The following is a 56159-nucleotide window of genomic DNA, read 5'->3' on the forward strand; positions in this document are numbered from 1 at the left end:
TTTCTTTTTCCATTGGGTATATAATACAGCGGGTTTATCGACGAAATCAAGTCTATTTAGGTTAATCGCGGTTTTACAATTTTGCTTCTTTTTGGGTCATTGGATTTTATTACAAATCTTTTCTTAAACATTTTCTGTTAAGAATCGTTAGCCTAGTATACAGATGCGTGGAATGGCCATTTATTCAATTAAGGATTTAGAAAATTTAAGCGGAATCAAAGCGCATACACTGCGCATTTGGGAACAGCGTTATGGCATTCTGACACCAAGAAGGACGGAAACAAATATTCGGACTTATACGGACGAAGAATTAAAGCGTGTCTTAAATATCGCATTACTTCAAGATAAAGGAGGATTTAAAATTTCAGCCATCGCAAATATGTCGGAGGCTGAAATGGCCACGCATATTTTACATTTATCGGAAAGTCAATTCGATTTCCCGGATCAAATACAAGCCTTGACATTGGCGATGATGGATTTGGATGAAGCCAAATTTCAGTTGTTGACCAAAAATATGATTCAGGCCCACGGCTTTGAGAGTTACATGCTAAATGTGATTTACCCTTTTATGCGCCGACTTGGTACCTTATGGTTGTCGGGGTCTGTCGGTCCAGCGCAGGAGCATTTTATAAGTCATTTGATTCGTCAAAAACTGGTTGCTAGTATTGACGCGCAGGATTTGAGTTTGAAGCCTGATGCCAAAAAATTTCTATTGTATTTGCCGGAAGGGGAATTGCATGAAATAGGCTTGTTGTTTGCGAATTATGTCTTTCGAGCCCGCAAGCATTCTGTGGTTTATCTGGGGCAATCTTTGCCTTATGAAGAATTGCTGTTGGCTTATGAAATTCACCAGCCGGATTATATTTTCAGTGTGTTTACTTCAGAGCCCAATGTGGAGCTTATCGATGCTTATGTGGCTCAGATGGCAAAGGATCTTCCCAATGCTCAAGTATTATTGACAGGCTATCAAATTTTACAGCCTGAACGTCAGGTACCTGCAAGTATCCAGATAATACCGGATTTTCAAGCGCTGATTGATTTAGCGAATGCTTAAGAGAATTTTGGGTTCAAATACGTGGCTGCCTCAACAAATTTTTTCACCTCTTGTTCTTGATCTTGTGGGCAGATCATCAAAGCATTTTCATGCTCGGCAACAATGAAGTTCTGTAAGCCTTGAATCACTACTAATTTTTCGCTTGGCGTTTTGATGATGCAGTTTTGCGTATCGTATACCATGACGTTTCCATCAATAACGTTCCCGTTCGCATCTTTATCATGGATTTCATAAAGCGATTTCCAGGTCCCTAGGTCAGACCAACCAATATCTGCGAGGATGACTTTGACAATCTGTGCTTTTTCCATAATACCATTGTCGATGGAAATACTTTTACAAACGGCATAGACTTTTCGGATGAAATCTTGTTCATCTGGGGTATAATAGAATTCTTCTCCTTCTTCAAATTGTTCCGCTAACCGAGATAGGTGTTTTTCTAGTTCTTTTTTGAATACGGGGATTTTAAAGACAAATAAACCTGCATTCCAAACGTAATCACCACTTTCAAGAAATGCTTCGGCAAGTTCAAGGTGCGGTTTTTCAGTGAAGGTTTTAACCGTTTTTGCCATCGATTCACCTGGTTGGAATTGGATATAGCCATATCCCGTATCTGGCCGGGTAGGGAGAATGCCTAAGGTGACTAATACATCATCTTTTGCCGTTTCAATCGCTGTTCTTATGTTGTTTTGAAAGGCGATTTCTTTGATGATGACATGGTCAGCAGGTGCCACGATGAGGGTGGCATTGGGATTCTTTTTGCCAATTTTGTAAGCGGCATAAGCGATACAAGGTGCCGTATTTTTTCGTTGGGGTTCTTGTAAGATTTGTTCATCGCTTAAGAAGGGCATTTGCTCTTTCACAATACCCGCAAATTCTTCACTGGTTACCACATAAATATTCTCTTGAGGAATAATACCTTCAAATCGTTCGGCGGTTTGTTGCAACATAGTTTTACCTACCCCAAGTACGTCGTGAAATTGTTTGGGGTTTGCGCTCCGACTGATTGGCCAAAATCGTGTACCGATGCCACCAGCCATGATAATTAGGTATGTATTTTGCATATTAATGAGTTGCTTTTAGAAAAGCCGAAACGCGATTTTTAGCATTATTTCGGATGGGAGCATAAAATAAATTCATATCGGCTTGATGCCAATTTTTGATTCGAACAAAAGACCTTCCAAAAACATATGGGGTATGGATCCAAAGGATCCCCTGATGATTTTGAGCATCAGCAAAGTGTTTAACCCATTTAAAACCGTATGAGACCCCGCCTTCATTAAGCTCTTTCGGCGCGAAGTTTTCGTCAAGTGTCCATGTCAAAGGATTTGTAGAAACCAATTCAGTGGGTTTTCCTGGGTGCCAAGGAGGTAAATATCCTTGTTGGAAAGTCGTCCATGCGACAAAACATCCTGTTTGGTCTGCGTTTTTGCATGGTTCGATTTGTTGGAATGTATTTTTAGGCGTGGCAATTCCGATTAAATACGCGGCTACAAATTGTTTTTTCAGGGGTTTCCCATCGATATATTCCTTGATGAGTTGAGTTGCATGAATTGTACCTTGACTGTGGGAAGCAATGATAAATGGCCGATCATGGTTGTAGTGGGCTAGGTAATATTCGAAGGCTTTTTTGACGTCTGAATAGGCCAATTGTAATGCGGCATCTTTGTCGGCCTTATTCGGAGTGACAAATGCATAATAATGTGCTTGCCGGTAGCGGGGGGCAAATACGCGTCCTGCTGCGTTAAAAATAGAAGCCTGATTTAATATGGTAGAGGAATCTACTTTATGGTTGAGGTATTGATCTTGAATGTTTGCATTCCACTGATAGGGGGTGTTGGGAACGTAGGTGTAAATTGTTGGGTGTACAAAAAATACGTCGGCTGTTGCCTGCGCTTGCTCATCCATTAAATCCGATTTTGGAGGGATGGCATCTGCTGCGTCTTTTCGGTCGGGTAAAGCAGCCCAAGTTGAAGGAGAGCTGTAGTCAATGTCCGCAGGAACTGGGCTTTCTTTCCAGGCAATCGATAATCGTGCCGGCTCTTGAGTCTTGCAAGCTACTGTGATACAGAGCATTAGAAGGCTGAATAAGAATATGCGTGTTTGCTGCATGGTTAAAATAATTGGTCAAAGCTACTAAGAATTATGTCGTTAAGGAAGTATTTTGCTTTGTTTGGAGCTTAAGATTTGTGGATAATTAAAATATTTTCGGAAAAATTGGTATATTTTTAATATCAAACATTGGGCTATTTCTTAATTCTTGTTTAGCTTTGTTCTAGAAGTGTATAAAACGTTAACAGAAACTTCAAACAATCACATTTATGAAAAAACTTTTTACTCAAATCTTGCCGGTTTTTACGGTTGTCTTTTTACTTGCGTTTGCTGCGGTTGCACAAACTAAAGTTGGGGGAACGATTAAGGATGCGGCTTCAAAAGAACCATTAATCGGGGTAAGTGTATCGGTTAAGGGCAAGGTAATTGGTACAATTACCGATGCAAATGGACATTTTGCATTCACTACATCAACTCCAGTTCCATTCACAATTTCGGTTTCGATGGTAGGCTATGAGCGTCAAGAAATCGCGGTTAAGTCTGCAAAATCGGATATTTCTATCGATTTGAAAGAGCAATCTACCTTAGGTCAAGACGTTGTTGTTTCGGCTTCACGTATTGAAGAATCCGTTATGCAATCCCCCGTTTCTGTAGAGAAAATGGATTTGCGTTCGATTCGTGAAACACCATCAATCAACTTTTATGATGCATTGCGTAACATGAAAGGCATTGAGGTGAGTACACAGTCGGTGAATTTCTCTTCCATCAGTATGCGCGGTTTTAATAGCAATGGAAACGTTCGTGTTGTTCAGTTGATTGACGGCATGGATAACCAAGCGCCAGGTTTGAACTTCTCGGTAGGTAATATCGTAGGTATTTCAGAACTAGACTTAGAAGGCGTTGAGGTATTGCCAGGAGCAGCGTCAGCTTTATATGGTCCAAATGCGATGAACGGTATCATTTTGATGAATTCAAAATCACCCTTCTTATACCAAGGTTTAAGTGCACAAGTGAAAGCTGGAGCGATGTACGCGGGAAATCGTACAGAGGCTTTGACTCCATACAGCGATATTTCATTTCGTTATGCAAAAGCAATCAATAATAAGTGGGCTTACAAGATCAACTTCAATACATCAAGTGCAGAAGATTGGCAAGCAACGGATTCACGTGATCAGAGTTTATTGAATGGAACAAGTTTAGGAGCGGGTGACCGTACTACTAATTTAGCTTACAATGGTGTTAGTACGTATGGTGACGAGACGAACGTGAATATGTTGTCTTCTCTGAAACCTTTATTATCCGTGCCATCTAACCCGTTGACAGCTGGTATTAACCAGATTTCAGCAGCTACAGGTGGTTTATTAACGCCTTCGACGATTTTGGGATACATTGTTCCGAACGTTGCAATTTCTCGTCAAGGTTATGCGGAGCGTGATATTGCTTCTTATGCAAACCGTAACATGAAGTTTAATGCAGCATTGCATTATCGTTTTAATGATAAAGTTGAGATGATTTTACAAGCTTCATATGGACAAGGTACTGCGATGTACACAGGAGCGGATCGTTATTCAATCAAAAACTTCTCGATGGGTCAATACAAAGCGGAGTTAAAAGGTTCTAACTTTTTTGTTCGTGCCTATACAACACAAGAAAATTCGGGTGACGCGTACGCTACGGGTACTTTAGGACAGTTAATTAATGAAGCTGCAAAACCTAGTACAGCTTGGTATCCAGAATACTTCAGTACGTTCGCAGGTTTGGCTTTGACGAACTTTGGGAAGGTGTTGCAAACAACCTTAGCACAAACAGGAAACCCAACAACTGCGGTTGGAACGGCTATCGCAAGTACGCAAGCTAGTTTTCCTTACTTCCATGGAACAGCGCGTTCTGTTGCTGATGCGACACGTTTAGTTCCAGGAACTGCGGGATTCAATGCGGCTGTAGAAGCGATTAAAGGGAAAGCATTACCTCAAGGTGCTAAGTTTACTGATAAGTCAGCTTTGTACCACCTAGAAGGAATGTACAATTTGACAGAGAAATTGAATAATAAAGTGGAAATGATTGTGGGAGCTAATTACCGTCAATATGCGTTGAATTCTGAGGGTACATTATTTGCATTGAAGGATGATGGAAGCGAATTTACAATTTCTGAGTACGGCGCTTATCTTCAAATGGCGAAAAAAATGTTCGCAGATAAATTTAAGTTGACAGGTTCGATTCGTTACGATAAGAACGAAAACTTTGAGGGTCAATTTAGCCCACGTTTGTCTGGGGTCTACACAGAAGGTCGTTCGAACTTCCGTGCTTCTTATCAGACAGGTTTCCGTATTCCAACAACGCAAGATCAATACATCAACTTGTTGACTCCTTCAGCACGTTTATTAGGAGGTTTGGCAGTCGTTCAAGATCGTTACAAGTTATCGGGTAATTCTTACACGATACAATCAATCTTGGCTAGCCCTACGAATCCAGCTAACTGGAAAGTATATCAATCGAAGGAATGGAAGCCAGAGCAAGTACATACTTTTGAATTTGGTTACAAAGGCTTCTTAGGAGATCGTTTGTTAGCTGATTTTTACGTATATCAATCGAACTTCACAAACTTCTCTGCGGGCCAAGTTGTTGCACAACCCTCAACGACTATCGTAGGATCTTTGAACTACTTCTCTTTCCCATCTAATGTGGATAATGAAGTGGTAACCAATGGTTGGGGCTTAGGCTTGGATTACCAATTGGGTTCAAACTGGACATTAGGAACAAATGTTTCTTATAATGCCGTGAAAGATAATGGTGGATTATCAGATTATCAATTAGCATTTAATACACCAAACTACCGGACAAACGTTTCTTTAGGAAATCGTAACATTGGAGGTTCAGGCTGGGGAGTTAATGCAGTTTGGAGATACCAAGATCAATTTGTTTGGCAATCATCGATTGTTAACCAAGTGGTTAATCAATCCCAACAAAGTTTAATCCCTGCATTTAATACATTGGATGCGCAGGTTAGCAAGAAATTATCTGGCTTGAAGTCGATCTTAAAAGTAGGTGCTACGAACTTATTTGGTACACCATATACAACAGGTTGGGCTAACCCAACGGTTGGAAGTATGTACTATGTGAGCATTACATTTGATGAGTTATTGAACAAATAAGATAATCTCATTTTTCTTGAGGCTGCCCCGAAAAGGGCAGCCTCTTTTTTTGTACCTTTATGGATTGAATTTTAAGGAAAAGGCATGGACTTAACGGGTTTTTCACATATTGAGGTATTGGGTGCTCGGGAGCACAATTTGAAAAATATTGATGTTTCCATTCCTCGGAATCAATTGGTTGTCGTGACGGGTATTTCGGGTTCCGGGAAGTCTTCTTTGGCATTTGATACGATTTATGCCGAAGGGCAGCGTCGCTACATGGAAAGTTTTTCTGCGTATGCCCGTTCGTTTTTGGGTAATATGGAGCGTCCGGATGTGGATAAGATTGAAGGCTTATCTCCGGTGATTTCTATTGAGCAAAAAACGACTTCCAAAAATCCACGATCCACGCTGGGTACTGTGACTGAAATTTATGATTTCTTACGCTTGCTCTATGCGCGTGCCTCGGAGGCTTACTCGTATTTGAGTGGCGAAAAAATGGTTAAGCAGTCGGTCGACCAAATCATCGGAACTTTATTGTCTCAATTTGCCAACGGGAAAGTTGTTTTGCTAGCTCCTGTCGTAAAAGGTCGCAAAGGTCATTACCGCGAATTGTTTGTTCAAATTGCCAAATGGGGATATACCAAAGTGCGTGTGGATGGTGAAGTGTTGGATATCGAGCCCAAAATGCAGTTAGACCGATTTAAGGTGCATGATATCGAGGTGGTTGTCGATCGCTTAGTGATTACGGAAGATGAGCGGGTACGTTTGTCACAGAGCTTACAAACAGCCATGAATGTGGGGAAAGGGCAAGTTTTTGTTTTGGATGCTGCGGATAAGCTGCATTACTTTTCGCAAACTTTAATGGATCCTAAGACGGGTTTGTCTTACGATGAACCTGCGCCAAATACCTTTTCTTTTAACAGTCCTTATGGTGCTTGTCCTTGCTGTTCTGGACTAGGTGTTGTCGAAGAGATTACGGAGGAGTCTGTTATACCAGATACATCCTTAAGTATTTTACGCGGGGCCATTGCCCCGATCGGTGAATACCGAGAATTGTGGATTTTTAAGCAGTTGGAGGTGTTGCTTAAGCCTTATCAGGTGAGTTTGTCTACGCCGATTGCCAAGTTCCCAAGAGAGGCGGTTGAGGTGATGCTGTATGGTACGGATGAACCAGTTCCGGTGCCTTCGAAGAAATATGTGGGTTCCGACTGGAATTCAAAATACGATGGAATTATTAATTTCTTAAAGCGTCAGCAGGAGAGTGGGTCTGAGAAAACGCAAGATTGGTTAAGGGATTTTTTAGTCATAAAAACATGTCCGGAGTGCAAGGGCTATCGTTTGAAAAAAGAGGCATTGCATTTTAAGATCGACGGGAAGCATATTGGGGAATTAGCCCAAATGGATATCGCCGAGCTTTCGCTTTGGCTAGAAGATGTGGATTCGCGCATCTCGGAACGTCAATTACAAATTGGGGCTGAGGTGTTGAAAGAGATTCGGAAACGTGTTTCTTTTTTGACCCAAATCGGTTTGACTTATTTGACGTTGGACCGACCGATGAAGACATTGTCAGGTGGGGAATCCCAACGAATTCGGTTAGCGACTCAAATCGGAACGCAATTGGTTGGCGTACTTTACATCATGGATGAGCCTTCGATTGGATTGCATCAGCGGGATAATGAGAAGTTGATTCAGGCCTTAAAGGATTTGCGCGATTTAGGCAATTCGGTATTGGTCGTCGAGCATGATAAGGATATGATGCTGGAGTCGGATTATATTTTAGATATTGGACCGGGTGCTGGCCGACATGGCGGGCAGGTGATTGGGTCTGGGATGCCAGCGGAGTTTGTGAAATTAGGTACGCCTACTGCACAGTTTTTGAATGGCACTTTGGCGATTAAAGCGCCGGCAGTTCGTCGTTCTGGCAATGGCCACACGATCGAATTAAAAGGAGCATCTGGGAATAATTTAAAGGGTGTTTCTGTCTCGTTTCCGCTAGGTAAATTCATTACGGTGACTGGGGTTTCGGGATCTGGTAAATCGACTTTGATACATGATACCTTGGTGTTGAAATTGAAGCAACACTTTGATCGCTCGAAAAGAGATCCGTTGCCGTTCAAATCGATTACGGGTTTAGAACATATCGATAAGATTATTGAGGTAGATCAGTCGCCGATTGGCCGCACGCCACGTTCGAATCCAGCTACCTACACAAATATGTACACGGATATTCGTGCCTTGTATTGCGAGTTGCCGGAATCGAAGATTCGGGGTTATAAAGCTGGCCGATTTAGTTTTAATGTGAAAGGTGGTCGTTGTGAGGATTGTGAAGGTGCGGGTCGGAAGAAGATTGAGATGGAGTTTTTGCCAGATGTTTTGGTCGAGTGTGAAACGTGTAAGGGCAAACGATTTAATCGGGAGACCTTGGAAGTTCGTTTTAAAGGGAAGTCAATTTCAGATGTCTTGGATATGACGGTGGAGCTGGCATTGGAGTTTTTTGAACACCAACCTCGCATTCATCGCCGAGTTCAAACTTTAGCGGAAGTTGGATTGGGTTATATTACCTTAGGCCAGCATGCCACGACTTTGTCTGGTGGAGAGGCTCAACGGGTGAAGTTGGCCGAGGAACTGTCCAAAAAAGATACAGGTAAGACCTTATATGTATTGGATGAGCCGACGACCGGTTTACATTTTCAGGATGTCAAGTTGTTATTGGATGTTTTGCAGAAGTTGGTGGATAAGGGAAATACGGTCTTGATTATCGAGCATAATTTGGATGTGGTTAAAGTATCCGATTATGTGATTGATATGGGGCCTGAAGGAGGTAATGCCGGGGGTAAATTAGTGGCATCGGGAACACCTGAGGAGATTTGTAAGGTGAGGGGGAGTGAGACAGGAAGATTTTTAAAGAAGGAGATGTAGGGTAAACGCTGCCGGGGTCGCAGACCCCGGCAGCGTTACCGCTCAAACGACTTATATTCAAAATTATTCTATCAATAACTTGGATATCTTTTCTTCAGTGGAAGTATCCGTTTCGTGAAATTTTTCAAATATTGCCTGGTTGCCAAAAAAGTTTAGTCCTTCTTTTTTGTTGATAATTCTAGGTTTAAATTTCAAATACTCCTGATATGACGAGTATGGATAGAATTCATAGTTTCCATAAATTTCATGCTTTACAGGGTTTAAATGGATGTATTTGATTAAATGTGTCAGGTAGATTAAGGATTCTACAGGCTTCCTTCTGAAAGGTGATTCAAATAATCCGCCAGTTCGATCTGTTGCCCGATTGAACATTTGTGCATGTGAGTTCATGATATTTCCTAATGTTCGACTAATGAAAAGCCCAACGCGACCCTTGGGTTTAGGCAAAAGTTTTAGGTCAGTCAGTTTATCAATTTCTTCATAGGTTTTAATGCGGACAAGCAAATGAAAATGGTTTCCTAATAAACAGAATGCATAGGTGTCTACATAGGGACTAACCTTCTTCTGGTACTTCCAGAGAAAAGATCTGTAATGTTTGTCTGAAAGAAATATGGGTTTTTTATCAATACCGCGGGTATAGATATGGAATACTTTGTTTTCGATTAGTGGTTCTGTGAAATTTTTCATCTTTTTTTCTTTGAAATTGTGAATAAGGTTTTTCAAATGATTGAAATAAATAGATAAAAATTATCATGATTTTGATTTTTTTGTCTCATGTTTTTGAGGTAGTTTGGTGATGGATTTTGGTAACGCTGCCGGGGTCGCAGACCCCGGCAGCGTTTACCCCCGAACACGATCAACATGACTCAAATAAGCTTCATCACCATCCTGCTAGCCATGGGCTATCTGATCGCCCGGCGTTTTGGACAAATTGCAAAAACCATACACCTGGCGAAACCCATATCTATTACTAATTCAAAGGAGCGATGGAAACGTGTTCTATTGCTCGCATTGGGGCAAAAGAAGATGTTTGAGAAGCCTTTTGTGGGGGTAATGCACCTATTAATTTACCTCGGATTCATCCTAATCAACGTCGAAATTTTAGAAATAATCCTTGATGGAATCCTCGGAACACACCGAATTTTCGCTCCTTTTTTAGGAAATCTTTACCCTGTAATTATTGATTTTTTTGAAATACTCGCTGGCGGGGTGGTCGTGGCTTGTGTCGTATTTATCGCCCGTCGATTAAGCAAAAGCATCAAACGACTGGACGCCACAAGGCACCGCGAATTACAAGGCTTTCCCGTAAAGGACGCCCTACAAATTCTAATCATCGAATTGGTCCTCATGTCTGCGCTTTATATCATGAATGCTGCTGACCCCGAGCAATCCTTCATCATTTCAAAACACCTTAAATCTTGGTTGCCTAACGAAAACTTGCATAGCATAGAACAAGCAGCTTGGTGGATTCATATTATTGGAATCTTGTCTTTCGCGCTATATGTGACCTATTCGAAACATTTACACATCTTTTTCGCTTTTCCAGCGGTGTATTATTCAAACATCGATTCTAGTGCTCACATGGCCGACATGCCCCATGTAACGAATGAGGTCAACATCATGCTCGGGAACCCTGGCGAGCCAAGCAATCCAGATTTGAAATTTGGGGCACAAGACATCAAAGATTTAACGATCAAAAATGCCTTAGATGCCTATAGCTGCACGGAATGCGGGCGCTGTACGGAACAATGCCCAGCGAATCAAACCGGCAAAGCCTTGTCTCCTCGTAAAATCATGATGGACACGCGCGATCGTTTGGAGGAGTTACAAAAGGATCCTAATTCCACGAATGTTTTGTTGGGTAATTACATTTCAGCGGAAGAATTACGTGCTTGCACCACTTGTCAAGCCTGTGTTGAAGCCTGTCCGATTCAGCTATCCCCACTCGAAATAATTTTGGCATTACGCCGCTACCAAATCATGGAACAATCCGACGCCCCTGGTGCGTGGAATGCCATGTTTGCCAACATAGAAACCAATCAAGCACCTTGGAAATTCAATCCAAGTGACCGTTTAAACTGGGCCAAATCATGAAAAAAATACTAATCATTATTGTTGTTTTAGTAGCCTTGTACGCCGTAGGGCCTCATCCGGATGCGCCCACCTTACCTGGACCATCATGGACTAATATCCCGAACGAGCCTGCAGCCATAACCTCATTCTTACAAGCAAAAGAAGCTCAAAATGGCAATTTGAAGCCAGATAATGAAGGTCAAATCATTTACACGGATTCAGCAAATCCCCAAAAGACAAAAACCGTTGTACTTTATATTCACGGCTTCTCCGCTTCGCCCATGGAAGGAAATCCCCTTCATAAAGCTATCGCAAAATCGCTTCATGCAAATTTAGTTTTGGCACGAATCGAGGATCACGGTGAATTCCCCACGGACTCCACCATGGCGAAAGCAAGCGCTGATAAATTCTATCAAAGCGTTGAAAACTATTATGCCCTCGCGAAAAAATTAGGAGATGAGGTGATCGTTTTAGGGACTTCTTTTGGGGGCGCAATGTCCTTGGTTCTTGCGACTAAACACCCAGAAATAAAGGCTTTGATGTTGTATGGCCCATGTATTGCGATCAAAGATCCCACTGCACCACTTGTCGATAATCCCTGGGGTTTGCAATTAGCACGCGCCGTGATGCGTTCTGATTTCAGAGATATTCCTTCGGTAAGTTCTGGACATAAGAATTATTGGAGTTTGCATTATCGCCTCGAAGGTATCGTCGCAATTCAAAATTTCTTAACACACGAAATGACAGATGAAACCTTTGAAAAGGTGAAGGTTCCTGTATTTTTGGGCTATTATTATCAAGATGAAACGCATCAAGATAATGTCGTTTCCGTGCAAGCCATGCGTGATATGTTCCCTAAACTGGGGAGTAAAATTAAAAAAGAAGAGGCATTTCCTTTGTCGGGTTACCATGTCATAACCTCTGATATCTTAGGAAAACGTGTCGATTTGCCCATTCAAGCTTCCCTTGATTTTATACACAAGCTATGACCCCACAATTGATACTATACGCGGTCCCTTTTTTCCTTCTAACGGTTCTTTTCGAATCGTGGCTGGCCTATAAAGAACACCGTGATTTTATTGAGGCCAAAGATTCCCTAACATCTATAGGGCTCGGACTAGGAAATTTAGCTGTCGGTACGATTACCAAAAGCCTTGCATACGTTACCTATTTCTATGTCTATGACCATTGGCGTTTGGCCGATTTTCAATTCAATTGGTGGCCGGTTTGGGTGTTTGCTTTTTTGGCGGAAGACATGACTTATTATTGGGTACACCGTATTTCGCATGAAGTTCGCTTCTACTGGGCCTCCCACATGGTGCACCATTCTTCCCCGAAATACAATTTGGCAGCTGCTTTACGCCAAACCTGGACGGGTAATTTAACAGGTGGATTTCTGTTTTGGGCCTGGTTGCCTTTGTTGGGCGTGCACCCGTTTATCGTGTTCTTTTTCCAACAAACTAGCCTGCTCTACCAATACTGGATTCATACCGAATTCATTCAAAAAATGCCCAATTGGTTCGAACAATTTTTCAATACGCCGTCGCATCACCGCGTGCATCACGGAACAGATTTAGATTATTTAGATACGAATTATGCCGGTGTTTTGATTATTTGGGATCGGATTTTTGGTTCTTTCCAGTCGGAACATGATCGCCCACATTATGGCTTAACAAAACAAATTGAAAGTTATAATCCCGCCAAAATTGCCTTTTACGAATGGGTGCAAATCGGGAAGGATTTAGTACATGCCAAAAGTATCAAACAAGTGGCAGGGTACCTGTTTGGCCCTCCGGGTTGGAGCGATGATGGAAGCCGATTAACCGTTGAACAAATGCGTGCGCAAGCCAAAAAGAAATAAACATGGATTTACAAGTTACAACCATGGCCGAATGGGCCGCGAAAGGGGAAAGTCCCGACTTATTATTTTGGGTAGGTTGTGCGGGATCGTTTGATGACCGACACAAAAAAGTGACTCGTGCATTGGCTGAAATTCTAAACCATGTAGGGATAAAATTTGCTGTTCTTGGAACAGAAGAGGCCTGTACGGGTGATCCCGCAAGACGCGCGGGCAATGAGTTTTTGTTTCAAATGCAGGCGATGCAAAACATCGAAGTATTGAATATGTACGGTGTTCAAAAAATTGTAACTGCTTGCCCGCATTGCTTTAATACCTTGAAAAACGAATACCCATCCCTAGGTGGCACCTATGAAGTTATCCATCATAGTCAGTTGTTGGCTGATTTATTGGCCTCGGGAAAAATTCAGTTCAACGAGCAAAAAGAAACCATCGCATTTCATGATTCATGCTATTTAGGGCGTGGAAATGGGATTTTTGAGGCACCACGTGAAATCATTACTGGGCTGAAAAAAGAATTAAAAGAATTAAAAAGTTGTCGGGCCAAAGGCCTTTGTTGCGGTGCTGGTGGCGCACAAGTATTTAAAGAACCTGAGGCGGGAACGGAAGATGTTCAAGTAAAACGTACGGGAGAAATACTAGAATCTGGTGTAAATAAAGTAGCTTTGGCATGTCCTTTCTGCATGGTCATGTTACAAGATGGCTTGAACAAATCCGGCAAGGAACACGAAATCCAAGTAGTCGATCTAGCTGAATTAGTTCAGCAAAGTTTAAAATAAGATGTATATACCTTTTCAGGAAATGCCAGCTCAGGCACGTATTTGGGTTTATCAAGCCTCTCGTAGCCTACAAGCACAGGAACTTGATCAAATCAAGCAAACATTAACACAATCTTGTCAAGTTTGGGAAGCACATGGTGCGCCTCTACAAGCCTCTTTTGAAATCAAGTACAATCAAGTCATCATCGTTGCTGTCAACGAATCTATGAATGCGGCGTCGGGTTGTTCCATCGATGCATCGACGCGTTGGTTTAAGGCTTTAGGCGAAGCTTTGCAAGTTGATTTTTTTAGTAGAGATGTGGCCGTAGTGCGCAATGAGCAAGTGAGATTGTTGCCTTTAGGCCAATTGAAAGCTGCAGTTGAGGCAGGGAATTTGGCGCATAATGATCAAATTATCACACCCTTATTGCAAACCGTTCAGCAATACCGCGAATCGTGGTTGAGTACGGCAGCGGATTCTTATTTAAAACGTTATTTCTAAGATGGCTGAAGATTTAATCATCCCCAAAGGCTCCCGTGCGGAACAATATGAAGCCCTTTTTCCACAGATTCAAGGACTTATTACGGGTGAAAATGACCTCACCGCAAACCTCGCAAATATTACTGCGGCGATTAAAGAAGTTTTCGGATTTTTCTGGGTAGGTTTTTACCTGGTCAAAGACAATCAATTGGTTTTAGGGCCCTTTCAAGGTCCCGTTGCCTGCACGCGCATTCCTTTTCACAAGGGCGTATGTGGACATGCGTATACGATTGCTGAGACGGTGATTGTGCCTGATGTAGAAGAATTCCCAGGACACATCGCTTGTGCCTCTGCATCCAAATCAGAGATAGTCTTGCCCGTAAAAAATCAGGCTGGTGAAGTAACAATGGTGCTGGACGTCGACTCAGATTTGCTCAACGACTTTTCAGAAGTAGACCAAAAAGGTCTCGAGAAAATTCTTGGATTGATTAGCGAAGCTTGGCAATAACCGTTTCGCTTCCTACCGGTTTATCCCCGATATTCACACAGATTTCGGCATCTAAGGGCAGATAAATGTCTATACGACTACCAAACTTAATGAAGCCAAATTCTTGACCTTGTGTTACCTGGTCACCTTCTTTGACATACCAACAAATACGTTTCGCAAGCGCGCCGGCAATTTGGCGGAATAGCACTTCTGTGCCATTTTCGTGCTTCACTACACATGTTGTGCGCTCATTTTCTGTGCTTGATTTTGGATGCCAAGCTACCAAGTATTTGCCTGGGTGGTATTTGAAATAGGTAACAATCCCTGAAATAGGATTGAAATTCACGTGCACGTTGATTGGTGACATGAAAATAGAAACTTGTTTTCTTTTGCCTTTGAAATATTCGGGTTCTTCTACTTCTTCAATCACAACAACTTTGCCATCTGCCGGAGCGATGATATGCTTGGGATTGATTTCTGTGTGACGCTTCGGTACACGGAAGAATTGTAGGATAATTAAAAAGAAAAGCGAAGTAACAATGACCACAGCTTCGCGCAAATAAACTTGCTCTGGGAAAAAATAAGCGATTAGCCCATTAATCACTAAAACGATAAGTAAAGAACTGATTAATAATGATTTTCCTTCGCGGTGTAATGTCATAAATCGAATAGTTTTACGCTATTTTAGTAGCTTAAAGACAAAATTACTACATTTTTTGCGCCCTTACCTAAACAATATTCAATTTTTGTATAAAAAAAATGCATTTTTGGGATGTTGATAATTCATTGCATGCGATTTAATCCTAAACTTTTTCTTTTATTTTTTCTGTTAAGTAGTGTCTTCTCACTTCACGCGCAGTTTTTTTCATGGCGCGAACCCGGTGTGTCTACATGCTACAAAATTGATTTTGATGTTAATCATCTTTTTGAATCTAACATAAAAGGGGAGTGGCAGGATTTGGGAGAAGTCAAATTAGTCGATATAAAGTCGGTGGATTTGTATACGAATTCGGATGCGATTAACCCGTTAAAGATTAAAGGTAAATCGGGCACATTTTTGGTTTTAGAATGTAGTGGGCAGGTATATAACTTTAATTTTGCAACGAAAACACTTGCACGGGTTGATTTGACTTATTACCGCGGGGCGAATTGTCAGGCTGCGCAGTTTGCAAGGAAAGATACCTTGTATAGTTTTGGTGGCTATGGCTTTTGGCAGTCTACGAATATTATGACTCAATTTAATTGGGTTTCAAAAGACTGGACGCATATTTTAGCCAAAGGGGAAATACCGCATTCCATCCATAAAAAATCATCCATTTACATGCCCGCCATCGATCGTTTTATTGCGATTGGAGCGCGTAGAATTAATCAAACAGAATCAGCTGATGTTATCGATTTAGATTATTCGATCTATGATTTTCATTTTGAAGATAAACGTTTCAAGCGATTAGGTGAGGTGCATGAACCTCTTTTGAAAGAGCTAATGACTGGGGAAACAAGTAACTTCATACTTGCTCTTGATCATTATATTATCATTTCTCCTAAGCATAATATCCCCGGGTATAATCATGATTTACTTTATATTATCGATGTGAACGATGATTTTAAAGCCTATTTATGGACAAATCCTGCGCGTTTTCAAATCCGAAAATTTGTGGAAGAACGTGGAATTACCTACAGCGTTTTTGTGCAAGGGAATTCTATCTTTTTACCGCAGGCACTGGAGACTTTTCCGTATGGATCTTATCAAGTCGTGGAGATACCCATAAAAACCTTACTCGCAGAGAGTACTCCTTTAGGCCCGATCATGGATAAACCATTGCTAGATACCGCGCGCGATTTTGTTATCATCGTAGTCTTTTCTCTGGTCTTATTTTTTATACTTCGGTTTTTAATCTCAATCAAAAGACGAAATAAAAGAAAGCAATTGCATTTGTTGTTGGGCCCCAGCGAAAAACAATTCTTGGATTTTTTACGACTAAATTATCGGCAGGGTTATGTTTCAGGGCATCAGATTGTCGCCTTCTTTGGGAAGCATAAAAGTAGCCCCGAATCGCAAAGGTAATTCAGGGCTAAATTAATTGAAGGCTTAAATAAATCGCTGGGATTAATTTTTCCAGGCGAACAAGTACTCGATATTCAGGCGGATGATAAAGACCAACGGATGCTGACTTACCGATTAACCGATTCGATGTACCAAGCGCTTAAAAATCTATAAGTTCTTCTCTAAGAAATTTGTCAACATATTATACAAGTGTAAACGGGTATTACCGCCAGAAATGCCATGGTTACGGTTCGGATAATAGAATGTTTGAAATTGCTTATTCGCTTTAATTAGGGCATCTTCTAATGCCACAGCATTTTGAAAATGCACGTTGTCGTCGCCCGTTCCATGAACTAATAGTAAGTTGCCTTTCAATTTGTTCACATGGTATACAGGTGAGTTTTCATCATATCCCGTTGGGTTTTCCTGTGGTGTACGTTGGTATCTCTCTGTATAAATCGAATCGTAAAAACGCCAGTTGGTCACCGGGGCAACCGAAATCGCAGCTTTAAATACATCAGCTCCTTGCATCAAGCAATTGGACGACATAAATCCTCCGTAGCTCCAGCCCCAAATACCGATCCGACTAGCATCCACATACGGTAAATTTCCAATGAATTTGGCCGCGAAAATTTGATCTTGAACTTCAATGCGACCTAGGTTTTGATAAGTAATTTTCTTGAAGGCCACTCCTCGGCCACCTGTTCCACGGTTATCCACACAATAAATCAAATAGCCTTTTTTCAACAACATTTGATACCAGTAAAAATCAGCTCCCGGATAAGAATCCAATACTTGTTGGCTTCCAGGGCCACCATATACATGCATCAAAACAGGGTATTTCTTGTTCGGATCAAAGTTGGCCGGCTTAATCCAGTATGCATTCAAATGATCACCATTCGCTAAAGGAATTTCGAAGAATTCACGAGGTGAAATTTGATATTCTGTGATTTGCGCTTGTAATTTTTGATTGTCTTCTAACACACGAACTAAACCTTTGGTCGCATGATATAAAGCGATACTTAATGGTTTTTTCGCCGAACTGTGGTTAAGAATGTAATAAGAAAAGTCAGGGCTAAAGCTCGCTGAATTCGTTCCTGCTAAGGTTGAAATCACTTTCTTACCCGTGCCATCTAATTTGATTGAATAGACTTGTCGGCCGATAGGGCTAACCTCGGTGGAATTAAAATACAAGGTTTTTGTTTTTTCATTGTATCCGTAAAGGTCATCTACCTCCCAGTTTCCTGATGTAATCGGGCTGAATTTTCCCGTTGCGATTTCCCCTTGGTACAGGTGTTTAAATCCGCTGCGCTCTGAACTGAAAATAAATGTTTTTCCATCATTTAAATAAGTGAAATCATTTCCTACGGCCTCTATTTCAATGGATGTTTCTGCATGTTCTTCATAGATTAAGCTGTTGCTTGCTTTGCTGATGCTATAATGCAATAATTCCATGTGGTTTTGGAGGCGATTCAAACGAATGAAGCCTACCACATCTGGATTTTTTGTCCATTTCAAACGTGGAATGTATTGGTTTTTTTCAGGTCCTACTGGAATTGCTTGTGTTTTGTTTTCATCCAATAAAGCCACAGAAAGGCTTACGATGGAATTGGCTTCGCCTGCTTTGGGATATTTATAGCGGTAATCTTTGGGATATAAATCTCCCCACATCTGCATATTGTACTCAGGTACCTGACTTTCATCAAAGGTGTAGAAGGCGATTTTTTTGCTGTCGGGCGACCAAGCAAACGCCTTCGCGAACGAAAATTCTTCTTCATACACCCAGTCACATGATCCATGGATGATGTAATTAAATTTGCCGTTCGTCGTAATCGCGGTTTCTTTACCGCTGGCAATGTCTGTCCAGAACAAGTTGTTATCCCGCACAAATGCTACGCGTTTTCCATCTGGCGATAAAGTTGCATGCATTTGTTTTCCCCCTTGTGATAACAAACGAAGGGAGTTGTTTGCCCGAGAAAAGATGTAATTCGTTTCCTTTGAACTTCTGCGGTAAATGGCCTCTGAAGCTGTTCCGATTAGAATGGTTTGTTCGTCGGCGGATAAAGAAAACTGTTGCACATGAATCGTTCCACCCGTACCTGTTTTGTGAATCGCTTCGTCGAAAAGCGTTTCTGATTTGCTTGGGTCTAAAATATTGTATTTAAGAATTTTCCCTTCTTTTAATTCCAAGTACGATTGCCCATCCTGTGACCAATTGAGGTTTTGAATACTTTTTTGTCGGAAAGTGGGCTTTGCCCAAATATCCTCAAGCGAGATGTCTTTTTGTGCAAATGCTGCGGTTGAACCCAATAATAGGAATCCTACAAGTAGTTGTTTGATCTTCATTGTTTGTTGGAAGTAGGTTAATCTTGAAAAATGACAATGGGGTCGGTTTCTACCACATTGCTTGTTTGTAATGCGTTATCGCGAATGTAAATCTGAAATTTCAGTGTGTCGTTTTTGGGGGTAAATAAAGGAGAATAGCCTTTATAAAATGCATAAACGAATTGGGTAGAATAGTCAACGGTTCCTTCGATGGGGCCCGGTTTTTGATCTGCTTTGAATTTGAAATTCATGAGTCCGCCTAAACTAGGGCTGAAAGTAACAGGGACAAATTTGCCGTTTTTTTGAAGCAAAACATTGACTTCAAAATTGCGAAAATCCTTGTATTTCGTGGGATTAGCTTTTAGGTCCGCTTGTGTGATGCCCAAATCGCCATCTCCGTCTTGAAAGTGAATGGACATAACAACGGAATCAATTTTGGCTTTTCCCCCAAATCCATCATTACTCGTTTTGGTGATTTTTTGGATTTGACTAAAGCTGATGGAAGGGGTGAAGCTCCACTGGGGCTCTTTCAGGCAAGAAAGAAGTCCAATGGTGAAAACAAAAAATCCCAAAAAGCGAATGCCCCATTTCATAATTCGTAAAGTTAATGATTTGGTTTAATTTTGTATGAATATTCAAAAAAAGCCATGGGGTCTGAATTGAACATGTGGGAGTCTTGGCGATTAGAACTCAGAAAAAAGGTTCTAGCGTTGTGTGATGCGGATTTTGAGTCCATTGCGCTCGAGATGTTCCGTTTTACTTGGACCTATAATCCCTTGTATAAACAGTATCTTGATTTACTTCAAATCGATGCCCAGGCCGTGAAGTCATTACAAGATATTCCTTTTTTGCCTATTGAGCTTTTTAAAAGCCACCGTGTTCAAACGGGTTTTGGCTCGGTATTATTTGATTTTGAGAGTTCGGGAACAACAGGTCAAATCCCATCTAAACATCCCGTTTGCGATCCTGAATTTTACCAACAACAATCTAAGCGCATTTTTGAATCGCAATACGGACCGCTATCGGATTACCATATTTTCGCGCTATTACCCTCTTATTTAGAACGAAGTACCTCGTCTTTGGTCTTCATGATGGATTATTTTATCAAGGAATCGGGTTCGCCCATTTCTGGTTTTTTCCTAAATCAATACGAGGAGCTCGTAGCTCAAATCAAAAAAGCCTTGCTCTCCGACCGTAAAATTTGGGTCATGGGAGTGACATTTGGTTTATTGGACTGGGTTGATTCGGGTCAGGATTTTTCCTTTTGGAAAGAGGCGGTTGATGCGGGTAGATTGATTGTCATGGAGACAGGGGGGATGAAAGGCCGACGAGAGGAATGGATTCGGGAACAGGTACATGAATTCCTGAAATCTTCCATGGGTGTTGAACAGATTGCTTCTGAATATGGAATGACTGAACTATTTTCGCAAGCCTATGCGTCCACAGATGGAATTTTTTCACCAGGGGTTTCCATGCGTGTGCAATTGCGTGAGGTGACTGATCCTTTTGCCAAAGTAACAAAGCCGGGTCGTGTGGGGGGAATTCAAATCATCGATTTGGCGAATATTGATTCATGCCCTTTTATCGAGACACGCGATTTGGGATCTTTAGAAGCAGATGGTATCCGATTTAAGGTATTAGGCCGATTTGATAATTCAGAAATTCGCGGCTGTAATTTAATGGTTGATCAAGGATGGGGAACGAGCCAGGCAGAGCCGTCCGCATAAAATTCATTTTTCCAGATCGGAACTTCTTGTTTCAAGGTATCGATAAGCCACTCACAGGCTTTAAATGCCTCCGCTCGGTGTACTGAACAAACGCCTATGATTACAGCAATATCCCCGATTTCTAATTTTCCGGTCCTATGCGCCACACTGATTTTACGAATAGGCCATTTTTCAGCGGCTTCATTAGCGATACGTTCCATTTGTTTTTTAGCCATGGCTGAATAAGCTTCCATGGTCAAATGTTCGACATCTTTATTTTGATTCTTATTTCGTATCGTTCCCACAAATAGACAAATTCCACCAGCCTCTGGGTCTTGAAGATAGCTATATGTTTCATCGATAGATAATGCCGATTCGCTCAGGAGAATTTGATGGGTCATTTGCGCGTATAGGTAATGTAGCTGTATTGGTAGGCGTTTTTTTCGTCGGTGATACCCCGTTCTTTTTCTGTGACCTCAAATGTTTCCGTGGGAATTTCGGGGAAATATGCATCGCCTTCAAAAATATCATGCAATTGGGTAACCAATATCTGATCTGCCAAAGCTAAACTCAGTGCATAAATTTCTGCGCCACCCACGATGAAAATGTCATTACGCGTAATGGATTTCGCTTTTAAAATGGCCTCTTCGACGGAATGGGCAATGATTGCACCCTCGATTTGTAAGTCGGCCTGCCGACTAATCACAATCGTTGTGCGATTAGGCAGTGGTTTCCCAATGGACTCAAACGTTTTGCGACCCATGATGATGACATGGCCGGTGGTCAAGGCTTTGAAACGCTTCAAGTCGGCAGGTAAATGCCAAATCAATGTATTATTTTTTCCAATTACCCGATTTTCATCGAAGGCTACCAAGATTTTTAGCACGATTTTAGGTTTTAATTGTCAAAAATAAGGGATTTTTTGGCTGGATTGTCTTTGAGAATTTTATTTTAAAAAATGCTTCACTTTTCGGGTGTAAAGCCCTAATTTTGTACAATTTTTGAGCCTAGTGTTAAGGGCTTATAAATTGCTAATCATTACTCTTAAAATTATACCATCTCGTGCCTAAAGATTCGTCGATTAAATCTGTCCTAATTATTGGTTCTGGTCCCATTGTCATTGGTCAAGCCTGTGAATTTGATTATTCTGGTTCTCAAGCCGCTCGTTCTTTACGGGAAGAGGGCATTGAAGTAATCTTGATCAACTCAAATCCGGCAACCATCATGACGGATCCGATGAATGCGGATCATGTGTACTTGAAACCTTTAGAGAAGGCTTCGATTATTCACATTTTGGAAAATCACAAGATTGATGCGGTTTTGCCTACCATGGGTGGTCAAACGGCCTTGAACTTGGCGATCGACTGTGATGCGGCGGGGATTTGGGAGAAATATGGGGTGAAGATTATCGGGGTGGATATTGCGGCGATTGAGACGACGGAAGATCGCGAGAAGTTTCGTTTGAAGATGTTGGAAATTGGGGTTGGTGTTTGTAAAGGTCGTACAGCACGTTCATTCCTGGAGGGAAAAGAGATTGCGCAAGAGACAGGTTTCCCATTGGTTATTCGCCCTTCGTTTACCTTAGGGGGTACGGGTGGAGGATTTGTTCATGATCCCAAAGATTTTGATGCGGCTTTGAATAAAGGTTTGCATGCTTCGCCTACGCATGAGGTATTGGTTGAGCAATCCATCATGGGTTGGAAAGAATATGAATTAGAATTATTGCGTGATAATTTAGGGAACGTCATTATCATTTGTTCGATTGAGAACTTCGATCCGATGGGGATTCACACGGGAGATTCCATTACGGTGGCTCCTGCAATGACGTTGCCGGATACAATTTACCAACGCATGCGTGACATGGCCATCAACATGATGAATGCCATTGGTCAATTTGCCGGAGGTTGTAATGTGCAGTTCTCATTGAATCCTGAAACGGATGAGATTATTGCCATTGAAATTAACCCACGTGTTTCACGTTCTTCTGCGCTTGCATCGAAAGCTACAGGTTATCCGATTGCGAAGATTGCCGCGAAAATGGCCATTGGTTACAATTTAGATGAATTAACGAATGCGATTACGGGTACAACATCGGCGTATTTTGAGCCGGCTTTGGATTACGTGATTGTGAAGGTTCCACGCTGGAACTTCGATAAATTTAAAGGTTCTGACCGTACCTTAGGACTTCAAATGAAGTCGGTGGGTGAGACGATGGGTATCGGCCGTAACTTCCAAGAAGCCCTACAAAAAGCGTGTCAATCACTAGAGATTAAGCGGAATGGTATGGGAGCGGATGGCAAGGAATTGCGCGATCAAGATGCGATTATGCACTCGTTGGCAAATCCATCATGGAACCGTTTGTTCCATATCTACGATGCCTTTAAAATGGGTATTTCGTTCAAAACGATTCAGCAAGCGACGAAAATCGACAAATGGTTCTTGAATCAAATTGAGGATTTAGTGCGTGTGGAGCGTGAAGTTGAAAAGTATACGATCTCAAATATCCCGAAAGAATTATTGGAAGAAGCGAAGCATAAAGGTTTTGCGGATCGCCAAATTGCACATACGTTACGTTGCCTTGAATCTGAAGTTTACGACAAGCGTAATGCGATGGGCATCAAACGTATTTACAAATGTGTAGATACTTGTGCGGCGGAATTTGAAGCGAAGACACCGTATTACTACTCGACTTTCGGGCAAGTGGGAACGGATGTATTGGATAATGAATCGCAGGTAACGACAAAGAAAAAAGTCGTTGTTTTGGGTTCAGGACCCAACCGGATCGGTCAAGGAATTGAATTTGATTACTCATGTGTGCATGGAGTATTAGCCGCGAAAGAGGCAGGTTATGAGACGATCATGATCAACTCGAATCCAGAGACGGTGTCTACCGACTTTGATATTGCGGATAAATTATACTTTGAGCCTGTGTTCTGGGAGCATGTATATGACATCATTCAGCATGAGAAACCGGAAGGGGTTATCGTTCAATTAGGTGGCCAAACGGCTTTGAAATTAGCTGAAAAGTTATCGAAATACGGAATTAAAATCATAGGTACATCTTATGAGGCTTTGGATTTGGCGGAGGATCGTGGAGCATTCTCGAGCTTATTGAAAGACTTGGAGATTCCTTATCCGAAGTTTGGCGTTTGTGAAGATGCTGATAATGCGGTGGCTTTAGGTCGCGAATTAGGGTATCCATTATTGGTTCGTCCATCCTATGTTTTGGGTGGTCAGTCGATGAAAATCGTAATCAACGAGCAAGAATTGGAGCAACATGTAGTTGATATTTTACGCGATATTCCAGGAAATAAGATCTTATTGGATCATTTCTTGGAGAACGCGATTGAAGCGGAGGCGGATGCGATTTGTGATGGAGAAGATGTGTATATCATCGGTATGATGGAGCACATTGAGCCAGCGGGAATTCACTCAGGGGATTCGCACTCTGTATTGCCTCCATTTGATTTGTCGGACAATGTCATCAAGCAAATCGAGGATCATACGCGCAAAATCGCGGTGGCTTTGAAAACCAAAGGTTTGTTAAATATTCAGTTTGCGGTGAAAGATGAGGTTGTGTACATCATTGAAGCGAATCCACGTGCTTCACGTACGGTACCATTTATTTGCAAGGCATATCAGGAGCCATATGTGAATTATGCGACCAAGGTGATGTTAGGAGATAAGAAGGTGAAAGACTTTAATTTCCAGCCCGTGAAGAAAGGTTATGCAATAAAGATTCCTGTATTCTCGTTCTCTAAATTCCCAAATGTGAATATGGAATTAGGACCTGAGATGAAGTCGACGGGTGAAGCGATTTACTTCATTGATGATTTGAAAGATGATTTCTTCCGCAAGGTTTATGGGGAACGTAATTTATATTTAAGTCGTTAATAGACTATGTTAAAAGTACTAGGCTTAATTTTTCTGTTTTATTACATTATTTGGCCCTTGATCAAGTTTTTGATGAAGGGCTATGTCATCACGCAGGTGCATAGAAAGATGTCGGAACAGGATATTCGTAATCAACAAAAATCGAATACTCGTAAAGAGGGAACGATTGATGTGGATTATGTTCCGCCAAAACAAAAAGCAAAGTCAGATAGTTTAGAGGGTGATTATGTCCCTTACGAAGAGGTTAAAGATTAAGCATGCTTAAAGGAATTATTATTTATTTCTTGTTGGTAATTTGTTTGCTTTCAAAAGATGGAATCAATTTTTGTATTGATTCTTATCGGGATGCAAAAGCCTTCGCATGTCAAGTAGATATAAGTCTAGAAGATAACTTAGAGGAAGAGGATGTCACAGAAGATTTGTGGCATTTTGCTTCTTCTGGTTTAGAAAATTTACCAGAATTTTCAGTTGTAGCTGGTAATAAAACAATCGTTATTTCGTCTGAAGCGACGTTGTTAAATGTGCTCTTGGAGCAAGTGAGTCCCCCTCCCCGCATGGCGTAATACGCGTGCATTATTGAAACAAAATCATAAAATTTTCTTGTAACCATGCCATTTAAGGCATAAAAATGTGAACCATGCAAACATTCGCCTATGCGTCTGTGTTTGTCTGCTTGACTTTTGTAGCAATTGCTCAGGGGAAACATTATAAAACTCAGATAAACAGAACATTGACAGAAAAGGTGTTCCTAACGAAGCCTGTTGAAGAAAAAGTGCAACAGCTCTCGAATCAAACACCGAAGTACCAACAAAATAAGCCTAATGTAGATTGGGTCGATACATTAAAATCAAAAAACAAATGGCCTTCTTATAAGCAACATGAAGGAAAACCTAACTAGTATAATATGAAAAGATACCTAATCGGATTGTTATTGCTGAGTGCATGTACCTCTAAAACGCAGGACGTTGTGGAAATTCAGACACTTGAAGTTTCGTCTCCTATTTCGTTGGACACAACGATACGGCAAGAATACGTGGCCGACATTCACGCTATTCAAAATGTTGAAATTCGCGCGCGTGTCAAAGGATATTTGGATCGCATATTAGTGGATGAAGGAAAGCAGGTTAAACGTGGGCAAATCATGTTTACCATTAATAGCCAAGAATACGTAGCTGATCTTGCTAGAGCTAAAGCTGTTTTAAGTCAGGCCTCTGCCGAGTTAAAAGCGGAGGAATTGACTTTAGTCAATACACGCTTGCTAGTTGACAAAAATGTTATTTCAAAAAATCAATTAGCTATTTCATTGGCGAAAGTGGATGGATTAAAGGCTAAACGAGAAGAGGCTCAAGCACATGTCCGAGCGGCAGAACTCAAAGTTGAACATTCAAATATTCGTGCACCTTTTGATGGCGTAGTAGATCGCTTACCCTTCAAACGTGGTAGCCTTGTCGATGAAGGAACGTTGTTGACCACTCTGTCCGACAACCAAAGTGTATTTGCCTATTTCAATGTGTCAGAACAGGAGTATTTGGCATTTAGTCTGAAAGGTGGGGTCAACAAAGCCTCAGCGGTTGAATTGCTTTTGGCGAATGGGGAGACCTATTCCGAGAAGGGAATTGTCGAAACGATCGAGGGAGAATTTGATAAAAATACGGGCAATATTGCCTTTCGCGCCCGCTTCGCCAATCCCAATAAATTATTGCGACATGGTGCATCAGGGAAAGTTCAGCTCCCTAAAAATGTATCAGGATATTGGTTAATTCCTCAGAAATCCGTGTTTGAAATTCAAGAAAAGAGTTACGTGTTTGTTAAAGATGCTGCTGGTGTTGTCAAAATGAAAGGGATTTCCCCAGATATTCGAATCCCTCATTTTTACTTAGTGAAAAGCGGATTTAGCGCGCAAGATACCGTGCTGATTGAAGGGATTCAATTGGTCAAACAAGGCCAAAAAATCAAGTCGACATTCAAACCGATGCGTCAATTGTTGAACGATTATAAAGCACATTAAGATGGTACAAAAATTTATTACTCGACCGGTATTATCGATTGTATTATCAATCTTTATTGTGATTATAGGGGTCTTTTCGATGCAGCAATTGCCCATTACGCAATATCCTGACATTGTTCCACCGGCAGTCACGGTCACCACCAAATATACAGGAGCGAATGCTGAAGTTTGTGCCAAGGCGGTTGTTACACCGCTGGAACGAGCGATCAATGGGGTGGCCGGAATGACTTACATGACTTCCGTTTCAGGAAACGATGGAACGAGTATTATACAAGTTTATTTTGAAGTTGGTACGGACCCTGATGTGGCGGCGGTCAACGTCCAAACCCGTGTTCAAACGGTACTGGATGAATTACCCGAGGAGGTGATTAAAGCTGGGGTAATTACCGAGAAAGAGGTAAACAGTATGTTGTTGTACGTGAACCTATTGAGTGAAGATCCAGACATGGACGAGAAGTTTATCTACAATTTTGCGGATATAAATGTATTGCCTGAGTTAAAGCGGATTAACGGAGTAGGTTTTGCGGACATTATGGGTCAGCGTGAATATGCGATGCGTATCTGGTTACACCCAGATCGCTTATTTGCTTATAAACTTTCGGCTGAGGACGTTATTCAAGCTTTGCGAAATCAAAACGTGGAGGCCGCACCGGGTAAAATTGGGGAGAGTTCAGGTAAGCATCCACAGGCCTTGCAATACGTCATGCGCTATACTGGTAAATTTACCAAGGTTACGGAATATGAAAATTTAGTCATCAAAGCTTCAGGAACCGGACAAATTCTTCGCCTCAAAGACTTAGCTGATGTTGAATTTGGATCCTTAGATTATGATGTGCTTTCGAAAGAAAATGGCCGACCGTCTGCTGCCATTTTATTAAAGCAACGTCCGGGTTCTAACGCTGCAGAGGTGATTGACAATGTGAAAAAGCGTTTGGCAGAATTGAAAACGACTACCTTCCCTCCAGGCATGAGTTTTACCATCTCCTATGATGTTTCACGTTTCTTAGACGCCTCAATTCATGAAGTAATTAAGACTTTGTTGGAAGCCTTTTTACTGGTGGCCTTAGTGGTATTTATCTTCTTGCAAGATTGGCGCGCAACGCTAGTTCCAATTATCGCGGTTCCCGTTTCACTCGTAGGGACATTTAGCTTCATGTTGGCTTTTGGGTTTTCCATCAACTTGTTGACCCTATTTTCTTTGGTACTAGCCATTGGAATTGTGGTTGATGATGCGATCGTTGTTGTGGAAGCCGTGCATGCGAAAATGGAAGAAAAAAATATGTCTGTATTAGCGGCAACAAAGGAAGCGATGCAGGAAATTTCGGGAGCGATTTTAGCGATTACTTTGGTTATGGGTGCGGTATTTGTTCCCGTTGCTTTTCTTTCGGGACCAATTGGGGTGTTCTTCCGACAGTTTTCAGTTACAATGGCAATCTCGATTGCCTTGTCGGGATTGACAGCTTTGACATTGACTCCGGCGCTGTGTGTTTTACTTCTAAAAATGCCTGATCACCAGCAGAAAAATTGGCTAGGTAAATTCTTTCATGCCTTTAATCACCGCTTTGATCTTATTTCTCAAAAATATTTGGTCTTGGTGGGTGGGATTATCAGTCGCCGATTTTTGATGTGGATGATTTTGTTCGGGTCTTTGTTGGGGACTATTTTAATGTCCAAAATAGTTCCTACGGGATTCATTCCTTCGGAGGATCAGGGAACACTTTATGTCAATGCAACAACACCGGCAGGCTCAACATTAGAGCGCACGGAAGCGGTCATGGACGAGGTATATACGTCTTTAAAAGGGGTGGATGCTGTGGAATCTTTTTCAACTTTGGCAGGGTTTAGTTTGTTAACTGATGGTTCTGGGGCGTCCTATGGAACGGGTATTATTACGTTAAAACCCTGGAAAGAACGAAATGCAACCGTTGATGAATTAACCGAAATTATACGTTCAAAAACGAACGGAATCAAGGATGCGAGCATTCAGTTTTTCCCGCCTCCGGCTGTTCCTGGCTTTGGAAATGCCTCCGGTTTCGAATTTAGAATTCAAGACCGAAGCGGTTCGGGTGATTTACAAAAGTTGGCGGCAGTCTCTACTAATTTTGCTCAAAAACTCAATGAGGCTCCTGAAATCCAAAATACCTTTTCCAGTTTTGATCCAAGTTTTCCACAGTATATGTTGGAGATCGATCAAGAGGCTGCGGCGCAAAAAGGGGTGAATATTTTACCTGCAATGGACAACTTACAAACCTTATTGGGTAGTTTTTATGCGACTAATTTCATTCGTTTTGGTCAGATGTATAAAGTGATGGTGCAGGTTGATCCTAGGTATCGTGCGCATCCTGATGATGTGTTAAAGTTTTATGCGAAGAACAAAGACGGCGAAATGGTTCCTTATTCTTCATTTGTGAGGATGAAACGGGTTTATGGGCCTGAGCAATTCACGCGCTACAATATGTTCACATCCGCGATGGTCAACGGTGAGCCTGCACCTGGATATAGTTCTGGAGCGGTCTTGGAAATTATTCGTGCTGAGGCCTTAAAAAGTTTACCCCGTGGATATACCTTGGAATGGTCAGGAATGACACGCGAGGAGGATCTAGCTGGAAATCAAGCGATTTACATTTTCGTCATTTGTCTATTATTTGTGTATTTGTTGCTTTCGGCTCAATATGAGTCCTTTTTGTTGCCCTTCCCCGTATTACTTTTCTTGCCTATGGGCGCGATGGGGACCTATGCATTTTTGTATATGTTCGGTTTACAAAACAATATTTATGCTCAGGTTGCACTGGTGATGTTGATTGGTTTACTAGGTAAAAACGCGATTTTGATCGTAGAGTTTGCGATTGCGAAACAGAAAGAAGGAGCCTCTATTATCGAAGCTGCCAAAGAAGGAGCAATTTCTCGTTTGCGTCCCATTCTTATGACTTCCATTGCCTTTGTTGCGGGATTAATCCCGTTGATAATTGCTTCGGGTGCAGGTGCGATTGGAAATCGGACGATAGGTACGGCTTCTGCAGGGGGGATGATTTTGGGTACAGTAGGTGGTTTATTAGTGATTCCGGGCTTGTATGTGGTATTCGCAACACTTTCGGCTAAATGGTCAAACAATGAAAAATAAATTTTGGATTATACTTTTGGTATTAGCTGTTAGCTCATGCCAATCAAATTTGCGTCTCCAAAATCGTGTGGATGCGGATTTAGCAAATTATCGCCAAAACGATGAACAAGCTTCTGTTTCTGATGTTCAAGCTTGTTGGAAGCGCGATAGTTTATTGGTCCAACTCATTGATTCTGTTTTGGTCCGAAGCAATGATATTAAAATTGGGTTTTTAGACATGGCGATTTCGCGCGCGGATTTTGCGAATCAACGGGGATTACGGAAGCCCATGGCAGCTGGTGTCATTCAACCCAGTTTGAAACGTTTTGGTAAATACACAATGGATGGGGTAGGAAATTATGATACGCAGTTTTCGCCCAACATCAGTAAAGATCAAATAATCCCCGAAAATCTACCCGATTTACTTTTTGGCATGCAAGCTAGTTGGGAATGGGATATCTGGGGAAAATTAGCCAAACGAAAAAAGGCCAGTGCCCTAAGGTATTTGGCGACTGAGTCAGGCCAACAATGGTTGATTACCTCCCTGGTTTCGGAAGTTGCCAGTGCATATGGCCAATTGGTTTCGCTGGATCAGGAATTGGAGATTTTGAAAACGAATATTTCCATTCAGCGGAAGGCGTTTGAGTTGGTCCAAGTTCAAAAAGAAGCTGGTACGGTGAATGAATCGGCAGTCCAACAATTAGAGGCGCAGCTATTGAATTCCCGTGCGCAAGAAGGGGATGTCTTACAACAAATTACGGTGCTCGAAAATCAGATACGCTATTATTTGAATAAGCCAAGTGCCAAAATTAAGCGCTCTTCTTACCCTTTTCAATGTGCCTTGGATAGCACGATGTTTGCCCATGTGAAAATTGATCAATTAGAGAATCGTCCAGATATCCGACAAGCAAAATTGAGTTTATCCGCAGCTTTCGAGTCTAAAGAAAGTGCCAAGTTGGCGCTTAAACCGTCGGTGGTTTTATCCGGAGTCTTAGGTGTGCAAGGTTTTCAGCCTGCGTATTTATTTCAATTGCCGGCATCCATGGCCTATCAGTTATTGGGCGGAATTACGACACCTTGGTTGAACCGTTCAGCGATAACAGCAGACATACTTCGCGCTGATGCACAATGGAAGTCACAAGATTTGGCCTATCAAAATGCATTGATTAAAGGTTACTTGGAATGGGATACACAGGTAAAATCCTTGGGGTATTTGCAAAGACAAAATCAGTTGAAAGAACGAGAGGTATTACTGACAAAAGGAGCCATTAATACGGTAGGGACTTTGTTTTTGACTGCTAATGCTAGTTATCTAGAAGTGTTAACTGCCCAACAAAATGCCTTGCGTTCAGAATTGGAATTATTGGAAATCTCTAGAAAGCGTTGGATGCACGCGATTCAATTGTACCGGGTGTTAGGCGGTGGTTGGTAAAACAAGTGATTCGATGACCTTCGGAAAATCCCGATGTTCTAGAACCTGCCCTTTTTTTGCGACATCTTCCGGAGTATCACTTGGCAACACCGGGAAAGAACTCTGGAAGATGATTGCACCTTCGTCATAATGTTCATTTACATAATGGATGGTGATGCCGGATTCTTTTTCACCCGCTGCAACGACAGCTTCGTGCACGAAATGTCCATACATGCCTTTTCCTCCAAATTTAGGAAGTAAGGCTGGGTGTAAATTGATGATGCGTTGAGGAAATGCTTGTACATATTCCGAAGGAACGAGCCATAAGAAACCGGCTAAGACAATCCAGTCGGTATGTAATGACTGAATTTTACGTAATAGGGTACCGTTTTTATATTCTTCCCGAGAAAAAATGCTGCAGGGAATTTGTAATCTTCCCGCTCGAGCGATGACGCCTGCTTCTGGATTATTGCAAAAAATATGGGTGATTTTAACCTGATCGGAATGTTTGAAATGTTCGACGATTTTCTCGGCGTTTGAGCCAGAACCAGAGGCAAAAATGACAATATTCTTCACAGGAGCTAATTTTATTTTTTGCAAATTTAAGGCTAATTCAGGAACCTTTCGGGATTTGTCGTAGTTTTGTTTGCGTTTGAATCTCCAAATATGAAAATAGGAATCATTTGTTATCCCACCTACGGCGGTAGTGGTGTCGTAGCGACCGAGTTAGGCAAGGCGCTAGCTTCGGTAGGGCATGAGGTGCATTTTATTACCTATACACAACCCCCTCGTCTCGATTTTTTCAGTGAAAATATCTTTTACCACGAGGTTTCCGTTGCTTCTTATCCTTTGTTTGAGTACTTGCCTTATGAGTCGGCATTAGCTAGTAAAATGGTGGATGTAACGGTGAATGAGCAATTGGATTTGATTCATGTGCATTACGCGATTCCGCATGCTTCAGCAGCTTATTTAGCCAAGCAAATTTTGAAATACAAAGGTATCCATGTGCCAGTGATTACGACCTTGCATGGTACGGATATTACGTTAGTGGGACGCGATCCATCTTTTGAACCGGTAGTTACTTTTTCGATTAATGAATCGGATGGCGTAACCGCTGTGTCTGAAAGCTTGCGGGATGATACCTATTCATCTTTTGAGATTTTGAGTAATATCGAGGTTATTCCCAATTTCATTGATTTGGAACGCTTTCAAAAGCAACCGAAAGAACATTTTAAGTTGGCAATTTGCCCCAATGGCGAGAAGCTTTTGATGCATACCTCCAACTTCCGGAAAGTGAAACGCATCGAGGATATCATTCATGTTTTTGCCAAAGTGCAAAAACAAGTTCCTTCCAAATTATTACTGGTGGGCGATGGCCCTGAGCGGTCCGGCATCGAAGCGCTTTGTCGCGATTTAGGTGTTGCATCCGACGTTCGTTTCTTAGGCAAATTAGATACAATTGAGGAGGCGCTATCCCTAGCGGATTTATTCTTTTTGACATCCGAAAAGGAGAGTTTTGGATTAGCCGCTCTAGAGGCAATGGCTTGCGAAGTACCCGTGATTTCTTCCGATGCTGGCGGTATTCCTGAAGTGAATATTCATGGCGTTACAGGATTTGTGAGTAAAATCGGGGACATCGACGACATGGTGACGAATACGGTAAAAATCTTGAAAGATGAGACCTTGCATACGCAAATGAAGGCGAATGCTTTAGCGCGTGCAAAGGATTTCTCTTTGGAAAAAATCTTGCCGATGTACGAGCGTTATTACGAGAAAATCGTAGGCCAAAGTTGGCGTTTCCCTACTCAAAAATTTACGGATGCTGAATAAGCGTAACCGCGCTGGAATCTTTTGTTTCAAGCAATAATTTAGCAATCGATTTATTCAGCACTGGATGTTCGTAATCTGCTGCAATCTCTTGCATGGGAATCAAAATGAATTTTCGATCCTGAATATGTGGATGGGGTACTTGTAAATTTGCGGTTTGGATAATTTGTTGGTCTACAAACAAGATATCCAAATCCAGCGTTCGTGGTCCCCAAGTGACCTTACGCTCCCTTCCAAAATCTTTTTCAATGGCTTGAATGGCTTCTAAAATGGCCTCAGGAAGGAGTTCTGTTTTGACTAATAAAACTTGATTGACGAAATCCGCTTGATCTTGCTGTCCCCACGCAGCCGTACGGTATAGGCTGGATTGTTGGAGGATGGACCCAACTTTATTTTCAATCAACGGATAACAAGCTTCAAATATTTCCTGAGTATTTCCTAGATTGCCTCCTAAAGAGAGGAAGACCTGCATAATGCGTGTGTTTATATTCTCGACAAACTTACAAATTTCTTTGTTATGCCGAGCCCATCTGACTTGAAACCAGGTGTATTATTGGTCTCCGAGCCTTTTTTAGAGGATCCCTCTTTTAAACGTGCGGTGATTTTGTTGTGTGAACATACGAGTTCGCATTCTTTTGGCTTGGTGCTAACGCAGCCACAGGAGGTGATTTTGGATTCTATTATGGATGCCAAAGTCATGGGTGAAATTCCGCTATTTGCAGGAGGTCCCGTGGATCCAACGATTTTACAGTTCATTCACCGCCGGCCTGATTTAATTCAAGGTGGACAAGAAATTAGTCCGGGATTATTTTGGGCGGGAGATTTTGAGCAAGCGATTGAAGCCGTCGTGGATGGCACAATATCTTTTCAAGAGATTAAATTTTTTATTGGCTATTCTGGCTGGTCGGCGGGCCAATTAGACCGCGAATTGAAAACGAATGCATGGATTGTATCGGATGCGCGGATTAGTGATGTTTTTGAGGAGGATCCCGCTAAATTATGGAGGAGGGTACTTTATCAGAAAGGTGGTAATTTTCGCGTTTTATCAACTTATCCAGATGATCCGAACCTAAATTAAATTATTCCCACGTACCTTTGGCAAACCTTGGAGGATTGCCAAAGGTAAGAGAGGGACGCTAACTAATTCGCGCCCAGTTTGTCGTCTCTTTTCGTTGATGCATTACCTGTTCGCGAATCATCAGATGTCGGTCCAATGCCAAATTTGGATCTTCCTCCAAAATCTTGATTGCCGTTTCCCGCGCAACTTTTAGTATCTCACCATCCTTCGCTAAATCGGCAATCATCAAATCAATCGCCCCACTTTGGCGCGTACCTGTAATATCCCCGGGTCCACGTAATTGTAAATCCACTTCCGCGATTTCAAAGCCATTATTGGTTCGAACCATCGTTTCAATTCGTTTCTTCGTGTCAGCACTCAACTTATAATCCGTCATGAGAATGCAATAACTCTGTTCCGCTCCCCGGCCTACCCGGCCGCGCAACTGATGCAATTGCGATAAACCAAAACGTTCTGCACTTTCGATGATCATGATGGAGGCATTGGGTACATTTACCCCAACTTCTATCACTGTCGTGGCCACCATGATTTTCGTTTCATTCTTGACAAAACGTGCCATTTCAATATCCTTGTCGGCCGGTTTCATCTTTCCATGCAATATCCCCAAAGGCACCTCTGGGAATGCGCGCGAAATACTTTCGTAGCCATCCATCAAATCTTTGAAATCCATTTTTTCAGATTCTTCAATTAAGGGATAGACGATGTAGACTTGTCGGCCTTTGGCCAATTCATGTTCAATAAAAGCAAAGACCTGCAAACGATGGCTATCATAACGATGTGTTGTTTGAATCGGTTTTCTGCCTACGGGTAATTCGTCAATCACCGACACATCAAGATCACCATAAAGCGTCATCGCTAGCGTTCGGGGAATTGGGGTGGCGGTCATGACAAGTACATGGGGATGAATCGCCTTGTTTTTATCCCAAAGTTTAGCTCTTTGGGCTACACCAAATCGATGTTGCTCATCGATGATGCAAAGTCCTAAATTCTTAAATTGAACCACATCTTCAAAAATGGCATGGGTCCCAACCAGTATTTTGAGATCACCAGATGCCAAGTCTTCGAGTAAACCCACACGATCCTTTTTCTTGACTGAGCCTGTTAGTTTCGCAATGGTGATACCAAGGGCATCCGCAAATTTCTTTAAACCCTGGTAATGCTGATCCGCTAATATTTCCGTAGGCGCCATAATACATGCCTGCGTACCATTATCAATGGCAAGTAACATGGAAATAAAGGCAACTATGGTTTTCCCTGAGCCCACATCCCCTTGAAGGAGTCGGTTCATTTGTTTGCCCGACTTCATGTCTTGAAAGATTTCTCGAATAACCTTTTTCTGCGCGCCCGTTAAATCAAAAGGCATATGGTCTTGGTAAAAGGTCGTTAGCAAAGCTGCTGATGCAAATACCTGACCCGGGAATTGTTCTTTACGGACCAAATTTTGTTTGATCAGGCGTAATTGATTATAAAATAATTCCTCAAATTTCAGTCGGCGCCTCGCCTGATGCAACCAATTTTCACTCTGTGGGTGATGGATGTGGTACAGCGCCTCTTGTTTGGAAACCAAGCGAAATTGCTGAATGATTTCCATGGGCAAAGTTTCTCGAATATGTGAGAAAGCCGCCCCTAGCAAGGTGCGCTGTAAGCCTGCAATCACCTTGCTATCGATATATTTTTTGCGCAGTTTTTCTGTGAGCGAATACACGGGTTGGTAAAACTTGTCGCTGTGATTGACACCTTTGTACACTTCCATTTCAGGGTGCGTCATTTGCATCTGACCATTGAAGGAAGTTGGCTTGCCGTAAAATAAATAATCAACCCCTGTGACGAGCGACTTTTCTAGCCATTTGACCCCTTGAAACCAAACGAGTTCAATGCAACCGCTTTCGTCACAACATTCCGCGACGATCCGTTGTTTAGCTCCATTTCCTAGTTTTTCCTTGTAGCGAATGCGGCCAATAAACTGCGCATGCTCCATTTGTTCGCTGATATCTGCAATCCGATGGATTTGAGTTCGATCCTCATATCGAAACGGATAATACTGAATCAGGTCGCCGTAGGTAAATAAACCCAGCTCCGTTTGGAGTAAACTGAGACGGGTGGGAGTCATGCCGCGTAATTGCGAAAGATCCGTATCGAAAAAATGGCCTACCGACATTGAACAAATTTTTTGTGAATTTAGGTATATTTACAAAACCGTTAAAGCGTATCTTGAATTCCTTTATGTCAATCTCTACTTTTTATCAGAAACTAGTTTGTATCATGCTGCTCGTAAGCATGAGCGATTTGGCATTTGGACAAGCGGTTTCAAAAGATCCATGTAAAGATGTTTGGGTTGCTACGGATACCAAAATATTGATGTTTTCGCCTGAACCAGGAGAAGTAATCAAACCGATTCTCGTCCCCGTTAATGGATCATTAAGTCCGCTCATCGAATGGACTTGGACACCCGCATTAGGCATGGTTGACCAAGCTGGGCACGATGGTTCACATTTATTGCAACCCTATTTTGATGTTCAAAAATTAGGCGACTTAGGTGGGAATGCCTTCAAGACAACATTTTTTATAACCGGGAAAGCTCCAAGCATTGGATGTAATACCTTTGCCTCGATCGACGTAATCATCCTGGCAAGAGTTAAGCCTTACGATGCCATTACTCCCAATGGGGATGATTTAAATGACTATTGGTCAATCGATAATATTTCCTCTTATCCAGAAGCTACCATCACGGTCATTGACCGTTGGGGTGTGCCCGTATTCGAAGGAACCGGAGAAACATACGAAGAAAGACCCTTCCGAGGAAAATTAGATGGTAAATTATTGCCCACAGGTGTTTATATGTACCGTATCAAACCTAACGCCGACTATCCCGATGTGGTAGGTTCATTAACCATTATACGCTAGATGAAGAGTTTGTTGGACCAACATTTTCAGGAAGAAGGGTTTGTAATCACCAAAGTGGAGGATTTACTCAACTGGGCACGTGCAAGCTCTTTATGGCCGATGAGTTTCGGCTTAGCTTGTTGCGCGATTGAAATGATGCAAACATTTGCTTCAGGGTATGATTTAGACCGATTTGGTGTATTTCCTCGGCCTTCCCCTCGTCAATCTGATGTGATGATTGTTGCGGGCACAGTAACTTTTAAGATGGCGGATCGTATTCGTCGGCTTTACGAACAAATGCCTGAACCTCGCTATGTGATTTCGATGGGATCCTGTGCGAATTGCGGTGGACCCTATTGGGAGCATGGCTATCATGTGGTGAAAGGCGTAGATCGAATTATCCCCGTGGATGTATATGTGCCAGGTTGTCCTCCGCGTCCAGAAGCGCTCATCGGTGGAATTTTGAAATTACAAGAGAAAATCAATCGGGAAACCTTGGTGGTTCCTCAGCGCATTTTAGACGCCATATCGTAACATCATGGATTTGCAAGAACTCGTAGCATTAATTGAACAAACAGGAGTAAAGGTTGAGCTGAATGAAAAATCAGGCCAATTAACCCTTGCGAGCCAGGACCTTGTGGCCGTCTGTGATTTCCTTTGGCGCAATCCGAATACCTATTTTGATTCCTTGTCTTGTGTGACAGCGATTGATTTGGGAGTTGATTCAGGCCAAATGGAAGTAATCTATACACTCTACTCGATTCCTTTTCATGTGACTTTACACGTACGGGTTATCATTGATCGTGAAAAACCAGAGGTCCCTAGTTTATCGGGTATTTGGAAAACGGCCGACTGGCATGAACGGGAGGCCTTTGATTTCTTTGGTATTCAATTTACAGGTCATCCGAATTTAACGCGCATTTTGTTGCCTGCCGACTGGGAGGGACATCCTTTGCGGAAAGATTATGTAGAGCAAGAGCGTTATCATGGCATTAAAGTCAAGTACGAGGAATGAAAATAGCCGGATTTACTTTTATTCGAAATGCGGTTCAAAATGACTACCCCATCGTGGAGGCAATCAACTCCATTTTGCCTATTTGTGATGAATTTGTTGTGGCTGTGGGAAATTCAACGGATGGGACCCTCGAACTAATTCAAGCCATTCCTTCTGATAAAATTCGAATTATTGAAACTGTATGGGATGAATCAGCCCGTGAAGGCGGTCGTGTTTTTGCATTGGAAACAGATAAAGCCTATCAAGCCATTTCGCCGGATACAGATTGGGCATTTTACATTCAAGGCGACGAATGTGTGCATGAGGATGATTTGCCTAACATTGTGGCTGCGATGCAAACGCATTCGGACAATCCTGCTGTAGAAGGTTTACTATTTCATTACAAACATTTTTATGGGTCTTACGATTATGTCGCCGTTTCCCGTCGGTGGTATCGCAGAGAAATTCGGGTAGTGAAATTTGATCCTGCCGTCCATTCCTACAAGGATGCGCAGGGATTCCGCAAAGCTGGGAAGAAGATTCATGCCAAATTAATTGACGCATCCATCTACCATTATGGCTGGGTTAAACCGCCCCAAGGTTTGAATAATAAAGTTCGAAATTTTACGCAATTCTATCATGATGATGCGTGGTTGGCAGAAAATGTCCCTGCCGATTATCAGTTTGATTATGAAAATGCGGAACGTTTAACCCGTTTTGAAGGGACACATCCACTTGCGGCGCAAGCTCGCATTACGCGGATGCAATGGCCTTTTCAATTTGATCCCAAGGTTTTAAGAGATAAGATGAGTTTGCGACGCAAAGTCCTGCAACAAATCGAAGATTGGACCGGTTGGCGGATCGGTGAATATCGAAATTATAAGCAAATATAAGTGGAGCCCATTCAATATTTCCCGGCTGCCAAGGCACCTTCAAATCCTTATTTTTCCATCCTCATCCCGAGTTGGAATAATTTGGCGTTTTTGCAATTATGCATTCGCAGTATTCGTGAACATAGCGTTGTTCCTTTTGAGCTAATTGTCCATTTGAATGAGGGGAAAGATGGTTCTTTGGAATGGGTTCGCGAACAGCAAGATATTGCCTATACGCATTCCATTTCGAATGTGGGCGTTTGTCATGCGATGAATGCCATGCGTGAATTGGCGCAGGCGGATTATTTGTTATATATAAACGACGACATGTACACGTTACCAGGCTGGGACCTTTTATTGCAAAAGGAAATTCAAGCCTGTCCAAATGAATATTTTTTCATCTCTTCTACGATGATTGAGCCGCGCGCGCAGAGTAATTGCTCGATTGAAGCGAATTTTGGTACGAACATGGATACTTTTGAGGAGGCGCGCTTGCTGGCTGAATTCGATACGTTTGAGAAAGCCGATTGGCAAGGAGCGACCTGGCCGCCGAATGTGGTGCACAAGAAAATGTGGGATGCTGTAGGTGGTTATAGTGTCGAATTTACACCTGGAATGTATTCTGACCCGGATTTTTCGATGAAATTGTGGCAAGCTGGGGTCCGACTTTTTAAAGGTTTAGGCCAAAGCCGCGTTTACCATTTTGGTTCCATTTCCGTCAAACGCGTCAAACAAAACCGGGGTTATTATCAGTTTATTCGCAAATGGGGAATGACCTCAAGTACCCTTTCGAAATACTACCTTCGGAGGGGAGAGCGATTTGATGGGCCATTGGTTCCTCAAAAAATCCCTTTATTCGTTCAGTTGAAGAATTGGTATTACCGCATTAGTACAGCGCGAAAAACAATTTAAAGCAATAGGCGAATTTCCCGAAGGCCGACTTGCCTTTGTAAGCCAGCATGCTATCCCGATGCGCTAAAACAATCCGAACTCTTTTGATTCGATCGATTAGATTTGAGCCCTTACATGCCAAATAAAAATCGTGCAAAACCTGTTGCTCCCTGCCTGCTGGACATCTACTTTGCAATAAATTCAAGCGAGCAATAATACGCGCATTACGCTCTTGGCGTGTCAGCTTTGTCTTTTTGGCTTTTTTTAAATCTGCTCCAATCGTATTGCTTTCATGTTGGCGATAATGAACCAATGACTCCGGCAAATAGGCGATTCCATTTGCACAAGTTGCCGCAAAACCAATCAAATAATCGTGTGTGACAAATTCAACAGTTGGAAGCGCAAATTCGAGCAAGTCGCGTTTGAACAACATGCTATGCCCGGGTGCCCAAGCCCCAAAGGTGTACATGAGCGGGCTATCATAAGCGATTTGGCTCTTGATATCAGACATTTTTTGTCCCGTCGGTTTTCCTGCCGCATCCACTAAATCTGAATCAGCATATATCAACGACGCATCCCCAATCGCTGCTTCAAGTTTCGATATTTTATTGGGTAACCAATAATCATCCTGGTCGGAAAGGGCAATATGTTCTCCTGTGGCCAAGTGTATTCCTTTTTCAAACGTTTTCCGATAACCCATGTTCGCGGCGTTTTGCGTGATTTTTATCCGGGAATCTTGTTGAGCAAAGCCTTGTAAAATAGCCCAAGTGCCGTCTTGTGAGGCATCGTCTACAAAAATAAATTCCAAATTCGGGTAGTCTTGCGCGAGGAGACTTTCGACTTGAATGGCCAAGTATTTTTCACCTTGGTAGCAAGCCATCACAATGGAAACGAGGGGATAATCGGATCTTGTAAGCAAATTGTTTCTGAAAATTGTCGTAATTTAAGCCAAATTTTGAAATAGATTCCTTGAAAACATATTTACGTTTATTGTCTTACGCCGTTTCGATTCGAAAATATGTATTCCCATATTTTAGTTTTTCGTTGCTGGCCAGTCTTTTTGGAATCCTAAATTTTACCTTGTTGATTCCTTTGTTGAATGTCTTGTTCAACCAGGCATCTACGAATCAAGCCGTTTTATATCGCGTATTGCCTGCATTTTCGCTGAGTCCAAGTTATTTTTCCTTTTTGTTCAATCATTTTTTTTACGGGGCGCTTGAGGCTTATGGGCGTTTAGGAGCCTTGCAATATGCTTGTGCGGCGATTATGATATCGGTAGTTTTGGCGAATATCTTTCGTTATTTATCTCAGCGCGTTTTAAAAACGGTAGAGGCGGATATGATTGCTTCTTTGCGTCAAGCGGTATTTGCTCGGGCAATCCGATTGGATTTGAGTTATTTTTCAGAGCAACGTAAAGGTAATTTGATGTCACGTTTAACCACGGATGTACAAGAAGTGGAAAACAGTATTGGTCGGGCATTCACAGCAACCTTCAAAGAAATCTTTACACTGATCATGTTTTTCGTTTTCCTTGCGAGCATGTCGGGGAAATTAACCTTGTTCTCGCTTATCATTTTGCCTTTATCAGGCGGGGTGATTGCGACCATCACGCGCCGTTTACGTCGTGCGGCGGGTGAAGTGCAACAGCATTTAAGTGGATTAATTAGTTTGTTGGATGAGACCTTTGGTGCCATGCGCGTCGTAAAGGCTTTTCGTGCGGAGAAGGTCATGGATGCGCGTTTTCAGGAAGGAAATGATCGCTACCGGAATTCATTGTTGAGGATGGTTTTTCGTCAAGAATTGACATCGCCTGTTTCGGAGAGTTTGGGGGTATTGGTCGTCACAGGTATTTTATTGTATGGGGGTAGTTTGGTGATTGCGGGCGATGGAGAATTAAGTGCGTCCACATTTATTGCTTTCATTGCGACTTTTTCACAGGTTATGCGTCCTGCCAAAGCGATTGCAGATGCCTTTTCGGGTATACAGCGCGGAGTTGCATCCGCTGATCGAATTATTGAAATTTTGGATACGGACTCTGAGATTCAAGTGGAAGAACCTGTTCATCCCGTGAAAGAATTTAAGGATAAAATTTCGTTTGAGGAGGTGGGTTTTGCTTATGTCAAAGGGCGTTCCGTGTTAAAGTCGGTAAGTTTTGATATTCCCAAAGGCAAAACCATCGCCTTGGTAGGTGCTTCTGGTGGTGGAAAATCTACTTTGGCAGATTTATTGCCACGTTTTTACGATCCGAGTGCAGGCAAGATAACGGTTGATGGTATCCCTTTGAAACAGATTCCGTTGGAAGATTTACGCGCTTTGATGGGCATAGTGACGCAGGAGTCAGTCTTGTTTAATGATACAATTTATAACAACATTGCCTTTGGTACGGAGGCTCCTATGGAGGCGGTTATCGAGGCTGCCAAAATTGCCAATGCGCACGAATTCATTGAATCAAGTGCGGAGGGCTATCAAACGGTCATCGGAGATCGAGGGTCAAAATTATCAGGAGGTCAACGTCAGCGGCTTTCCATTGCACGTGCTGTATTGAAAAATCCACCCATTTTGATTTTGGATGAGGCAACGAGTGCCTTGGACAATGAATCGGAGAAAATGGTACAAGCTGCTTTGGGTAATTTGATGAAAAATCGGACGGTACTTGTTATTGCTCATCGTTTGAGTACGATTCAACATGCCGACCAGATTCTGGTCGTTGATAAAGGCGAGATTGTTGAGCGTGGAACGCATGCGGAATTATTAGCGAATCCCAAAGGCTTCTATTCGAAATTAAGCCAACAACATTAAGCGCTTTTTCTGAATTTTATTAGCTATTCAGCGTTTAAATAGCTAATTTGCGCCCGAATTCAACCTTTGTATTTATATATTATGTCGTCATCCTTATTAGCCCAACGCATTCAAGCATTAGAAGAGTCATCCACGTTGGGAATGACAAAGAAAGCGCGTGAACTTGCTGCGCAAGGTCACAAAGTAATTAGCCTTTCCGTAGGAGAGCCTGATTTTAAAACACCAGCACACATTTGTGACGCAGCTAAAAAAGCCATTGATGATGGTTTTCATGGTTATTCGCCCGTGGCAGGTTATCCAGATTTGCGTTTAGCCATTGCAAACAAGTTGAAGCGTGATAATGGTTTAGAGTGGGGTTCAGAGAACATTGTAGTTTCTACAGGAGCAAAACATTCATTAGCGAATGCCATTGCAGCCTTGATTAATCCGGGTGATGAGGTAATTATCTTTTCGCCATATTGGGTTTCTTACTCGGAGATGGTCAAATTAGCCGATGGTGTTTCGGTGATTGTTCAAGGAGCATTTGATAATAATTTCAAGGTAACAGCGGCACAATTTGAGGCAGCGATTACACCGAAAACGAAAATGGTGATGTTTGCTTCGCCAAACAACCCAACGGGTTCAGTTTATACAGAATCAGAATTACGTGATATCGCGAATGTGGTAGCGCGTCACGAAAATATTTTTGTATTGGCGGATGAGATTTACGAATACATCAACTTTACACAAGGGGGACACTTTTCAATCGGATCTATTCCTGAAATTAAAGATCGCGTAATCACGGTAAATGGGGTTGCGAAGGGTCATGCGATGACGGGATGGCGTATTGGATTTATTGCTGCTGCGAAATGGATCGCGGATGGTGTAGAGAAATTACAAGGTCAAGTGACATCGGGAACGAATTCAATTGCACAAAAAGCAGCCGTTGCTGCATTCAATGGTTCATTGGATCATGCTTATGAAATGAAAGCGGCTTATGATCGTCGTCGTAAATTAGTGGTAGGTAAATTACGTGATATTCCAGGATTTAAAGTGAATATGCCGGATGGTGCATTTTATGCATTCCCAGATATTTCTTATTATTTCGGAAAGTCGGACGGTACGACTACTATCAACGATTCAGATGATTTCTGTACTTGGTTATTGAACGAAGCTTATGTGGCTACGGTAGCAGGATCAGGTTTTGGTGCTCCAGATTGTATGCGTATTTCTACAGCTGCGGCGGATGAGCAATTAGAAGAGGCTTGTGAGCGTATTAAAACGGCCGTTGCTAAGTTGAAGTAAGCTCATTAAATTGATTTATATTTGAAAGTCAGGGACATAAAACCCTGACTTTCTTTTTTATATTTACCGCATGGAAATTATTTCTGTTATCATATTTATTGTCGGCTATCTAGCTATTGCGTTTGAGCATCCGATTAAAATCAATAAAACGGCATCTGCCTTAGTGACGGGTGTTTTGGTTTGGGTGGTTTATGCACTCGTTCGTGGTCCACATGATTTAGAATCGCTCTCGCATCATTTAGGATCCACTTCAGAGATTTTATTTTTTCTATTAGGTGCCATGACGCTTGTCGAGCTGGTAGATGCGCATCAAGGGTTTCATTTTGTAAGCCGATTAATCAAAACCAAAAATCCAGCTACCATGATGTGGATTGTAGGTTTGTTGACTTTTTTTTTATCGGCGGTTTTAGATAATTTGACCACGGCAATCGTCATGGTTACTTTATTACGAAAGCTTGTTTCCGACACAGCTACACGCAAATATTTCGTGGGTGTTGTGGTTATTGCCGCCAATGCGGGAGGAGCTTGGTCTCCAATTGGTGATGTAACAACGACGATGTTGTGGATTGGTGGGCAGATTTCTGCTTGGGGAATCGTTAAGAGTTTATTCGTTCCATCGGTTGTTTCTTTGTTGGTTCCATTATCTGCAGCAGCCTTTTGGGTTCGAAAGAGTCCTTTGGGAGTGATTCAAGAAGAGAAATCAATGACAGCTGAGGAGGAACGTCATGGGCGTATCATGTTATTTGCGGGCGTTTTAAGTTTATTAGGTGTACCTGTTTTTAAAACCTTGACCCATTTGCCTCCCTACATGGGAATCTTGTTGGCCTTAGGTTTGGTTTGGATCTTGTCTGAGTTTTTGCATTCAGACAAGGATGAGGAAACGAAAAAGCCCTACACAGTTGGTCATGCATTGACCAAAATTGATACGTCAAGTGTCTTGTTCTTTTTGGGAATTTTGCTGGCGATTGGTGCTTTAGAATCCTTTGGGTATTTAGGCCAATTGGCTGCATACCTCGAGTGCAGTTTAGGGAATCAATTTTTTATTGTCACCGTGATTGGAATTGCCTCTTCAGTTGTAGATAACGTACCGTTAGTTGCGGCGACGATGGGGATGTATCCATTGGCACAATTTCCTTTGGATCATGCGATGTGGGAATATTTAGCATATTGTGCTGGTACGGGCGGGAGTATTTTGATTATTGGTTCCGCCGCGGGTGTAGCAGTTATGGGAATGGAGAAAATCGATTTCGTGTGGTATGCCAAAAGAATCGGTTTTTTAGCGCTTTTAGGCTATTTTGCAGGAGCTGCTACCTATTTATTGGTTCATTAAAATGCATAACTGACACGGGCAGCGTAGTAGTTGGGGGCAACAATAGGCTCCCAGTTTAAACTCGTTTTATCCAACGATTTCTTGAGTTTTGGGTAGATCCAATGCGCGATTTCTGCGGAGGCGATTCCAATGGCAGCCCCCATGGCGACATCTGTAGCCCAATGTTTATTATTTGCGATTCGCAGCGCTCCTGTTGCTGTAGCTAGCGCGTATCCTCCTACGGAAATTAGGGGATATTGCTTTCCAAAGGATCGATCAAGCATTCGTGCCCCGAAAAATGCAGTGGCGGTATGTCCAGAAGGAAAACTATGGTCGGTGCCGTCAGGGCGCGTTTCATTGATCGCATATTTCAAGCCCTGGGTCATGACGGTATAGGTTCCGGTTCCAATTAAAAATACGGCGATTAGCTCTTTGGGCTTTTGATTATCTTTTAGTCCCGCCACATGTAATCCTAGATTTATAAGTGTCGGGCTGTATTGTAAAACATCGTCGGCGGAAGAATGAAAACTTTGTAAGTTATTTTGATAATAGTTTTGTTGTTCGTTTTTGGCGAAATCACCGTATAGGATGGCACTGGCTGTTGATAAGCCAGCGACGTAATACCAAGCTTTATTTTGGGCAAGACTTGGGATACTGATAATTAATAAAAGGAAACCCAAGAATTTATTTTTCATGCAGGAGTGATTGGATAGTTTGTTCAAATTCGTGAATCCAATCCGTGTAGTAAACACCTGTTCCGGGGCCTGAAAAACCGGTATGTATTTCGCGTACTTTGCCTGATTTATCTAGGATAAATGTTGTAGGATACCCATTGATTTTATGTAACATAGGTAATACCTGAGCGATGGTTTCGTCATTCGGTTGGCCTGCAAATAAAATTTCATATTCTACACCGATACGCTTTTTGAAGTTTTCGATTTTGGGGCCAGAAATGCTTAATTCGGGGGAATATTCGAAAGCAAGCCCGATTACCTCTACGCCTTGGTCCTTCATTTTTTTGTAATAGGGTGCTAAGAAACGCGATTCATCGAGGCAATTCGGGCACCATGATCCCATTAATTCGATGACCACAACTTTGTTTTTGTAGCGCTCATCTTGAAGGCTAATCGTTTTGCCAGCTGGGTTGGGTAGACTAAAGTTGATTCGATCAAATCCTGGCTTCAAGAAAGTAAGTTTTTTGAGGTCAGGGAGACTAGCTTTGTCATCTTTAATTGCTTTGAAATTGCGTTTGCCTGCTAGGCCGGAGAAAAATTGTCCTTCGATTTGTTTGCCTGTTATTTTGCTGCGGAACTGCATGATGCCACTCCCATCGAAATAACTTAATAATAAGCTGTCTCCACTAATATTTCCTTGTAAAAATCGATAATCGCCACTGGTCTTTAAAACTGTTCCAGTGACTTTCGAGCCTTGTTGGTTCAATAGCATAACACCCGGACTGTGGTTAGTTTCATCAGACCAGAAGTCGGCGGTATATTTCCCACTCACCTGAACTTTGGCTGGTTTTGTATGTGTAAAGCGCTCGTTGCTGCCTGCTGATGCTTGAAAGGGAATACGATAAAGTGTTTTCCCATTGCGTTTTTTTTGCCAAAAACCCGTCAGGGATTTGCCATTTTTTAATGCGCCTACGAGTTCTGAATCGTATAATTCAAAAGGAATGACGAGCGAATCGCCTCTGAAATGGGCGTCTCCAAGATTGGCAATCTCGGAACCGTTTTGCATGCGTATATCGAGTTTGTTGTTTTTGACGATGAAATTGAATGGAAGTTTACCGCCAATGTGGTCAATTTCTCCCCGCCATGGTCCGCTAACTGGTCCTTGCGCGAGGCAAAATGCGCTAAATAAGATGAAAAAAAGAAGCGATAAGATTGATTTCATGGCGATTGGAAATTTCAACAAAGATAGGGGATAAAACTTGTCACAAAAAAATCAACATCCTGATAAAAAAGCTTATGCTTGCCAACAGATAATTTGTAAATTTGTTTATGTCTGAAAGTTCCTACCATACCTCGGTTTTATTGCAAGAATGTTTGAGTGGTTTAGCGATTAAACCTGATGGCATTTATGTGGATGTTACTTTCGGGGGAGGGGGGCATTCTAAGGCGATTTTAGCCGCATTAGGACCGGAAGGTCGTTTATATGCTTTTGATCAAGACCCGGATGCATGGAAGCAGGCAGATTTGATCGATGATGAGCGTTTAACACTGATAACCGCTAATTTCCGGTATTTGGAAAAGTATTTACGCTTACATGGGGTGAAGCAAGTGGACGGGATTTTGGCAGATTTGGGTGTTTCGTCATTTCAATTGGATGCGGCGGAGCGTGGTTTTTCCACGCGTTTCGATGGACCCTTGGATATGCGGATGGGGCCTTCGGCTTCGACAAGTGCCGCGGAAGTATTGAATACGTATTCTGCAGGAAATTTGCAGAAGTTGTTTGGAATGTATGGAGAGATAAAAAATGCCAAAACCTTGGCCTTGGCTGTTGTTCAGGCAAGGACGCAAAAGCCGCTGGAAACGACCGGAGAGTTTAAGGAGATTTTGTTTAAATTAGCTCCTCGCAATAAAGAGTTTCGGTATTTCGCTCAGGCATTTCAGGCGATACGGATTGAGGTGAATCAGGAGTTGAAAGTCATCGAGGAGTTTTTGGAGCAATCGCCCAAGGTGCTTGCGCCAAAGGGCCGACTATGTGTTATTTCTTTTCATTCGCTCGAAGATCGTTTGGTGAAAAATTATATCCGGACGGGGGATTGTTTTGGCAAAGAGGATAAAGATATGTTTGGGGTGGTGCATAAACCGTTGGAGAGTGAAATTCGGAAGCCCATTACAGCTTCTGAGGAGGAATTAAAAGTTAATCCGCGTTCTAGGAGTGCAAAATTGAGAATCGCTAGCAAAATATAAGATGGCAAATGCAGTAAAAAATCAGTCTAATGAACCCGCTGGAAAGCCACAGAGTGGTGTGATGGATTTATTGTTTAATATTGATTCGATGACAGGCGGGGAATTGCCTATTCCTTTGTTGAAAAAGATTGTCTTCATCGCCGGCTTAATTATGGTTTACATTTATTACACAATGATGGCGGAGAGCAAGATTCATCGAATTGAGAAAGCTAAGATGGATTTGGAAGAAATTCGGGCCAATTATACGACGCAGAAGGCGGAATATATGAAAGTGGGAAAGCAGAGTTATTTAGCCCTCTCGATGAAAAAATATAAGTTAGAGGTGAGCTTAACTCCACCGATTAAAATAGTAGCTGAAACGGAAAAAGAACAATAGGCATGGCAAAGTCAACAACACAAAATATTCGCCAAATAATCACCAAACGCTTTAATGGCTTTTTCGTCATTATGTTAGGCGCTTTCGGTCTATTGATGTTTTTTTTATTCAAGGTTGTCTTTGTGGATGGGCCCACGCTAAAGGCGGATGCTTCCTCGAAATACATTAAGGAACGTTCGATTGAGGCAGTTCGAGGGAATATTTATGCTAGTGATGGAAGTTTGTTGGCGACTTCTCTGCCGAAGTATCGTTTGGGGATGGACTTTTCGGTTTTTAAAACCGCAAAAATGCGTGATGTGTATAAAAGCAATGCGCGCGCACTGGCAGAACATTTGTCGGCCTTTTATCAAGATCGCACGGCCGATGAATATTTTTACAAGCTCCAAAAAGCATTTGATAAGAAACAGCCTTATTTGTTGGTCAACAATCGACTCCTCGACTACCAAGAACGCAAGAAGGTTTTGACCTTTCCGATTTTCAATTTACATCCGAATAATCCGATTAAGACGGGCGTCGTTTTTGATAAGGTCAATGTTCGATACGCGCCATTTGGTCAAACGGCCTATCGTACGGTTGGCTACATGAAGGATAAGGTGCGCGTAGGTATTGAAGGTTCCTTTGATAAGGAATTGTCGGGCGTTCCTGGTCATGGGATTTTCGAGAAGATGGATAAGAACATGTGGCGTCCATTGGATGGTAGTAAAGAAATATTGCCTCAGCGGGGTTTGGATTTACATACAACTTTGGATGTCGATATTCAGGATATAGTTGAATTGGCTTTGATGAAATCTTTAGATGCATACAAGGGCGACTACGCTACTGCAATTGTTATGGAAACGACAACAGGAGAGATTAAGGCCATTTCGAATTTAATGAAGAATGAGAAATCGCCTACGGGTTATTCGGAATTCGTTAATTATGCGATCGAGGTATCTGATTATGATCCGGGTTCGGTTTTTAAATTGCCAGCGATGATGGCCATGATGGAAGAGTCGCAAATGTCTTTGTCGGAAACGGTGACAACGGGAGGGAAATATACAGTTTTCAATAGAACTATGACCGATTCCCATGATTATGGGACATTGACCGCTCAAGGGGTAATCGAGCACTCTTCGAACATCGGAACAATTAAATTGATGCAGCGTGTATTTGGTTCTAAACAATCGAAATGGTACAATTACTTAAAAGGATTTCATTTGCTCGACCCTTTGGATTTTCAAATTAAGCCTCGTACAGCCAAGCCAAAATTTCAGAATCCTACAAATTGGGATGCAATTACTTACATGTGGACTTCCGTTGGTTACTCTTCCAACACAACTCCAATGCATTTGTTGTCTTTCTATAATGCCATTGCAAATAATGGCTACTGGGTGCAACCGATTATTGTTAAAAAGGCAACGCAAGGTAATGAAGTGGTGATTGATTATACGCAAACGCAGAAACGAGATTCGAAACCATTGTGTTCAAAAGCGACATTAGATAAATTGAAGATTATGTTGAAGGGAGTTGTAGAAAGAGGTACGGGTAACAATCTTCATGGAACGCCTTATGGAATCGCGGGTAAAACAGGTACTGCACAAAGGTTAGTACAAGGTCATTATCTAAAAGGAATCTATTATGTGTCTTTCATAGGTTATTTCCCAGTCAATAATCCAAAATATACCATGCTTGTTGCAATGAATTATCCAAAAGGTGGTTCAGAGGGCACCTACGCTCGCCAAGTAACTGCTCCCGTATTCAAGGATATTTCAGATCATATTTATGCTCGGGATATGAAAATTCAGCGTAAACTCACGGGGTATTTACCAGACTCATTGAACAATGCCTCATTACGCCATTTGATTCATCCCTTGGATCATGGAATTTTATATTCGAATTTAGGTTTTCCACGCATTGAAGAAGATGGACGCTGGCTTTCCTTTCAATTGAATAAGAAAGAAGTGAAGAATTATGGGGTAAGTTTTGCACCCAAAAAGGTTGCGAATGTTGTGGGGATGAATTTAAGAGATGCCTTATTTGTATTAGAAAATCAAGGCTTGAAAGTTCGAGCACAAGGCTTGGGATTTGTACAGTCGCAATCCATTCCTGCAGGATTTCCCATTCAAAAAAATGCGCTAATCACTATTCAGCTTCATTAAGTTATGTCCCACGATTCAAGTAGTTTATTTAAGGCCGTTGATATAGTCCAACAAGTTGGGGGGCATCAAGAAATCAGTCATTTGTGTTTTGATTCTCGTCAAGCAAAAGCGGGCTCTTTGTTTTTTGCGATTCCAGGAACTCAAGTTGATGGGCATCAATTTTTGCCTCAAGTTTTTTCGCAGGGCTGTAGAGCATGTGTTGTTGAGAAAATTCCGGACGCTGTGCCTGAAGGAGTATTGATTCTTCAAGTGCGCGATTCCAATGAAGCGATGGCCTTGGTAGCGTCAGCATTTTACGGTAATCCCTCTACTCAATTAAATTTAGTTGGGATTACGGGTACGAATGGTAAAACAACGAGTGTTACCTTGTTGTTTGAGTTGTTCAAAGCATTGGGGCATCGTTGTGGTTTGATATCAACCGTACAAAATAAGATTGAAGATCGAATTATTCCAGCCACGCATACGACACCGGATGCCTTGAATTTGAATGCGTTGCTAGCGGAGATGCTTGCCTCAGGATGTACGCATGTTTTCATGGAAGTGAGTTCGCATGCCGTAGTTCAAAAGAGAATATTTGGTTTGACCTTTAAAGGGGCCATCTTTTCCAACATTACACGCGACCATCTAGATTTTCACGAAACTTTTGACGCCTATATCAAAGCGAAAAAAGGGTTTTTTGATGCGTTACCGAAGTCGGCATTTGCGCTGACCAATGTGGATGATAAGCGTGGGGCGGTCATGTTGCAGAATACGAAAGCTCAGAAAGCTAGTTACGGGATTTTGGAGTCGGCTGATTTTAAGGCAAAAATCAAAGCCAATGTTTTATCAGGTCTACAACTTGAGTTAGACGGCAGCGAAATACATGCGCAATTGATAGGTCAGTTTAATGCCTATAATTTATTGGCCATCTATGCAACAGCAATTTTATTGGGTGAAAATAAAGAGGAAGTATTGATTGCGCTTTCAGGATTGCGAACGGCACCAGGGCGTTTTGAGCAAATGCATGGGCCTGATCATAAAATGGCCATTGTGGATTATGCACACACGCCTGATGCCTTGGAAAATGTGTTGAAAACCATACAAGCCATTCGTCAAAAGCACCAACGCATCATTACGGTTGTAGGTTGTGGAGGGAATCGCGATGCGGGGAAAAGACCTATCATGGCAGCTTTAGCAGCGCAATACAGCGATCAAGTTGTATTAACGTCTGATAATCCTCGTTTTGAAGATCCTGAATTAATCTTGGATCAGATGCAAGGCGGTATTCCGACTGCGGATGAATCAAAGGTTATTCGAATTTCAGATCGTAAACAAGCGATCCTTGATGCGATTCAGCGCCTTGCTCAATCGGGTGATATTGTCCTTGTCGCTGGAAAAGGGCATGAGACCTATCAAGACATTCAAGGAGTTAAGCATGATTTTGATGATAAAAAGGTAATCTCGGAAGCCTTTGCCAAAATTTGATTTGGACATAAAATTTTGCAAATTTGTTAATTGTTTACATTTTTTACCCAACACTCTTCCAACGGCATGTTTTATTACCTCTTCGAATACTTAGATAAAAGCTTAAATATTCCGGGTGCTGGAGTTTTTCAATACATTACGTTTCGTGCCGTAGCAGCGGTAATTACCTCATTGGGTATTGCTGCGATTTGGGGTAAAGCCGTTATTTATCGCTTGCAACGCCTTCAAATCGGCGAAGAAATTCGAGATCTAGGTTTAGAAGGCCAAATGGCAAAGAAAGGAACGCCTACGATGGGTGGTTTTATCATCCTTTTGTCTTTGTTGATCCCCACTTTATTGTTTGCCAAAATCACCAATGTTTACATTGTCCTCTTGATGACTTCCGCAGTTTGGTTAGGTGCGGTTGGCTTTGCGGATGATTACATTAAAGTATTTAAGAAGAACAAAGACGGACTTTCAGGTAAATTTAAAATCGTTGGTCAAATCGGGCTTGGAATCATCGTAGGCCTAACGATGTATTTTAATCAACACATCAAAGTGCGTGAATTTGCAGTAGATGGAACTTTTGTAGATCACAAATCACTCTTGACAACGGTGCCGTTTATGAAGGGGAATTCCTTCGATTATAATATGTTGTTGCCGAGTTTCATTCCGGATGAATATGTTTGGATTGTCTATGTTTTGGTCGTGATTTTTATCATTACAGCCGTTTCAAATGGGGCGAATATTACGGATGGAATCGATGGTTTGGCTGCAGGTACTTCCGTGATCATTGGTATCGCATTAGCTATTTTAGCATATGTTTCAGGAAATAAAGTGATTTCTCAATATTTGAATGTCATGTTTATTCCAAATTCTGGGGAGCTTGCCGTTTTTTGTGCCGCCTTCGTGGGGGCTTGTATCGGATTTCTTTGGTACAATGCTTATCCTGCGCAAGTTTTCATGGGAGATACAGGAAGTTTAATGCTCGGAGGAGTTATCGCAACCCTAGCGATTGTAATTCGGAAAGAAATGTTGATTCCTATTTTGTGTGGAATCTTTTTAATTGAAAATTTATCGGTCATCATGCAGGTGGCATATTTTAAATACACTAAAAGAAAATATGGGGAGGGGCGAAGAATCTTCTTAATGTCTCCTTTGCACCACCATTTTCAAAAGAAAAATTACCACGAAGCAAAGATTGTTACGCGATTTTTGATTGTTGGGATTATTCTTGCTGTTATTTCATTAGTAACCTTAAAATTACGTTAAGCGTATATTTATTTTGAGTCACATTCGCCTATTTCCTAGTACAAGTTCTTTTCAAGAAATCATCCCTTTGCCTTCTTCTAAGTCGGAAAGTAATCGTGCGTTAATCATTAATGCATTGGCAGGTGGCGCGCAGGAAAACTTAAGCAATTTGGCGGAAGCGCGTGATACACAAACAATGATTCGCTTATTGGCGGATGCTGGGAATCCAGTTGCGGATGTGTTAGATGCTGGTACGACTATGCGTTTCTTGACTGCGTTTTATTCCATTACCGGAGCTACTAAAAAGATGACTGGGACAGCGCGCATGTGTGAGCGTCCCATTGGAATATTAGTTGACGCCTTGCGCACCCTGGGTGCTTCAATTACCTACGAAAATAAAGAAGGTTATCCTCCCTTGCAATTGAATGGTTTTCAATACGCTGGTAAGCGGGAATTAGCAATTCGTGGGGATGTGAGCTCGCAATTTATTTCTGCTATTTTAATGATTTCGCCATTACTTCCTGAAGGAATTGCGCTTCAAATTACGGGATCATTAGGCTCGAAACCTTATGTGGAAATGACCTTAGCCCAAATGGCTCAGTTTGGCATAAAAGCTTCTGTTGATTGGTCAAAAGGATTGATTGATATTCCTGCCCAGCAATACGTTGCGGCGCCATTTGCGGTAGAATCGGATTGGTCTGGAGCGAGTTATTGGTATTCCATGGTGGCGTTGTCCCCATTCGAAGATAGTTCGTTGGAGTTGTTAGGCTTAAAAGAAGATTCCTTGCAAGGAGATGCTGCCATTCGTGATATTATGTTGCCTTTAGGTGTTAAAAGTACCTTTACGGGGCGTGGATATTTATTAACAAAGTGTGAGGCAGTTGCTGAGTTGTCTTGGGACTTTACAGATTGTCCAGATCTAGCCCAAACGATCAGTGTGGTGGCTGCGGCAAAAAATATTGTCTTGCACTTAACCGGAGTGGAATCACTCAAAGTGAAAGAAACAGACCGCGTATTAGCCTTGCAAAACGAATTGAAGAAATTGGGTTCAACGCTAGTAGAAGTTAAGCCAAATGAATTATATACGGTTTCTGGTTCTTTTGATCAATCAGATTCTACACCTGAAATTGAAACCTACGATGACCACCGTATGGCGATGGCTTTTGCTCCTGTGGGTTTACTACACGAAATTGTCATCCATGAACCTGGCGTAGTTGCTAAATCGTATCCAAGTTTTTGGAATCATGTGGATTTGTTGTTGAATTCATCAACTAACTAATAAAATTCTGCTTTTTATCAGTTCTTGATTGTAAAAATTCTCTTTTTTTGCGTAGAATTGTAAACGCTGCCGGGGTCTGAAGACCCCGGCAGCGTTACCACAAAACCATCTCAAACTATGAAGCAGATTTTACTCCTTTTAATTTTATCACCTATGGCCTTATTCGGCCAGAAAACGCTATTATACTGTGGTAAACTGGTCGATGTGAAGGCCGGAAAAGTACAAACTGCCTTGACCATTGTTGTAGAAGGCAAAAAGATTCAAAGTATCCAGCCGGGATACATCACGCCAGGTAAAGGCGACCGCGTGATTGACTTGAAAAATAAAACGGTGATGCCTGGATTGATCGATATGCATGTGCACTTGGAAAGTGAAACAAATCCGAATGCCTATTTAGATCGGTTTACGAAAAACCCAGGCGATGTTGCTTACCAAGCATTGGTTCATGCGAAAAAGACTCTGAATGTTGGCTTTACCACGGTGCGCGATTTAGGTGGTTCACATGTGGTCATAAGTCTGCGAAATGCGATCAATAAAGGCATCGTTGACGGCCCACGTATTTTTACAGCGGGGGTTTCTATTGGCTCAACGGGTGGTCACGCGGATGATGCCAACGGTCTTAATGAAACTTTTAAGAAAGACTTAGGCCCGGAAGATGGTGTCGTAAATGGCCTTTCTGATGCAGCAAAGGCGGTTCGCCAACGTTATAAAGAAGGATCCGACCTCATCAAAATAACCGCGACGGGAGGGGTATTAAGCTATGCCAAAGATGGCATGGGCGCCCAGTTTACCGAAGAGGAAATCCGAACCATTGTTCAAACAGCGAAAGATTATGGTTTCAAAGTTGCTGCACATGCGCATGGCGCAGAGGGGATGAAACGTGCGATATTGGCAGGGGTAAGTTCCATTGAACACGGAACGTATATGACTCCCGAGGTGATGGAATTGATGAAAGCGCATGGCACTTACTATGTCCCAACAATCATAGCGGGTCGTTCGGTTGCAGATTCCGCAAAAATCCCGAATTACTATCCCGAAATGGTGAAGAAAAAAGCTGAATCGATTGGGCCAATTATTCAGTCAACTTTTGGCAAGGCCTATAAGGCAGGGGTGAAGATTGCCTTTGGTACGGACGCTGGAGTCTTTGGCCATGGAAAGAATTTACATGAGTTTCTCCTGATGCATGAGGCTGGAATGCCTGCGATGGAAACGATTCAGTCAGCTACGGTAGCTGCTGCGGATCTTTTAGGACAATCCGATTCGATCGGTTCCATTGAAGTAGGTAAGCTAGCTGATATTGTCGCGGTAGATGGGGATCCCACACAAAATATAGCTGATATTTTGAAAATGAAATTTGTCATGCGAGACGGCAAGGTCTACAAGCAAGACTGAGTCGTCCTAAAATAGGTTGACAGTTTTAGATTGATTTTAAGGGGTCGGAGAATATATTTTCTTCGACTCTTTTTCATGAATAAAGTTAGGGGTTTTCATGTTTAAATTTAGGTGGGGTCTCTCA

The 56159-nt window shown here is 42.1% G+C and carries 50 protein-coding genes (1 of these 50 only partly in view); 36 read left to right on the plus strand and 14 right to left on the minus strand.

What is annotated here, in order from left to right:
* Positions 1 to 127 carry the 3' end of a carotenoid biosynthesis protein gene (locus V7S75_RS10575; protein ID WP_459513742.1) on the plus strand. 512 nt of this gene lie to the left of the window's left edge, so the window shows 127 of its 639 coding nt (coding positions 513-639); its start codon lies off the left edge, out of view; the stop codon is at positions 125 to 127.
* A 45-nt stretch (positions 128 to 172) separates the two neighbouring features.
* A complete protein-coding gene (locus V7S75_RS10580) occupies positions 173 to 1054 on the plus strand; it encodes a MerR family transcriptional regulator (RefSeq protein ID WP_459513744.1) in 882 nt (293 codons plus the stop codon).
* Here V7S75_RS10580 and V7S75_RS10585 read toward each other — a convergent pair.
* Positions 1051 to 2115 (minus strand): mannose-1-phosphate guanylyltransferase, encoded by a 1065-nt coding sequence (locus V7S75_RS10585; RefSeq protein WP_459513746.1) that lies wholly within the window; start codon positions 2113 to 2115, stop codon positions 1051 to 1053. The genes V7S75_RS10580 and V7S75_RS10585 overlap by 4 nt on opposite strands.
* Before the next feature lies 1 nt (position 2116).
* Positions 2117 to 3163, minus strand: a complete 1047-nt coding sequence (locus V7S75_RS10590) for a DUF3089 domain-containing protein (protein ID WP_459513748.1) — start codon at positions 3161 to 3163, stop codon at positions 2117 to 2119.
* Between the two features lie 209 nt (positions 3164 to 3372).
* Between V7S75_RS10590 and V7S75_RS10595 the strand changes: the two genes are divergently transcribed.
* Both V7S75_RS10595 and uvrA read left to right on the plus strand, forming a co-directional pair.
* The gene (locus V7S75_RS10595) at positions 3373 to 6255 is read left to right on the plus strand and encodes a TonB-dependent receptor (RefSeq protein WP_459513750.1); all 2883 of its coding nucleotides are present in this window, start codon (positions 3373 to 3375) and stop codon (positions 6253 to 6255) included.
* 84 nt (positions 6256 to 6339) lie between these two features.
* Positions 6340 to 9156 carry an excinuclease ABC subunit UvrA gene (gene uvrA, locus V7S75_RS10600; protein ID WP_459513752.1) on the plus strand — a complete coding sequence of 939 codons (2817 nt, stop codon included), beginning with the start codon at positions 6340 to 6342 and terminating at the stop codon, positions 9154 to 9156.
* 63 nt (positions 9157 to 9219) lie between these two features.
* Here the strand turns inward: uvrA and V7S75_RS10605 are convergent, their stop codons facing one another.
* Complete coding sequence (locus V7S75_RS10605; RefSeq protein ID WP_459513754.1) at positions 9220 to 9843, minus strand: transposase; 624 nt, start codon at positions 9841 to 9843, stop codon at positions 9220 to 9222.
* Between the two features lie 174 nt (positions 9844 to 10017).
* On the opposite strand from V7S75_RS10605, the gene V7S75_RS10610 reads away from it, so the two are divergent.
* The 6 genes from V7S75_RS10610 to V7S75_RS10635 are packed head-to-tail and all read left to right on the plus strand — an operon-like array spanning position 10018 to position 14834.
* The gene (locus V7S75_RS10610) at positions 10018 to 11250 is read left to right on the plus strand and encodes a 4Fe-4S dicluster domain-containing protein (RefSeq protein WP_459513756.1); all 1233 of its coding nucleotides are present in this window, start codon (positions 10018 to 10020) and stop codon (positions 11248 to 11250) included.
* Entirely contained in the window at positions 11247 to 12218 is a 972-nt protein-coding gene (locus V7S75_RS10615) for an alpha/beta hydrolase (protein WP_459513757.1), read from the plus strand. The genes V7S75_RS10610 and V7S75_RS10615 overlap by 4 nt, the downstream gene beginning before the upstream one ends.
* Positions 12215 to 13090, plus strand: coding sequence for a sterol desaturase family protein (locus V7S75_RS10620; RefSeq protein ID WP_459513759.1), 876 nt, complete (start codon positions 12215 to 12217; stop codon positions 13088 to 13090). The genes V7S75_RS10615 and V7S75_RS10620 overlap by 4 nt, the downstream gene beginning before the upstream one ends.
* Positions 13091 to 13092: 2 nt before the next feature.
* Entirely contained in the window at positions 13093 to 13866 is a 774-nt protein-coding gene (locus V7S75_RS10625) for a (Fe-S)-binding protein (protein WP_459513761.1), read from the plus strand.
* Between the two features lies 1 nt (position 13867).
* Entirely contained in the window at positions 13868 to 14347 is a 480-nt protein-coding gene (locus V7S75_RS10630; RefSeq protein ID WP_459513762.1) for a hypothetical protein, read from the plus strand.
* Position 14348: 1 nt separating this feature from the next.
* Positions 14349 to 14834, plus strand: a complete 486-nt coding sequence (locus V7S75_RS10635) for a GAF domain-containing protein (RefSeq protein WP_459513763.1) — start codon at positions 14349 to 14351, stop codon at positions 14832 to 14834.
* Here the strand turns inward: V7S75_RS10635 and V7S75_RS10640 are convergent.
* Positions 14815 to 15474, minus strand: coding sequence for a phosphatidylserine decarboxylase family protein (locus tag V7S75_RS10640; protein ID WP_459513765.1), 660 nt, complete (start codon positions 15472 to 15474; stop codon positions 14815 to 14817). The genes V7S75_RS10635 and V7S75_RS10640 overlap by 20 nt on opposite strands.
* Before the next feature lie 222 nt (positions 15475 to 15696).
* On the opposite strand from V7S75_RS10640, the gene V7S75_RS10645 reads away from it, so the two are divergent.
* A complete protein-coding gene (locus tag V7S75_RS10645; RefSeq protein ID WP_459513766.1) occupies positions 15697 to 16878 on the plus strand; it encodes a hypothetical protein in 1182 nt (393 codons plus the stop codon).
* Between the two features lie 147 nt (positions 16879 to 17025).
* Here V7S75_RS10645 and V7S75_RS10650 read toward each other — a convergent pair whose 3' ends face one another.
* Positions 17026 to 19203: a S9 family peptidase gene (locus tag V7S75_RS10650; protein WP_459513768.1), complete on the minus strand. Its 2178-nt coding sequence runs from the start codon at positions 19201 to 19203 to the stop codon at positions 17026 to 17028.
* Positions 19204 to 19220: 17 nt separating this feature from the next.
* Complete coding sequence (locus V7S75_RS10655; RefSeq protein ID WP_459513769.1) at positions 19221 to 19775, minus strand: hypothetical protein; 555 nt, start codon at positions 19773 to 19775, stop codon at positions 19221 to 19223.
* 30 nt (positions 19776 to 19805) lie between these two features.
* On the opposite strand from V7S75_RS10655, the gene V7S75_RS10660 reads away from it, so the two are divergent.
* Complete coding sequence (locus V7S75_RS10660; RefSeq protein WP_459513771.1) at positions 19806 to 20909, plus strand: LuxE/PaaK family acyltransferase; 1104 nt, start codon at positions 19806 to 19808, stop codon at positions 20907 to 20909.
* Here V7S75_RS10660 and V7S75_RS10665 read toward each other — a convergent pair.
* Both V7S75_RS10665 and V7S75_RS10670 read right to left on the minus strand, forming a co-directional pair.
* On the minus strand, positions 20870 to 21289 hold the full coding sequence (locus tag V7S75_RS10665; protein WP_459513773.1) for a molybdenum cofactor biosynthesis protein MoaE: 420 nt from the start codon (positions 21287 to 21289) through the stop codon (positions 20870 to 20872). The genes V7S75_RS10660 and V7S75_RS10665 overlap by 40 nt on opposite strands.
* A complete protein-coding gene (locus tag V7S75_RS10670) occupies positions 21286 to 21774 on the minus strand; it encodes a dihydrofolate reductase (RefSeq protein WP_459513775.1) in 489 nt (162 codons plus the stop codon). The genes V7S75_RS10665 and V7S75_RS10670 overlap by 4 nt, the downstream gene beginning before the upstream one ends.
* A 176-nt stretch (positions 21775 to 21950) precedes the next feature.
* Here V7S75_RS10670 and carB point away from each other — a divergent pair, with 176 nt between their 5' ends.
* The 7 genes from carB (at position 21951) to V7S75_RS10705 (ending at position 31322) form a co-directional block, all read left to right on the plus strand.
* Positions 21951 to 24782: a carbamoyl-phosphate synthase large subunit gene (carB, locus tag V7S75_RS10675; RefSeq protein ID WP_459513777.1), complete on the plus strand. Its 2832-nt coding sequence runs from the start codon at positions 21951 to 21953 to the stop codon at positions 24780 to 24782.
* 6 nt (positions 24783 to 24788) lie between these two features.
* Positions 24789 to 25037: a hypothetical protein gene (locus V7S75_RS10680; RefSeq protein ID WP_459513778.1), complete on the plus strand. Its 249-nt coding sequence runs from the start codon at positions 24789 to 24791 to the stop codon at positions 25035 to 25037.
* A 2-nt stretch (positions 25038 to 25039) separates the two neighbouring features.
* Entirely contained in the window at positions 25040 to 25345 is a 306-nt protein-coding gene (locus V7S75_RS10685) for a hypothetical protein (protein WP_459513780.1), read from the plus strand.
* 74 nt (positions 25346 to 25419) lie between these two features.
* Positions 25420 to 25680, plus strand: a complete 261-nt coding sequence (locus V7S75_RS10690) for a hypothetical protein (RefSeq protein ID WP_459513782.1) — start codon at positions 25420 to 25422, stop codon at positions 25678 to 25680.
* 6 nt (positions 25681 to 25686) lie between these two features.
* Positions 25687 to 26790 (plus strand): efflux RND transporter periplasmic adaptor subunit, encoded by a 1104-nt coding sequence (locus tag V7S75_RS10695; RefSeq protein ID WP_459513783.1) that lies wholly within the window; start codon positions 25687 to 25689, stop codon positions 26788 to 26790.
* A 1-nt stretch (position 26791) separates the two neighbouring features.
* Complete coding sequence (locus V7S75_RS10700; protein ID WP_459513785.1) at positions 26792 to 29911, plus strand: efflux RND transporter permease subunit; 3120 nt, start codon at positions 26792 to 26794, stop codon at positions 29909 to 29911.
* Entirely contained in the window at positions 29901 to 31322 is a 1422-nt protein-coding gene (locus V7S75_RS10705; protein WP_459513787.1) for a TolC family protein, read from the plus strand. Before V7S75_RS10700 ends, V7S75_RS10705 begins: the two co-directional genes overlap by 11 nt.
* On the opposite strand, the gene purN is transcribed toward V7S75_RS10705, so the two are convergent.
* On the minus strand, positions 31305 to 31901 hold the full coding sequence (gene purN, locus V7S75_RS10710) for a phosphoribosylglycinamide formyltransferase (protein ID WP_459513789.1): 597 nt from the start codon (positions 31899 to 31901) through the stop codon (positions 31305 to 31307). The two genes, V7S75_RS10705 and purN, sit on opposite strands and share 18 nt — an antisense overlap.
* 66 nt (positions 31902 to 31967) lie before the next feature.
* Here purN and bshA point away from each other — a divergent pair, with 66 nt between their 5' ends.
* Positions 31968 to 33131, plus strand: a complete 1164-nt coding sequence (bshA, locus tag V7S75_RS10715; RefSeq protein WP_459513791.1) for an N-acetyl-alpha-D-glucosaminyl L-malate synthase BshA — start codon at positions 31968 to 31970, stop codon at positions 33129 to 33131.
* Here the strand turns inward: bshA and folK are convergent.
* The gene (gene folK / locus V7S75_RS10720) at positions 33115 to 33600 is read right to left on the minus strand and encodes a 2-amino-4-hydroxy-6-hydroxymethyldihydropteridine diphosphokinase (RefSeq protein WP_459513792.1); all 486 of its coding nucleotides are present in this window, start codon (positions 33598 to 33600) and stop codon (positions 33115 to 33117) included. The genes bshA and folK overlap by 17 nt on opposite strands.
* Before the next feature lie 45 nt (positions 33601 to 33645).
* Here folK and V7S75_RS10725 point away from each other — a divergent pair, with 45 nt between their 5' ends.
* Positions 33646 to 34206: a YqgE/AlgH family protein gene (locus V7S75_RS10725; RefSeq protein WP_459513794.1), complete on the plus strand. Its 561-nt coding sequence runs from the start codon at positions 33646 to 33648 to the stop codon at positions 34204 to 34206.
* 58 nt (positions 34207 to 34264) lie between these two features.
* On the opposite strand, the gene recG is transcribed toward V7S75_RS10725, so the two are convergent.
* Positions 34265 to 36364: an ATP-dependent DNA helicase RecG gene (gene recG, locus V7S75_RS10730; RefSeq protein ID WP_459513796.1), complete on the minus strand. Its 2100-nt coding sequence runs from the start codon at positions 36362 to 36364 to the stop codon at positions 34265 to 34267.
* 104 nt (positions 36365 to 36468) lie between these two features.
* Between recG and V7S75_RS10735 the strand changes: the two genes are divergently transcribed.
* From V7S75_RS10735 to V7S75_RS10755, 5 genes are read left to right on the plus strand one after another with little or no spacing between them, the layout of a single operon-like run.
* Entirely contained in the window at positions 36469 to 37110 is a 642-nt protein-coding gene (locus V7S75_RS10735) for a gliding motility-associated C-terminal domain-containing protein (protein WP_459513797.1), read from the plus strand.
* A complete protein-coding gene (locus V7S75_RS10740; protein ID WP_459513799.1) occupies positions 37111 to 37623 on the plus strand; it encodes an NADH-quinone oxidoreductase subunit B in 513 nt (170 codons plus the stop codon).
* Positions 37624 to 37627: 4 nt separating this feature from the next.
* Positions 37628 to 38104, plus strand: a complete 477-nt coding sequence (locus V7S75_RS10745; RefSeq protein ID WP_459513801.1) for an NADH-quinone oxidoreductase subunit C — start codon at positions 37628 to 37630, stop codon at positions 38102 to 38104.
* Entirely contained in the window at positions 38101 to 38976 is an 876-nt protein-coding gene (locus V7S75_RS10750) for a glycosyltransferase family protein (RefSeq protein WP_459513803.1), read from the plus strand. The genes V7S75_RS10745 and V7S75_RS10750 overlap by 4 nt, the downstream gene beginning before the upstream one ends.
* A complete protein-coding gene (locus tag V7S75_RS10755) occupies positions 38977 to 39867 on the plus strand; it encodes a glycosyltransferase family 2 protein (RefSeq protein WP_459513805.1) in 891 nt (296 codons plus the stop codon).
* Here the strand turns inward: V7S75_RS10755 and V7S75_RS10760 are convergent.
* Entirely contained in the window at positions 39842 to 40765 is a 924-nt protein-coding gene (locus tag V7S75_RS10760) for a glycosyltransferase (RefSeq protein WP_459513807.1), read from the minus strand. The two genes, V7S75_RS10755 and V7S75_RS10760, sit on opposite strands and share 26 nt — an antisense overlap.
* 50 nt (positions 40766 to 40815) lie before the next feature.
* Here V7S75_RS10760 and V7S75_RS10765 point away from each other — a divergent pair, with 50 nt between their 5' ends.
* The 3 genes from V7S75_RS10765 to nhaD all read left to right on the plus strand — a co-directional run bounded on the left by V7S75_RS10765 (position 40816) and on the right by nhaD (position 45259).
* Complete coding sequence (locus tag V7S75_RS10765; protein WP_459513809.1) at positions 40816 to 42645, plus strand: ABC transporter ATP-binding protein; 1830 nt, start codon at positions 40816 to 40818, stop codon at positions 42643 to 42645.
* Between the two features lie 81 nt (positions 42646 to 42726).
* Positions 42727 to 43929: a pyridoxal phosphate-dependent aminotransferase gene (locus V7S75_RS10770; RefSeq protein WP_459513811.1), complete on the plus strand. Its 1203-nt coding sequence runs from the start codon at positions 42727 to 42729 to the stop codon at positions 43927 to 43929.
* Between the two features lie 70 nt (positions 43930 to 43999).
* Positions 44000 to 45259, plus strand: coding sequence for a sodium:proton antiporter NhaD (gene nhaD, locus V7S75_RS10775; protein WP_459513813.1), 1260 nt, complete (start codon positions 44000 to 44002; stop codon positions 45257 to 45259).
* On the opposite strand, the gene V7S75_RS10780 is transcribed toward nhaD, so the two are convergent.
* Both V7S75_RS10780 and V7S75_RS10785 read right to left on the minus strand, forming a co-directional pair.
* Positions 45256 to 45933, minus strand: a complete 678-nt coding sequence (locus tag V7S75_RS10780; RefSeq protein WP_459513815.1) for a phosphatase PAP2 family protein — start codon at positions 45931 to 45933, stop codon at positions 45256 to 45258. The genes nhaD and V7S75_RS10780 overlap by 4 nt on opposite strands.
* Positions 45923 to 47134, minus strand: coding sequence for a peroxiredoxin family protein (locus V7S75_RS10785; protein WP_459513816.1), 1212 nt, complete (start codon positions 47132 to 47134; stop codon positions 45923 to 45925). The genes V7S75_RS10780 and V7S75_RS10785 overlap by 11 nt, the downstream gene beginning before the upstream one ends.
* A 107-nt stretch (positions 47135 to 47241) precedes the next feature.
* Here V7S75_RS10785 and rsmH point away from each other — a divergent pair, with 107 nt between their 5' ends.
* From rsmH to V7S75_RS10820, 7 genes are all read left to right on the plus strand, one after another.
* Positions 47242 to 48156 (plus strand): 16S rRNA (cytosine(1402)-N(4))-methyltransferase RsmH, encoded by a 915-nt coding sequence (gene rsmH, locus V7S75_RS10790; protein WP_459513818.1) that lies wholly within the window; start codon positions 47242 to 47244, stop codon positions 48154 to 48156.
* A gap of 1 nt (position 48157) precedes the next feature.
* Positions 48158 to 48532 (plus strand): FtsL-like putative cell division protein, encoded by a 375-nt coding sequence (locus tag V7S75_RS10795; RefSeq protein WP_459513820.1) that lies wholly within the window; start codon positions 48158 to 48160, stop codon positions 48530 to 48532.
* Positions 48533 to 48534: 2 nt separating this feature from the next.
* On the plus strand, positions 48535 to 50670 hold the full coding sequence (locus V7S75_RS10800; RefSeq protein WP_459513822.1) for a penicillin-binding protein: 2136 nt from the start codon (positions 48535 to 48537) through the stop codon (positions 50668 to 50670).
* A 3-nt stretch (positions 50671 to 50673) separates the two neighbouring features.
* Positions 50674 to 52134 carry a UDP-N-acetylmuramoyl-L-alanyl-D-glutamate--2,6-diaminopimelate ligase gene (locus V7S75_RS10805; protein WP_459513824.1) on the plus strand — a complete coding sequence of 487 codons (1461 nt, stop codon included), beginning with the start codon at positions 50674 to 50676 and terminating at the stop codon, positions 52132 to 52134.
* Between the two features lie 66 nt (positions 52135 to 52200).
* A complete protein-coding gene (gene mraY / locus V7S75_RS10810) occupies positions 52201 to 53385 on the plus strand; it encodes a phospho-N-acetylmuramoyl-pentapeptide-transferase (RefSeq protein ID WP_459513826.1) in 1185 nt (394 codons plus the stop codon).
* A 13-nt stretch (positions 53386 to 53398) separates the two neighbouring features.
* A complete protein-coding gene (locus V7S75_RS10815; protein WP_459513828.1) occupies positions 53399 to 54643 on the plus strand; it encodes a 3-phosphoshikimate 1-carboxyvinyltransferase in 1245 nt (414 codons plus the stop codon).
* A 117-nt stretch (positions 54644 to 54760) separates the two neighbouring features.
* Positions 54761 to 56035, plus strand: a complete 1275-nt coding sequence (locus tag V7S75_RS10820; protein ID WP_459513829.1) for a metal-dependent hydrolase family protein — start codon at positions 54761 to 54763, stop codon at positions 56033 to 56035.
* Positions 56036 to 56159 lie beyond the last annotated feature (124 nt).

This window comes from Aquirufa sp. TARAVU-A1A, from assembly GCF_054558675.1.

Coding starts and splice junctions, on each gene's coding strand:
- V7S75_RS10580 (WP_459513744.1), top strand. CDS start 173: ATGGCCATTTATTCAATTAAGGATTTAGAAAATTTAAGCGGAATCAAA.
- V7S75_RS10585 (WP_459513746.1), bottom strand. CDS start 2,115: ATGCAAAATACATACCTAATTATCATGGCTGGTGGCATCGGTACACGA.
- V7S75_RS10590 (WP_459513748.1), bottom strand. CDS start 3,163: ATGCAGCAAACACGCATATTCTTATTCAGCCTTCTAATGCTCTGTATC.
- V7S75_RS10595 (WP_459513750.1), top strand. CDS start 3,373: ATGAAAAAACTTTTTACTCAAATCTTGCCGGTTTTTACGGTTGTCTTT.
- uvrA (WP_459513752.1), top strand. CDS start 6,340: ATGGACTTAACGGGTTTTTCACATATTGAGGTATTGGGTGCTCGGGAG.
- V7S75_RS10605 (WP_459513754.1), bottom strand. CDS start 9,843: ATGAAAAATTTCACAGAACCACTAATCGAAAACAAAGTATTCCATATC.
- V7S75_RS10610 (WP_459513756.1), top strand. CDS start 10,018: ATGACTCAAATAAGCTTCATCACCATCCTGCTAGCCATGGGCTATCTG.
- V7S75_RS10615 (WP_459513757.1), top strand. CDS start 11,247: ATGAAAAAAATACTAATCATTATTGTTGTTTTAGTAGCCTTGTACGCC.
- V7S75_RS10620 (WP_459513759.1), top strand. CDS start 12,215: ATGACCCCACAATTGATACTATACGCGGTCCCTTTTTTCCTTCTAACG.
- V7S75_RS10625 (WP_459513761.1), top strand. CDS start 13,093: ATGGATTTACAAGTTACAACCATGGCCGAATGGGCCGCGAAAGGGGAA.
- V7S75_RS10630 (WP_459513762.1), top strand. CDS start 13,868: ATGTATATACCTTTTCAGGAAATGCCAGCTCAGGCACGTATTTGGGTT.
- V7S75_RS10635 (WP_459513763.1), top strand. CDS start 14,349: ATGGCTGAAGATTTAATCATCCCCAAAGGCTCCCGTGCGGAACAATAT.
- V7S75_RS10640 (WP_459513765.1), bottom strand. CDS start 15,474: ATGACATTACACCGCGAAGGAAAATCATTATTAATCAGTTCTTTACTT.
- V7S75_RS10650 (WP_459513768.1), bottom strand. CDS start 19,203: ATGAAGATCAAACAACTACTTGTAGGATTCCTATTATTGGGTTCAACC.
- V7S75_RS10655 (WP_459513769.1), bottom strand. CDS start 19,775: ATGAAATGGGGCATTCGCTTTTTGGGATTTTTTGTTTTCACCATTGGA.
- V7S75_RS10665 (WP_459513773.1), bottom strand. CDS start 21,289: ATGACCCATCAAATTCTCCTGAGCGAATCGGCATTATCTATCGATGAA.
- V7S75_RS10680 (WP_459513778.1), top strand. CDS start 24,789: ATGTTAAAAGTACTAGGCTTAATTTTTCTGTTTTATTACATTATTTGG.
- V7S75_RS10685 (WP_459513780.1), top strand. CDS start 25,040: ATGCTTAAAGGAATTATTATTTATTTCTTGTTGGTAATTTGTTTGCTT.
- V7S75_RS10690 (WP_459513782.1), top strand. CDS start 25,420: ATGCAAACATTCGCCTATGCGTCTGTGTTTGTCTGCTTGACTTTTGTA.
- V7S75_RS10695 (WP_459513783.1), top strand. CDS start 25,687: ATGAAAAGATACCTAATCGGATTGTTATTGCTGAGTGCATGTACCTCT.
- V7S75_RS10700 (WP_459513785.1), top strand. CDS start 26,792: ATGGTACAAAAATTTATTACTCGACCGGTATTATCGATTGTATTATCA.
- V7S75_RS10705 (WP_459513787.1), top strand. CDS start 29,901: ATGAAAAATAAATTTTGGATTATACTTTTGGTATTAGCTGTTAGCTCA.
- bshA (WP_459513791.1), top strand. CDS start 31,968: ATGAAAATAGGAATCATTTGTTATCCCACCTACGGCGGTAGTGGTGTC.
- folK (WP_459513792.1), bottom strand. CDS start 33,600: ATGCAGGTCTTCCTCTCTTTAGGAGGCAATCTAGGAAATACTCAGGAA.
- V7S75_RS10725 (WP_459513794.1), top strand. CDS start 33,646: ATGCCGAGCCCATCTGACTTGAAACCAGGTGTATTATTGGTCTCCGAG.
- recG (WP_459513796.1), bottom strand. CDS start 36,364: ATGTCGGTAGGCCATTTTTTCGATACGGATCTTTCGCAATTACGCGGC.
- V7S75_RS10735 (WP_459513797.1), top strand. CDS start 36,469: ATGCTGCTCGTAAGCATGAGCGATTTGGCATTTGGACAAGCGGTTTCA.
- V7S75_RS10740 (WP_459513799.1), top strand. CDS start 37,111: ATGAAGAGTTTGTTGGACCAACATTTTCAGGAAGAAGGGTTTGTAATC.
- V7S75_RS10745 (WP_459513801.1), top strand. CDS start 37,628: ATGGATTTGCAAGAACTCGTAGCATTAATTGAACAAACAGGAGTAAAG.
- V7S75_RS10750 (WP_459513803.1), top strand. CDS start 38,101: ATGAAAATAGCCGGATTTACTTTTATTCGAAATGCGGTTCAAAATGAC.
- V7S75_RS10770 (WP_459513811.1), top strand. CDS start 42,727: ATGTCGTCATCCTTATTAGCCCAACGCATTCAAGCATTAGAAGAGTCA.
- nhaD (WP_459513813.1), top strand. CDS start 44,000: ATGGAAATTATTTCTGTTATCATATTTATTGTCGGCTATCTAGCTATT.
- V7S75_RS10780 (WP_459513815.1), bottom strand. CDS start 45,933: ATGAAAAATAAATTCTTGGGTTTCCTTTTATTAATTATCAGTATCCCA.
- V7S75_RS10785 (WP_459513816.1), bottom strand. CDS start 47,134: ATGAAATCAATCTTATCGCTTCTTTTTTTCATCTTATTTAGCGCATTT.
- rsmH (WP_459513818.1), top strand. CDS start 47,242: ATGTCTGAAAGTTCCTACCATACCTCGGTTTTATTGCAAGAATGTTTG.
- V7S75_RS10795 (WP_459513820.1), top strand. CDS start 48,158: ATGGCAAATGCAGTAAAAAATCAGTCTAATGAACCCGCTGGAAAGCCA.
- V7S75_RS10800 (WP_459513822.1), top strand. CDS start 48,535: ATGGCAAAGTCAACAACACAAAATATTCGCCAAATAATCACCAAACGC.
- V7S75_RS10805 (WP_459513824.1), top strand. CDS start 50,674: ATGTCCCACGATTCAAGTAGTTTATTTAAGGCCGTTGATATAGTCCAA.
- mraY (WP_459513826.1), top strand. CDS start 52,201: ATGTTTTATTACCTCTTCGAATACTTAGATAAAAGCTTAAATATTCCG.
- V7S75_RS10820 (WP_459513829.1), top strand. CDS start 54,761: ATGAAGCAGATTTTACTCCTTTTAATTTTATCACCTATGGCCTTATTC.